This is a genomic window from Amaricoccus sp. W119 (assembly GCF_047275745.1).
In the GTDB taxonomy this organism is placed as follows: Bacteria; Pseudomonadota; Alphaproteobacteria; order Rhodobacterales; family Rhodobacteraceae; genus Amaricoccus.
Genome location: NZ_JBKQWU010000012.1, coordinates 1 through 55,924, shown reverse-complemented (window position 1 = coordinate 55,924; position 55,924 = coordinate 1). Strand labels below are relative to the sequence as shown.

Below are 55,924 nucleotides of genomic sequence, written 5' to 3'. Positions count from 1 at the left end.
GTCGACCACGCGGGCCTTGATCCAGTCGAGCCCGACCTTCTCGATCCAGCGGTAGGGCCGGTCGAGATATTTCGCGTGCTCGCGGTAGAGCTGGACGAAGGCGACGGTGATATCCATCGCTTCCTCCTCGGTCTTCGCGGTCGCGATCACCTCGGTCTGCTTGAGGTCGAGCCCCGCCGCGCCGCCGACGCCGATGTTGTATCCCGCGTCGGTGCAGACGATGCCGACGTCCTTGCAGGTCGCCTCGGCGCAGTTTCGCGGGCAGCCAGAGACCGCCATCTTGACCTTGTGCGGCGTCCAGGAACCCCAGAGCCGCTTTTCGAGGCGGATGCCGAGGCCGGTCGAATCCTGCGTGCCGAAGCGGCAGAAGTCGGTGCCGACGCAGGTCTTCACCGTACGCAGGCCCTTGGTATAGGCATGGCCCGAGACGAGGCCGGCGGCGTTGAGATCCGCCCACATCTCGGGCAGGTCCTCCTTCTTCACGCCCAGCAGGTCGAGGCGCTGGCCGCCGGTGACCTTGACCATCGGCACGTTGTATTTCTCGGCCGCGTCGGCGATGGCGCGCAATTCGCCCGGCGTGGTGACGCCGCCCCACATCCTCGGCACCACCGAGAAGGTGCCGTCCTTCTGGATGTTGGCATGGGCACGTTCGTTGATGAACCGCGACTGCGCGTCGTCCACATAGTCGTCCGGCCAGTCGGCGATCAGGTAGAAGTTCAGCGCCGGGCGGCAGGAGGGGCAGCCGCAGGAGGTCTTCCAGCCGAGTTCCTGCCAGACGGCGGGCATCGACTTCAGTTCCTTCGACTTGATGAGCCGGCGCACATCCTCATGCGTGAGCTCGGTGCATTTGCACATCGGCTTCGCCGTCGGCAGGACGAAACCGTCGCCGAGCGTCGAGGCCAGCACCTGCTCCACGAGCCCGGTGCACTGGCCGCAGGAGGAGCTTGCCTTCGTGCTGGCGCGCACCTCGTCGAGGGTGGAGAGCCCGCCCCCGGTGATGGCCTCTACGATCTTCCCCTTGCAGACGCCGTTGCAACCGCAGATCTCCGCCTCATCGGGCAAGGCTGCAACGGCCGCCATAGGGTCCAGCGCGGCCCCCCCGGCATAGGCGGGGCCGAAGATCAGCGTGTCGCGGCCGGCGGCGATATCCTCCTTGCCCTTGATCTTGGAGAGGAACCACGATCCGTCGGCGGTGTCGCCGTACATGACCGCGCCGATGATCGCATTGTCCTTGAGGACGAGGCGCTTGTAGACGCCGCGGGCGGCGTCGCGGAACACGATCTCCTCGCGGTCCTCGCCCTCGCCGAAATCGCCCGCCGAGAAGAGGTCGCAGCCGGTGACCTTGAGCTTGGTCGAAAGTTCGACCGGCACGAAGGCCGCCTCGTCGTCCAGCAGCGTCCGGGCGGCGACCTTCGCCTGATCGTAGAGCGGCGCCACGAGACCGTAGAGCATGCCCCGGTGCTCGACGCATTCACCGATCGCAAGAATGTCCGGGTCCGAGGTGCGCATCGCGTCGTCGACGGTGATGCCGCGCTCGATCTCTATCGCGGCGTCGCGGGCGAGCCGGGTCTCGGGCCGGATGCCGACGGCCATCACGACGATATCGGCGTCGTAGACGGTTCCATCCTCGAGCAGCACGGCCTCGACGCGGTTGTTGCCGAGGATCGCCTTGGTCTGGGCCTTGCAGTGGACCTTGATGCCGCGGCGCTCCAGATCCTTGCCGAGCAGGTAGCCGGCCGAGGGATCGAGCTGGCGCTCCATCAGATGGCCCATGACATGGAGGACCACGACCTCCATGCCGCGCAGCCGGAGGCCGGCGGCGGCTTCGAGGCCGAGCAGGCCGCCGCCGATCACCACCGCCTTCGCCTGTGGCATCTCGGCGACCGTGAGCATCCTTTCCACATCGTCGATGTCGCGGAAGGCGATGACGCCTTCGAGATCGTTGCCGGGCAGAGGCAGGATGAACGGGTAGGAGCCGGTGGCGAGCAGGAGCTTGTCATAGGGCGTCTCGCCGCCCTTCGAGACGACGACCTTGCGCTCGCGGTCGATCCTGGTGATGGACTCGCCGAAGCGTGTCTCGACCTTGTTCGCCGCGTACCAGGCGTCGTCGTGGGTGACGATCTCCTCGTAACTCTTCTCGCCCGAGAGCACGGGCGAGAGCATCAGGCGGTTGTAGTTGCCCCTGGGCTCACCGTTGAAGAGCGTGACCTCATAGGCGTCCGGATCGGTTTCGAACAGGTGCTCCAGCGCACGGCCCGAGGCCATGCCGGCACCGACGACGACGAGTTTGCGCGTCATGTGATTTCCCTCGGCTGTCAGTAGAACCAGGCGACGACGCGCGTCACCTCGCCATGCTGGTGGATGGGGAGCGCGACGACGCCCGCGTAGCGGGTGCCGGCGGGCAGGGCGGCGGGGCTGGCCTCGGCGACGGGCGTGCCGGTCGCGAGCGCGCGGCCGACCGGGCCCTGCCAGGCCTCGATCCGGCGTTCGCGCGTCCAGAGCGGGCCCTCGACATCGCAGAGCCCGTCGGCGAGCGTCGCACTGCCCTTCTGGCCGCCCCGGCCGGGTTTCACGTCCCAGATCTCGAAGCGCCGGGCGATCGGCGTCTCGCGCGCCGAAAGCAGCGTCACGACGAAATCGCCGGCGGCGGGCGAAGGCGCCGGGATGCCGAGGCCGGTCGAAAGCCCGGCCCGGGCGGCGCTCTCGGCGCGCAGGAATCCCGAGCCGGAGCTCAGGTCGCGCATCAGCATCGGCGCGCGCGCGCCCCAGACGCCACCGGGCAGGCCCTTGCCGCGTTCGAAGGTCGTGCGTTCGGAGATCTCGCGGAACGCCTCCGCCGGACCGTAGGAGCCGGTGTCGAGCGTCATGACCGAGTCCGGCCCGGCTTGGGCGTGCCAGACCTCGACCGCGCCCGCGCCTTCGCCCCGGAAGAGCACGAGGACGCCGCGGAGCGCCGCCCCGCAGAAGACCGGTAGCGCGACGGCGGCCACGAGCCCAGCGCCGCGCGCCGCCTCGGCGCGGAAGAAGCGCGGGTCGGCGAGATCGGTCAGCACGATCGGGCGCGCTTCCGACCAGGCGCGGCCGGGCAGCCCCTCGCCGCGCGCGAAACCGTGCTCGCCGCTCAGGCCCGCGAAGGCATCATGCGCGCCGCAGCTTCCCTCGGCCCGGACGAGATATTCGCCCGCCGGATCGGGAACCCAGACCTCGGCGGCCTGGATGAAGGTCGCGCGTTCGAGCGTCATCATCACGCCACCTCTTTCTTCGGATGGGCGCCATGCTCGTATTCCTCGAGGAATTCGAGCACCGAGGCGCGGTAGCGGTAGTAGTCGGAATGCTCGACCAGCGCCTTGCGGGTGCGCGGGCGCGGCAGGTCCACGTCCACGATCCGGCCGATGGTGGCTTCCGGGCCGTTGGTCATCATCACCACCCGCTCGGAGAGCAGGATCGCCTCGTCCACATCGTGAGTCACGCAGATCGCGGTGACGCGCGTCTGCGACCAGACCTCCATCAGCACTTCCTGCAGTTCCCAGCGGGTCAGGCTGTCGAGCATGCCGAAGGGCTCGTCGAGCAGCAGGAGCTTCGGCGAGAGCGCGAAGGCGCGGGCGATGCCGACGCGCTGACGCATGCCGTTCGACATGTCGGCGGCGAGACGGTCCATCGCATCGCCGAGCCCGACCTTTTCGAGATAGTATTCCACCACCTCCTGCCGTTCGGCGCGGGTCGCCTTCGGATAGACCCGGTGGGCGCCGATGGCGACGTTCTCCTTGGCGGTCAGCCAGGGCATCAGGTTCGGGCTCTGGAACACCACGGCGCGCTCCGGGTCGGCGCCCTGGACGTGGGTGCCGTCGAGCACGATGGCGCCGGACGAGATGCCGTTGAGGCCGGCGGCCATGGTCAGCACGGTGGACTTGCCGCAGCCGGAATGCCCGATCACCGAGACGAACTCGCCCCGCTTCATGGTGAGGTTGTAGTCCTTCACCACGGTGAGCGGCCCCTTCGGCGTCGCATAGGTCTTGTAGAGCTGCGAGAAATGGAGATAGCGGTCGTCGCCGATCATCGGCTTCGGCGCCGCCTTGGCATAGGCCGAGGGCAGCGCGTGGCGCGGGGTGACCACGGGAAGCTGGCGCACCGAGGGCGCCTTCGCGGCGATCCCGACTTCCATGAGGTACTGGGTGATCTCGGCGCGGAGCGACTTGAAGACCGGATTGTCGTTGAGGCTCATCCGGTCGCGTGGCCGGGGCAGCGTGACCTTCACATCCGGCCCCAGCGTGCCGTCCGGGTTCAGGACCAGCACGCGGTCCGCGAGGATCAGCGCCTCGTCCACGTCGTTGGTGATCATGAGGACCGTGCGGCGCTCCGCCTCCCAGATCCGCTCGATCTCGTCGGCGAGATTGGCGCGCGTGAGCGCGTCGAGCGCGGAGAGCGGCTCGTCCATGAGCAGCATCTCCGGCTCCATGGCGAGCGCCCTCGCCACCGCGACGCGCTGGCGCATGCCGCCCGAAAGCTCGGAAGGCTTGCGGTCGCGGGCATGCGAGAGACCCACCATCGCCACGTAACGATCGACCAGCGCGGCCCGTTCGGCCTTCCCGCCCTTGTGCACCGCGTCCACCGCGAGGCGGATGTTGTCGGTGACCGAGAGCCACGGCATCAGCGCGTAGGACTGGAAGACCAGCGCGCGCTCCGGGCTCGGCTGGGTGACGGGGGCGCCCTTAAAGGTCACGAAACCGCTGTCGGGCGCGGTGAGCCCCGCGACGAGGTTGACGAGCGTGGTCTTGCCGGTGCCGGAGAAGCCGAGGACGGCGACGAACTGGCCGGGTTCGATCGAGAGGGAGATGTCCTTCAGGACCGGGTGTCCCCCATGGCCCTTGCTGACGTTTGCGAGTTCGAGAATGGGCATGGTGCTCACCGCTTGGTGGTGGTGGAGACCGCCGACTGGATCGCGAACATGATCCGGTCGAGGAGGAAGCCGATGATGCCGATCGTGAGCACCGCGACCATGATCCGGGCGAGGCTGTTGGAACTGCCGTTCTGGAACTCGTCCCAGACGAACTTTCCGAGGCCCGGATTCTGCGCCAGCATCTCGGCGGCGATCAGCACCATCCAGCCGACCCCGAGCGAGAGCCGGAGCCCGGTGAAGATGAGCGGCAGCGCCGAGGGCAGCACCAGCTTGGTGATCTTGGTCCAGGTCGAGAGCTTCAGCACCCGGCCGACATTCACGAGATCCTTGTCGATCGAGGCGACGCCCACTCCGGTATTGATGAGCGTGGGCCAAAGCGAGCAGAGCGTCACGGTGATCGCCGAGACGAGGAAGCTCTTCGACATGCCGCCGCTCGTCGTCGTGTAGAGCGCCGAGACCACCATGGTCACGATCGGCAGCCAGGCGAGCGGCGAGACCGGCTTGAAGATCTGGATGAGCGGCGTCAGCCCGAGGTTCACCGTGGGGCTGAGCCCGCAGAGGATGCCCACGGGGACCGCCACCAGCGTCGCGATGGCGAAGCCGAAGAGCACGGTCTGGATCGAGGTCCAGATCTGGTCGTAGAAGGTCGGCGCGCCGGTATATGCGTGGAGCCGGACCGGCTGGCCCTGCGCGGCGAGCTCGGCGTTGCGTACCTCCTGCCGGGCGAAGAAGTCCGCCTCCTTCTGCTGATCGACGCGGTAGTCCTCGTGCAAGGCCACCGCCTGCTCCCAGACCGCGCCCGGTCCCGGCAGCGCCCCGAGCGAAGTCTGCACGCGCGGCGCCAACTGACCCCAGGCGAAAAGGAAGAGCGCGATCGCGATCAGCGGGATGCCGAGCAGGCGCGCGAAGCTCTTCAGATTGCCCGCCGGATCGTCGCCGGCGACGGCCTTCACCAGCGGCGCGAGGAAGGCGAGGCCGAGCGTTTCCAGCACGTCGGCGGCGCGGGAGGCGCGGGCGACGCGGCGGGCGCGGCGGGCATCGGCCTCGGGATTGGTGTCGAGAGCGAGTGTCATCCGGGCCTCCATCAACCCTGCACGCCGGCGCTGGTGACGGTCTGCCCGCCCTTCAACCCGATCGGAAATTTCGTGAGGTAGTCGTTCGGCGCGCGGCCGTCGTATTCGACGCCGTCGATGAAGGCGCTCGTCGGGGCCTTGTAGCCATCACTGCCGAAGGGGAAATCCTCCGCCTTGGCGCGGCCTTCCTCGATCAGGAGCCGTGCGGCCTCCTCGTAGATCGCGGGCTTGTAGACGGATTTGGCGGTCTCGTCGTACCAGGCGTCGGGCTTTTCCTCGGCGATCTGCCCCCAGCGGCGCATCTGGGTCAGCGTCCAGACCGCGTCGGAGTAGTAGGGGTAGCTCGCGAAGTCGCGGAAGAAGATGTTGAAATCCGGCGCCGGGCGCACGTCGTCCGCGCCGAAGGCGAAAGTGCCGGTCATCGAATTGGCGATGACCTCCGCGTCGGCGCCGACGTACGAGGAATGCGAGAGGATCTCCACCGCCTCGGCCCTGTTGGCGCCATTGTCGGCATCGAGCCATTCGACGGCGCGGATCAGCGCCTTGGTGAGCGCGAGCGTGGTGTTGGGGTTCCGCTCGACGAATTCCGCCGTCAGCCCGAAGACCTTCTCGGGGTTCTTCTCGAAGATCTGCTCGTCGGTGACGACCGGAAGCCCGATCTTCTTGAAGACCGCCGCCTGGTTCCAGGGCTCGCCCACCGAATAGCCGGCGATCGTGCCGGCTTCGAGCGTCGCCGGCATCTGCGGCGGCGGCGTCACCGAGAGCAGCACATCGGCGGCGATCTGCCCCTTCGCATCGCTCTTGCCGTAGAAGCCCGGGTTGAGCCCGCCGGCGGCGAGCCAGTAGCGCAGTTCGTAGTTGTGCGTCGAGACCGGGAAGACCATGCCCATGTTGAACGGGCTGCCACGTTCGTGCGCCGCGTCGATCGCCGGGCGGAGCGCGGCCGCCGAGATCGGATGCTCCGGCTTGCCGTCCGGCCCGCGCGGAACCAGCGGCGCCATCGCGTCCCAGACGGCGTTGGAAACGGTGATCGCATTGCCGTTCAGGTCCATCGAGAACGGCGTGACGATATGCGCCTTGGTGCCATAGCCGACCGTCGCGGCCAGCGGCTGGCCCGCCAGCATGTGCGCGCCGTCGAGTTCGCCGGAGATCACCCGGTTCAGCAGTACCTTCCAGTTGGCCTGCGCCTCGAGGCGGACATAGAGCCCCTCATCTTCGAAGAAATGCTTCTCGTAGGCGATGGCGAGCGGCGCCATGTCGGTGAGCTTGATGAAACCGAGCGTGAGTTCGTCCTTTTCGACCGGCAGAGGATCGGCCTGGGCTGCGAAACACGCGATGAGAGTGAGGGCGGTACCCGTGGGGATGCCCGTGAGGATATTGCGCATGGCTACCCTGTCATGATCCTGACTAGGATCCCGGAACGACCCCGGAATCCGGCGAAACGAAAGAAGCCGCCGACCAGTTCGCAGCCCCGCGGGTGCGAAGGTCAGGCGGCTTTGCCTGGGCGCCGTCTTTGGCGCTGAATCTCGTGATGCCCGGCCCGTCGGTGAGCCGATAACGTTTTGCTAGCGCGAATCGCGAGTGCCGCGCAAGCGCCGCGTGAGCATGGGATGCGCTTTTTTCGCAGTTGCACAATAGACGGGCAGTTCCGGGGCCGCCGAGGGCATCGCACTGCGCAAAAGCGCGCCGTCCGACCCGGATTCCGCCCGGATTCAGTCGTCGGCGGGGTCGAAGATCACGCCGTCGAAGAAGCGGTCGGGGCCAAGGACCAGCTTGCCGAGCGTCGAGGCGACCGCCGTCGGGACCCCCATGGCACCCTCGACCTTCTCGGAAGCGCCGGGAAGATCCGCGCCGATGGGCCCCAGTGCGCGGCGGAACAGGTCGGTCCGGAAGGATGCGCGGGCCGCGGCGCGGAGGCGCCCGCGGTCGGCACCGCCGAGCTTCGCCAGCGCCTCCGCGATCCAGAGCCCCTGGCTGCGCCAGGGGAAGTTCGCCGCGGCTGCGAAGAACTCGATGAACCTGGGCGCGAGGCGCTCGTCGCCGGCCGGGTTGATCGCAAGCCGACCGGTCAGGGCGCGTTCCAGCAGGTCGGGGTGCATGTCGAGATAGTCCGCGCGGCCGAGAATGCCCGCCGCCGTCGCCGTGTTCGAGGACTCGTCGAGCCAGCGCGCCGCGCGCCAGACCGCGCGCATCAGCGCCTCCGCCGTCTCCGGCCGCGCTTCCACACTGGCCCTCGGCATCGCCAGCGCCTTCTCGGGCGCGAAGCGCCAGATCGCGGCGCCGGGCAGGATGAGCTCGGCCGCGCCCCGCTCGACGGCGACGCTGCCCCAGGGCTCGCCGACGCAGAAGAGGTCGATCTCGCCCGCCGCCATCGCCTTGGCCATCCGGGGCGGCGGCACGGTTGTGAGTTCGACCTCGCCGGCCATGCCAACGCCGCTGAGCCAGTAGGTGACGATCAGCGCATGCGTCGAATAGGGGAACGGCACTCCGACCCTGAGCCGCCGCCCGGCGGCCGCGGCGCGAAGCGCCTGCCCCGTCGCGGCCGCGTCGAGAAAATCATCCGCCCGCGCCCGGATCTCCCGAGCGAGCGCGGGGCTCGCGCCGATGACCTCGCCATTGACCGAGAGCAGCATCAGCGCGTCGAGCGGCTCGTCGCCGGCTCCGATCCCGCCGCTTTGCGCGACGATCACCGGCGCCAGCATATGCGCCGCGTCATAGGCGCCCCAGATCAGCCGGTCGCGCAACGCCGCCCAGGAGAGTTCGCGGCGCAGCCGCAGGTCGAGGCCCTCCTCCGCCGCGAAGCCGATCTCCGCCGCGATGACGAGCGGCGCGGCATCGACGAGCGGCACGTATCCGCAGTCGATCCGCCGGGTCATCTGAGCAGGTCCGCGGCGGTGATCAGCGCGCGCGCCACATCGACCACCTTGCGGCCCTGCGCCATCGCCGTCTTGCGGAGAAGCGCGTAGGCCTCCTCCTCGCCGAGACCCTTGGCCTTCATCAGCATGCCCTTGGCGCGGTCCACGGTCTTGCGCTCCTCGAGCGCGGCCTTCGTCGCCTCCAACTCGGCGCGGAGCCGCGCCACGACGTGGAAGCGCGCGATCGCCGCCTCCAGTACCGGCTTGATCCGCTCGCGGCTGAGGCCATCGACGACATAGGCGCTGACCCCGGCCTCGATCGCCGCGCGCATCACGCCGGCGTCGGAGCGGTCGACGAACATCGCCACCGGCCGGTCGCTCGGGCTCGAGGCGAGGGTCAGCGCATCGAGCACGTCGCGGTCGGGGCTTTCGAGATCGATCAGCACCACATCCGGCGCCAGTGCGCGGAGCCGGCGCGCGAGGCCGATCACGTCGCCGATCACCGTGATGTCGTAGTCGCCGGCATCGCGCAATCCATCGACGATCATGAGCGCGCGGTCATGATCCTGTTCGACGACGGCGATGGAGAGCCTCTCGGTCATGGCCCGCATGTTGCACCGCGGCGAGGGCGCTTCGCAAGACCCACGCCGCCAGGGCCGCGCGTCAGCGCGTCATTGCGGGATCACGCCTTCGATGCCTTCGACGTAGAAGTTCATCCCGGCGAGCACCCCGTCCTCCGGCGTCTCGCCCTCGGCGAGCCAGGCGGAGCCGTCCTGCTTGTTGATCGGCCCGGTGAACGGGTGCAGCGTCCCCGCCGCGATCGCGTCGCGCACCCCCTCGGCCCTGGCCTTGACCTCGGCGGGGACGGTCTCGGTGATCTCGCCGATCTTCACCTCGCCCTCGGCGATCCCGGCCCAGGTCGCGTTCTGCGCGTAGCTGTCGTCGAGCAGCTCGCCGACGCGCTTGATGTAGTACGGACCCCAGTTGTCGATGATCGAGGAGACCCGCGGGCTCGGCTTGTATTCCGCCATGTCGGAGGCCTGGCCGAAGCCGATGATCCCCTCGGTCTTCGCCGCTTCCGCGAGCGGCGCGGTCGAGTCGGTGTGCTGCAGGATCACGTCCACCCCCTGCTCGATCAGCGCCTTGGCGGCGTCCGCCTCCTTCGCCGGATCGAACCAGGTATAGGCCCAGACCACCGAGAACGTGATGTCCGGGTTGACCTTCCTCGCGGCGAGGAAGCTCGAATTGATGCCCTGAATGACCTCGGGGATCGGGAAGGAGCCGATATAGCCGATCTTGTTCGACTTGGTCATGAGCCCGCCGATCGTGCCCATCACCGCCCGGCCCTCGTAGAAGCGCGCGTCATAGGTCGAGAGGTTCGGGCTGTCGCGCTTGTAGCCGGTCGCGTGTTCGAACATCACGTTGGGGAACTTCTTCGCCACATTGTTGATCGGGTCCATGTAGCCGAAGGAGGTGGCGAAGATGATGTTGCAGCCCGAGAGCGCCATCTGCGTCATCACCCGCTCGGAATCCGCGCCCTCGGGCACGCTCTCCTGATAGGCGGTCTCGACCCTGTCGCCGAACTCCGCCTCCAGATCGAGCCGGCCCTGATCGTGCTGGAAGGTCCAGCCGCCGTCGCCGATCGGGCCGACATAGACGAAGCAGGCCTTCACCTTGTCGAGGGCGAAGGCCGATGTGCCGAGCGCCAGCCCGAGGCCAAGACCGAGCGCCGCGCTGGCGAGAAGGTTTCCGCGTTTCATGTCAATGGCTCCATGGTTCAAGGGATGGACGGCCGCGGGGCTCAGCGCGCGGCGTGGAAATTGCGGCCGAGCGCCGCGGGGGCGTTCGCGCCCCGCCCGCCTCGTCCGGCGGATATGAAGACGAGCACGATGATCGTGATGACATAGGGCGACATGGCGAGATACTCGACCGGGATACGCGCGCCCGCCGCCTGCAGGTTCAACTGCAGGACCGAGATGCCGCCGAAGAGATAGGCGCCGATCAGGACCCGCCAGGGCTTCCAGCTTGCGAAGACCACGATCGCGAGCGCGATCCAGCCGGCGCCGGCGGTGATCCCGTCCGCCCATTGCGGCACGCGCACGAGGCTGAGGTAGGCGCCGCCCAGCCCCGCCATCGCGCCGCCGAAGAGGATCGCGAGGAAGCGGACGCGCGTGACCCTGTAGCCGAGCGCATGCGCCGCGTCGTGGTTCTCGCCCACCGCGCGCAGGACGAGGCCGGGTCGTGAATACCGCAGCGCGGCCCAGACCGCCGCGACCGCGGCGATCGAGAGATAGACCCAGATGTCGTGGCGAAAGAGCATCGGCCCGAGCCCCGGAATGTCGGAGAGCAGGGGTATGTCGAGCCGCGGCGTCGGTGGCGGCTTCACCCCGACATAGCCCTGGCCGATCAGCGAGGAGAGCCCCAGTCCGAAGAGCGTGAGCGCGAGCCCGGTCGCGACCTGGTTGGCGAGAAAGACCTGGGTCAGCACCGCGAAGACGAGCGAGAGCGCCGCCCCCGCCAGCGCCGCCGCGAGGAAGCCGAGGAGCGGACTGCCACTCTGGACCGCGGCGACGAGGCCGCAGATCGCGCCGATGATCATCATCCCCTCGACGCCGAGGTTCAGGACGCCCGCCTTCTCCGCCACGAGCTCGCCGATCGCCGCGAACATGATCGGCACGGCCGCGACCATGAGCGAGGCGATCAGGATCGCCGGATTGATCCCCCCGAGCATCAGGCGGCTCCTTTCGTCGCGAAACGGACGCGGTAGTTCGAGAGCACGTCGACGCCGAGCAGGAAGAAGAGCAGCATCCCCTGGAACGCCTGGATCGCCGCCGAAGGCAGGCCGAGCATGAACTGCGCGAGTTCGCCCCCGATATAGGTGAGCGCCATCAGGAGCCCGGCGAAGAGGATGCCGACCGGGCTCAGCCGCCCGAGGAAGGCCACGATGATCGCGGTGAACCCGTATCCCGAGGCGAAGTCGATGCTGATCTGCCCCGAGGGTCCGGTGACCTCGAAGAGACCGGCGAGTCCCGCGAGCGCGCCCGAGATCCCCATGCAGAGGATCACGAGCCGATCCGGGTTCACCCCCGCGAAGCGCGCCGCCCTCGGCGCCGCCCCGGAGAGGCGGATGTTGAAGCCGAGCTTGTGCCGCCGGAGCAGGAATTCCGCCGCGACGACCGCGACGACCGCGGCGACGACGCCCCAGTGCAGCCCGGTGCCCGCGATGAGTTCCCCGTTCGCCGAGGACGGCCACTGGCTCAGGTTGCGCGAACCGGGAAAACCGCCGCCTTCGGGGTTGCGGAGCGCGCCGAGCGCCATCGAGGCGAGCAGCGACTGCGCGACATAGACGAGGAGCAGCGAGACGAGGATCTCGTTGGTGCGGAAGTTCGTCCGGAGGATCGCCGGGATCATCGCCCAGAGAAACCCGCCGAGCGCGCCCGCGAGCACCATGAGCGGAAAGATGAGCCAGCGCGCCTCCATCGGATAGAGCGCGAGCCCGGCGGCGGCGCCGCAGATCGCGCCCATGATGTACTGCCCCTCGGCGCCGATGTTCCAGACCCCGGCGCGGAAGCCGAGCGAGAGCCCGACCGCGATCAGGATGAGCGGCCCGGCCTTCACCAGAAGCTGCGGCCGCGAGTAGCTTGCGACATTCGGGTCGAAGAGCGGCGACCAGAAGATGGTGCGGATCGCCTCGACCGGGTTCTTGCCGAGCAGCGCGAACATGATGCCTCCGGCGATCATGGTGAGCAGCACGGCGAGGATCGGCGTCGCGATCGTCCAGGCGCGCGAGGGCGAGGGCCGCTTCTCAAGCGTGAGCATGGGCGACCTCCATCCCGTGGGCGCCGCCCATCATCAGGCCGATCTCGTCCACGCTGAGCCCCTCCGTCGGCCGGGGCGCCGTCATCCGGCCGCCGTTGAGCGCGGCGAAGCGGTCGGCGACTTCCAGCAGTTCGTCGAGATCCTGGCTGATCACCACCACCGCCGCGCCCGCCGCCGCGCGGTCGAGCAGCGCCTGACGGATCGCCGCCGCCGCCGCCGCGTCGACGCCCCAGGTCGGCTGGTTCACGACGACCACCTTCGGCTCCTGCAGAAGCTCCCGCCCGATCACGAACTTCTGCAGGTTGCCGCCCGAGAGCGCGCGGGCGGCGACCTCCGTCCCCGGCGTACGCACGTCGTATTTCGCGATCACCTCGGCGGCGAAGTCCCGCGTCTTCTTCCAGTCGATCAACCCGCGCGCCATCAGGCCGCGACGCGCCGCCGCCGAGAGCAGCGCGTTCTCCGTCAGCGTCATGTCGGGCGCCGCCGCGTGGCCAAGCCGTTCCTCCGGCGCCGCGACGAGGCCGAGCCGCCGCCGCTCCGCCGGACCGAGCCCGCCCACGCCCCTGCCCCCGATCCGGATCGCCTCGGGCGGCGCGCGCAACTCGCCCGAGAGCGCGAGCAGGAGCTCGTCCTGGCCGTTGCCCGCGACACCCGCGATGCCGAGGATCTCGCCCTCGCGCACGGCGAAACTCACATCGCGGAGGCCGACGCCGAAGGGATTGGGCGAGCCGAGCGTGAGCCTCGAGACTTCGAGCGCGACCGGCCCGAGAGCCCGCCCGGTCCTGGCGGGCGGGGTCAGCGTCTGGCCGACCATCATCTCCGCGAGATCCCGCGCCGTCTTCTCGCGGGGCGCGCAGCTTCCGACCACCCTGCCCCGACGCAGGATGGTGGCGCCATCGCAGAGCGCGCGGATCTCCTCGAGCTTGTGGCTGATGTAGAGGATCGCCGTGCCCTCGGCGGACAGCTGACGCAGCGTGCGGAACAGGATCTCGACCTCCTGCGGCGTCAGCACGCTGGTCGGCTCGTCCATGATGAGGAGCTTCGGGTCCTGCAGGAGACAGCGCACGATCTCGACCCGCTGCCGCTCCCCCGCCGAGAGATCGCCGACGAGCCGGCCGGGATCGAGCGGCAGGCCGTATTCCTCGCTGACCTCGCGAATCCGGGCCGCGAGCGCGCGCGTCGGCGGCGGGTTCTCCATGCCGAGCGCGACATTCTCCGCCACGTCGAGCGCGTCGAAGAGCGAGAAGTGCTGGAACACCATCGCGACGCCCGTCGCCCGCGCGACCGAGGGCTTCGGCGGCGCGTAGGGCTCACCCCGGAGGCGCATCGTCCCGCTGTCGGGCCGCACCAGCCCGTAGATCATCTTGACGAGCGTCGACTTGCCCGCGCCGTTCTCGCCGAGCAGCGCGTGAACCTCGCCGGGAGCGATCGAAAAGCGCACATCCTCGTTCGCCTTCACGCCCGGATACGATTTCGAAAGCCCGTCGATTTCGAGGAGCGGAGTCATTCGCCGGTCACGCGATCAATTGCGCGGGGATGAGTGGCGCGGGCACGCATGGGCTCTCCATCCGTCGTTTCGACCCGATATCAGGCATGGAACCCGGCGCCGCGCAAGAGCGACACGCAACGTTTCGTTAACTGCCGCGTCAATGCGCGGTTGACGGGCCCGCGGCCGCGCGAACTGTGCAATCCCGCGCCACCGAGGGGCGGCCGCGCCGCCGCTTGGCCCGGCCCGGCCGCCGGGTTAGAGATCGGTCCATGACCGAGCCGCGATTCATCCACCTCCGCCTCCACTCCGCCTATTCGCTGCTCGAGGGCGCGATCCAGGTGAAGAAGCTGCCGAAGCTTTGCCGCGACGCGGGAATGCCCGCCGTGGCCTTGACCGACACCGGCAATCTCTTCGCGGCGCAGGAGTTTTCCAGCGTACTGGCGAAGGAGGGCATCCAGCCGATCATGGGCTGCCAGATCGCGCTCGCACATGCGCGGGTCGGCCCCGGCGAGAAGGCGCCGCCGCCCCGCCCGATCGTCCTGCTCGCCCAGAACGAGGCGGGATTCCTGAACCTGCTCCGGCTCTCCTCGATCAACTATCTCGACGCGGTGGGCACCGAACCGCATGTCCCGATCGGCGCGCTCGAAGCCCATGCCGAGGGGCTGATCTGCCTCACCGGAGGCGCCGAGGGCGCGGTCGGGCAGCTGATCCGCGACGGTCAGCCCGGCCGCGCGCGCGACCTTCTGACGCGGCTCCGGGGCCTCTTCCCCGACCGGCTCTATGTCGAGATCGAGCGTCATCCCGAGAACGGCGCGCCGCGCACGCTCGCCGAGGCCGCGACCGAACCCGCGCTGGTTGAACTCGCCTATGAACTCGACCTGCCGCAGGTCGCAACCAACGACGTGCATTTCCCCGCCCCGAAGATGTACCCCGCGCATGACGCGCTTCTCTGCATCGCGGAGGGCGCCTATGTCGATCAGCAGGCGCCGAGACGGCGGCTGACGCCGGAGCACCATTTCAAGACCCAGGACGAAATGGTCGCGCTCTTCGCCGATCTGCCCGAGGCGGTGGAGAACACCGTCGAGATCGCCCGCCGCTGCGCCTTCCGCCCGAAGAAACGCAAGCCGATCCTGCCGCGGTTCGCCGAGGACGAGGTCGAGGAACTCCGCCGGCAGGCGCGCGAGGGGCTCGCCGCCCGTCTCGCCGTCATCCCGCATTCCGCGAGCGTCGCGGAGTACGAGGCCCGGCTCGAATTCGAGCTTGGCGTCATCGAGGGCATGGGCTTCCCCGGCTACTTTCTCATCGTCGCCGATTTCATCAAATGGGCGAAGGAGCACTCGATCCCGGTCGGCCCGGGCCGCGGCTCGGGCGCGGGCTCGCTCGTCGCCTATGCTCTGACGATTACCGACCTCGATCCATTGCGGTACGGGCTGCTCTTCGAGCGGTTCCTGAACCCCGAGCGCATCTCGATGCCGGATTTCGACATCGACTTCTGCATGGACCGGCGCGAGGAGGTCATCGCCTATGTGCAGGAGCGTTACGGCCGCGACCGCGTGGCGCAGATCATCACCTTCGGCGCCCTGCTCTCCAAGGCGGCCGTCCGCGACGTCGGCCGCGTGCTGCAGATGCCCTACGGCCAGGTGGACCGGCTCTCTAAGCTGATCCCGGTCGAAGGCGTGAAACCAGTCTCCGTCGAGAAGGCACTGGCCGAGGAACCGCGACTCCGCGAGGAAGCGCGCAAGGAGCCGCGGGTGTCGCGGCTGCTCGACATCGCGCAGCAGGTCGAGGGACTGCTCCGCAACGCCTCAACCCACGCGGCGGGCGTGGTGATCGGCGACCGGCCGCTCGTGGAACTCGTGCCGCTCTACCGCGATCCGCGCTCAGACATGCCGGCGACGCAGTTCAACATGAAATGGGTCGAGGACGCGGGCCTCGTCAAATTCGACTTCCTTGGCCTCAAGACGCTCACCGTCATCCAGAACGCGCTCGATCTCCTGAAGGCGCGCGGCGTCGAGATCGATATCTCGGCGATCCCGATCGACGACCAGAAGACCTACGAGCTTTACGCCTCCGCGCAGTCGGTCGCGATCTTCCAGGTGGAAAGCTCGGGCATGCGCGACGCGCTGCGCCAACTCAAGCCGACCTGCATCGAGGACATCATCGCCCTCGTGGCCCTCTACCGGCCCGGGCCGATGGAGAACATCCCGAAGTTCTGCAACGTCAAGAACGGGCGCGAGAAGCGCGACAACCTGCACCCTTCGATCGACGGCATCCTCGACGAGACGCAAGGCATCATCGTCTACCAGGAACAGGTGATGGAAATCGCCCGCAAGATGGCGGGCTATTCGCTCGGCGGCGCCGACCTGCTCCGCCGTGCCATGGGCAAGAAGATCCAGGCCGAGATGGACGCGCAGAAGCCGCTCTTCCTCGACGGCGCGGCGAAGAACGGCGTTTCCAAGGCGAAGGCCGAGGAAGTCTGGAACCTGCTCGACAAGTTCGCCAACTACGGTTTCAACAAGTCCCACGCCGCCGCCTATGCCGTGGTGAGCTACCAGACGGCCTGGCTCAAGGCGAACCACCCGGTCGAGTTCATGGCCGCCGTGATGAACTGCGACATCCACCTGACCGACAAGCTCGGGGCCTACAAGCAGGAGGTGGACCGGCTCGGCATCGGCATCGTGCCGCCCTGCGTCAACCGCTCGGAGGCGACCTTCACCGTGAAGGACGGCGAGATCGTCTACGGGCTCGGCGCGCTCAAGAACGTGGGCGTCGAGGCGATGCGGCTTATCACCGAGGCGCGGGCGGCGGGCGGCACCTTCACCGGCCTCTTCGACTTCGCCGCGCGGGTGGATCTCAAGCGGATCGGCAAGCGGGCGCTCGAAATGCTGGCGCGGGCGGGCGCGCTCGACGGGCTCGATTCGAACCGGCGCAAGGTCTTCGAGAGCCTCGAAGCCCTCGTCGCCCAATCCGCCAGCGCGCATGAGGAGCGCGCCTCGGCGCAGGTCAGCCTCTTCGGCGAGGCGACGGACAGCCTGCCCGCGCCCCGGCTGCCGAACCCGGACGACTGGACGCCGGTCGAGCGGCTGACGCAGGAACTGCTCGCGATCGGCTTCTACCTCTCGGGTCACCCGCTCGACGACTACGCGGGCGCCCTGAAGCGGCAGGGTGTGCTCACCTACGCCGAACTCCTGCGCCGCGCGCGCGAGCAGCGGGCGGTGAGCGCCCGGATCGCGGGCTCGGTCTCGGCCAAGGAGGAACGCAAGTCCGCCCGCGGCAACCGCTTCGCCTTCGTCCGCCTCTCCGACCCGTCCGGGCTCTACGAGGTCACGGTCTTCTCCGACGTGCTGGAGGCGGCGCGCGACCACCTGGAACCCGGCGCCAACGTGGTCCTGACCGTGGAGGCGGAGACCGACGGCGACGAGATGAAACTCCTCGCCCGCGCCGCGCAACCGGTGGACCTGGCCGTCGCCGGCGCCGCCCCCGCCGGCATCCGCATCTTCGTGAACGACGCATCCGCCGCCCCATCGCTCGCCACCCGCCTCACCGCCATAGCCAAGGACGGCGGCGCCCGGCGCGGCCCGGTCGAGATCGTCGTCCTGGCCCCCGACCTGCCCGGCGAAACGGTGCTGTCGCTGAAAGAGGCGTACCCGGTCTCGCCGCAGGTGATCGGCGCGGTGAAGTCGGTTTCGGGCGTGGTGATGGTGGAGGAGTTTTGAGGGTTTCGAAATGGAATCTCAAATCCAAATCCACTCGAAGTCAGCCAAACGACCCTAAATTTGGAATTTCTTGCATGAAAATTTCACGCATAAAAGTAAATAATTTTCGAAGATTTGTCGATCTAGAAATAAAAAATATTCCATGCTCTGCAAAGCTTGTGATTCTCTCCGGACCGAATGGATCCGGGAAGTCATCACTTTTTGATGCTTTTCTCTTAAAATATCGCGCAGATAATCTACTCAGCTATCGAGAAGATCGAGAATATTATAATAATAATGAAAATCAGGATATAGATTTCTATAAACGAATTCAGATACTCACCCATGGATCGATCCAATTATTGGCAGGAAGTTTTTACATTCGCGGCGCTCACCGTCACGAAGCAGATTTTCAAATCGATTCTCTTTCGAAACAGAGAGACATTATCCAAAGCTTCAATCTCAGCAGATTGATTGATCAAGACGCCGAGGCTTCTATGAACTACCAACGGATCGCCGCACAAACTCTCGAGGACGTTTTTGTCAATGAATTACCCAATTTGACAATTGCAGAATTTCGGGAACGAATTGTCGGAGACATTCGGAAGCCGATTCTGCGACTTTTTTCCGATTTAAATTTTCTGGGCATCGGAAATCCTTTAGAGAACGGCACATTTCAATTCAGTAAAGGTAAAATTTCGAAATTTGATTACAAGAATCTATCGGGCGGTGAGAAGGCAGCTTTCGATCTCATTACGGATCTCGTAATTAAACGCCGCACTTACAAAGACGCGATTTATTGTATCGACGAGCCCGAATTACACATGAACACGAGGACCCAAGGTGCCCTTTTGGAGGAACTCTTGGAACTCATACCCGACGAGTCTCAGCTGTGGATCGCTTCGCATTCAATCGGCATGCTGCGGAAGGCTCGGGAGTTGTATGACAAGGATCCAAACTCGGTGGTTTTTTTGGACTTCGGTGATCGCGATTTCGATCAGGCGACGGTGATCGAGCCGACCAAGCCGACGAGAGCGTTCTGGGCTAACGTGCTGCATGTTGCGCTCGATGATCTTGCTTTCCTAGTAGCCCCATCCGAAGTTGTAATCTGCGAAGGCAATCCGGCGGGTCAAGTCCCAGGGAAGAATGCCGAGCACGACGCCCGCGTCTACACGACCATCTTCGCGGATGAGTTTCCCGATACCACCTTCATCTCCGCAGGCAATTCAAGAGAGGTCTCTGGCGATTTCCTCGGAATCGCAGCCGCGCTGCCGAAGATAGCGAATGGCATGAAGATCAAACGTCTTATCGATTTGGACGACCACACTTCAACTGATGTGGCCGACTTCAATGAGAAAGGGATCACCGTGCTCGGCCGACGGCACCTCGAGTCCTATCTGTGGGATGACGAGGTGCTGACCGCGCTTTGCAACTCGCTTGGGAAATCGGCCGAGATCCCATCCGTCCTGGCCGAAAAGGAGCAGGCAATCGCCGATAGCGTTTCGAGGGGCAACATGGCTGATGACGTCAAGAAGGCTGCGGGAACGATACATCAGAAAATCAAGCGTATCCTCAGCACAGGCCAGTTGGGGAACGATCCAGCGTCATTCGCGCGTGACACGCTCGCCCCACTGATAAAGCCGGGTATGTCGGTATACGATGAGCTAAAGACGGACATATTTGGCCGGTAGACGGAATCAAGAGGGGCACCGTCGCCGGTGCCCCTTCTCGAATGGCTGGCTCGAATGTCGGAGCCGCCCGATCCCGGCGGGCTCAGGCCGCCTCGGCCTCGTTGCGGTGCGCCTGGCGCTCGCTTTCCTCGCGGCTGAGCGCCACGGAGGTCCGCACGCCGCGGCGGACGAATTCCATCATGCCGTTCACGCAGCGCTCGTTCGGGTCGATCCCCGCGCACATCAGCACCTCGCGGCCGTCGCGCGAGCGTGCCCAGCGGGCGATCACCTCGGCGCCGTTGCCATACTTCTTGTCATCGGCGATCGCGTCATCCAGCGCCGCGAGCACGACCGCGGCGAACAGCTTCTGAGCGCGCGCCCCCTGGTCATTCGTCAGTGCGACCCGATCCACGTAATCGAACATTACGCTTATCCTTCTTCCTCAGTCCGTCGAAATCTGGCGCACTATGACGATTGTGCGACGTTTGGGGAGTGCCATTATCACATGGCAGTCATGCGTCAATCATATAGGCGTCCGTGGTAGGGCACATATAGACCGCCCACCGCGCGGATCAACTACGATCAACCGGCGCCAAAGCGAAACATTCATATTCCCGTCGCTATCCGGTGCGACGGCCGGACACGGCTCAAAAGCTCCGGCGCGCGACCCTCCGGCCACCCGCGGAAAGCTAGTTGAGCCCCGCCCCGACCACCTCGGACAGCGAGCGACTGAGTCGCGCCGCCGCCGCCCGCGGCATCGAGAATCGGAAAATAGCGTCGTTGGCGAGCTGGAACGAGAGGACGATATGCCGCTCCTGCCCCACCGGAACCGCCGCGCTCGCGGCATCGCGCACCGGCAGGGCGAGCACGGACCGCTCCCGCGTCGCGGCGTAACGCCGCTCCTGCAACGCGCTACTGGCCGAGAACAGCGCCATGATGACGGGAGCGAGCGTCCGAACAGTCAGGTCGAGCGAGATGAGATCGCCGTCCTCGGTGGCAAGATCTATCCTGCCATACTGATCATTGACGACCGCGACCTGAGCCACCTCGGAAATGATGAAACTACGATTAGGCAGTTCGTTCATTACTCGCAAACCAATCTGGGAGAACCTTTCGGCGTTAGCGGCGCGGGATCGGTCAGAGATCAGGAATTGATCGGATTAAGATCGGGGCCTGACACTCTCAATTGATCGTTAACGCCCGCGGTCCCGCGAGGTATCTCGATTCCTTGCTGTCGGATTAGTGGCCAGTGATGGCCGATACTCACGCCATCATAGAACTCGACTTGCGATGAGTCCATCGCAAGGCGCGAGCCGTGTCTGGATCGGGGGTCGGGATCGAGGTCGGGACCGGGGGAGACTGGCGCGTGGACGCGGGCGGGCGTCCATTCCCGCGGCAGCGGGGGCGTCTATTCCCAGAGCCGCGGTTCGGCGAATTCGATCGAGTTGCCGGCGGGGTCGCGGACATAGATCGACCGGGCGCCGTTCGGCCAGAGGAAATCCGCCTCGATCGCGACGCCGGCGGCGGGGAGGTGCGCGGCCCAGGCGTCGAGTTCGTCGCGCGTGGCCGCGAAGCACATGTGCCCGGGCCCGTGCGCGCCATGCGGCGGAACCGGGGGCCCCGACCGGGGCGGGCGCGCGGTGGCGCGGGGATCGAAGACGAGGAGCATCCCGGCGAGCGTCCGGGCGCCGAGGCGGAAAAAGACGTGCCGACCGGGAACGCGGATCACGACGGGCAGGCCGATCACGCCGCCGTAGAAGGCCTCGGCGGCGTCGAGATCCTCGGCGTAGAGCGCGGTCTCCAGAATCGCCGAGGGAGGCGCCGCGTGCCCGGACCGGGCCGCGGACGCCTCCCCCTTTTCGGACGGCGCGCCGGGTGGTGTCTCGGCGGCCGCCATGGGCTCAGGTCTTGCGCCGGACGAGGCCGACGATCAGGAGCAGTGCGATCGCGCCGATCGTCGCCACCACCACCGCGCCGATGAACCCGCTGGCCCCGAGGCCGAGCAGGCTGAACAGGAACGCGCCGAGATAGGCGCCGATCACGCCGACGATCAGGTTCGTCAGAAGCCCGTCGCTGCGCTTCATCACCTTCTCGGCGATCCATCCCGCGATCAGCCCGATGATCAGGAAACTGATCCAGCCAAATCCTTCCATACTTCTCTCCCTCCTGCGCCAGACAAAACGGCGCGTGCCTCCCTCAACGCGCGGGACGCGAACTGGCTCCATCGGATCGCGAAATTCGTGCCCGACCCGCTTCGGACCCGCCCCGGCTCCGGACCGGCGCGCCGTGGCGGGATGTGCCGGAGCGCTACGGTCCGCGGACGACGCTCTACAATCGCTTCGTGCGTTGGCGGGCCGCCGGGGTGTGGGATCGCCTGCTCGCGGCGGTGTCGGCCGCCTACGACGGCGACATCGTGATGATCGACAGCTCCTGCGTACGGGTCCACCAGCACGGCGCCGCCGTCAAAAGGGGGGTGCCGACGCCGGGGATGGTTGCATGGGACGCTCCCGGGGCGGGCTGACCACCAAGATCCACGCGCTCGTCGACGCCGACGGACGGCCGGTCCGGCTGGAACTGACCCCCGGCCAGGCCGGCGACGCGCCCGTCGCCACGACACTACTCAAGGATCTCGCGCCCGGCACCACCCTGATCGCCGACCGTGCCTACGACACCAACGCCATCCGCGACCTCGCTGCCGAACGCGGTGCGTGGGCGAACATCCCGCCGCGCATCATCCGCAAGGGCAGCTTCGCCTTCTCGACATGGGTCTACCGGCAGAGAAATCTGGTCGAGCGCTTCTTCAACCAGGTCAAGCAATTCCGCGGTCTGGCCACCCGATACGACCGAAACCCCGAGAACTACCTCGCCGCTCTCAAGCTCGCCGCTGTCCGCATCTGGCTCGCAGAGATATGAGTCCGCACCCTAGTCCGCGCCACCGTTCCGTGCCCTGCGGGCGGCGGCGCGCGCGCGCAAAGCCTCGGCGGACGCACGCGCTTCCAGGACCGCGCCGTAGGCGCAGCCGGCGATGAAGCCGCCGAGATGCGCCTGCCAGGCGAGCATGCCGTCGAGCCAGAAGTACATCACGACGTTGAGGACAACGAGCGCGGCGACCCGGCGCCACACCGGGCTCGCCGGAACGCCCGCGGCGCGATGCCGGCGCAGGTCCCAGACCGTCCAGACGCCGATGAAGGCGAAATCGGCCCCGGATGCGCCGACCATCGGCGCCCCGCCGGAGGAGAGCAGTCCGTAGACCCCGCCGCCCGCCACCGCGCCGACGAGGAAGAGCGGCAGGATGACGCCCGGCCCGTATCGGTCCGAGACGAAGCGGCCGAGCGCCAGCAGCATCACCATGTTCATGAGCATATGCGCGAAACCGCCGTGCAGCAGGGCATGGCTCAGGAACATCGTGACGGGCTGGGCCGCGAAGATCGGCTCGGTCCCGCGCAGGAGCTGCGTCCAGAAGGCGCCGGTCTGCAGGAACCGCGCGCGAAGCGTCGGATCGGCGATCAGGCCCGCGTCGGAGGCGGACAGCAGGAGTTCCAGCGCCGCGATGACCGCGACGAGGATGATGAGGCCGCGCGGCAGCGGCGTGTAGGGCTCGGTCGGAGCGATCGTCATCGGCGCTTTCCTGAGCTTGGCGCGGGCGCCCCCGCCCGGCCTTCGCGAACCGGGGTGGACCCCGAGGCCCCGCGCGGATCGGCGGCATGCTGGCCGTCCCGGCCCGCCGCGGCAACCCCGAATTCCCGCGTTCACGAAGGGTTTCGCAAAACCGGCCGCGGGCTTGACGCGGATCACATGGCTCCCCCCCTCCGCCGTGCTAGGTAGAGCCCCATGCTCAAGCTACGCGACCTCGCCAAGACATTCCCGACCGCCCAGGGACCGCTCGCCGTGCTCCGGGGCCTCTCGCTCGATCTCGCCGCCGGGGAGAGCCTCGCGCTGACCGGCGAATCGGGCAGCGGCAAGAGCACGCTCCTGCATCTCGTCGGCGGGCTCGAAAGGGCCGATGCGGGACGGATCACCATCGCGGAGGCCGAGGTGACCGGGCTCGACGATCGCGGCCGGGCGCGGCTGAGGCGCGAGACCGTCGGCATCGTCTTCCAGCAGTTCAACCTGATCCCGAGCCTCGATGTCGCGGCGAATCTCGCCCTTCAGGCCCGGCTCGCGGGGAGGCTCGACCCCGGATGGCTGGCGGAACTCGCGGACCGGCTCGGTCTCGCCCCGCTCCTCGACCGCTACCCCGAGCAGCTCTCGGGCGGCCAGCAGCAGCGCGTCGCGATCGGCCGGGCGCTGGCGGGCCGGCCGCGGCTCATCCTCGCCGACGAGCCGACCGGCAATCTCGACGAGGCCACGGGCGACGCCGTGCTCGATCTCCTGCTCGGCCTCGTCACTGAGAGCGGCGCGGCGCTCATGATGGTCACGCACAGCGAAAGGCTCGCGGCGCGGCTCGACACGCGCGCGCATCTGCGCGCCGGAAGGATCGACGCCGGCGGAACCGATCCCGGTGCCCGGACGGCCGACCGTGGCGGGACGGCGACGGAAGCGGCCGGCAAGCGGCCGACCGCGCGGGAGCCGGTCGCATGACCCGGGCGGTCGCCGCGGCGCTCATGAGCTACTGGCGGCGCCACCCGCTGGAGCTCGTCACGCTGCTGGTCGGCCTCATGGTCGCCACCGCGCTCTGGAGCGGGGTGCAGGCGCTGAACGCCGAGGCGCGGCGGAGCTACGCCCAGGCGGCGGAACTCGTCTCGGGCGGGCAGCGGATCGAGGCGCTGGACGGCCAGCGCTTTCCGCTCGTCGATTACGTCGCGTTGCGCCGGGCGGGGCTTCGCGTTTCGCCGGTGCTGGAAGGCGACTGGCGCCCGGGCGGTCAGGCCTTCCGCCTCGTCGGCGTCGAGCCGCTGAGCCTGCCCCGGGGCGCCGCGCCGATCGGGGAGGACGCGGCCGACCTGCCCGCCTTCGTGCTGTCGCCGGGCCGGGCCTTCGCCGCGCCGGCGACGGTGGCCGAGTTGGCAGGTGTGCCCGGCGTACCTCCCCTCATCGCCTCCGACACGGTTCCGCCCGGCACGCTGCTGCTCGACATCGGACGGGCGGCGGAACTGCTCGGGCTGCCCGAAGCCGTGTCCTACCTGCTCGCGCCGGAGGGAGTCGCGATACCGCCGGCATTCGTCGACCGGCTGGCCGTCGTGGAGGGCGAAGGGGACGATCTGGCCCGCCTGACCGACAGCTTTCACCTGAACCTGACCGCCTTCGGGTTCCTGAGCTTTCTCGTCGGGCTCATCATCGTCTACGCGGCGATCGGCCTCGCCTTCGAGCGGCGCAGGCCCATGCTCCGGACCTTGCGCGCGCTCGGCGTTCCCGCGCGGGATCTGGCCGTCGCGCTCCTCATGGAGATCCTCGCGCTGGCGCTCGTCGGTGGCGCGGCGGGGATGGTCGGCGGGTATCTCATGGCGGCGGCGCTGCTCCCGGATGTCGCGACCTCGCTGAACGGGCTCTACGGCGCGCATGTCCCGGGAGAGCTGACACTCGAACCCGGCTGGTGGCTGGCCGGGCTCGGCATCGCGGTTCTCGGCGCGCTGGCCGCCGCGGGCGACAGCCTGTGGCGCGCCTTCCGCCTCGGCCCGCTCGCCGCCGCGCGGCCCGAAGCCTGGCACGGCGCGCTCAGACGGCGGCTCGCCTGGCAGGCCGGCGCGGCGCTGCTGCTCGGGCTTGGCGCGCTGGCCCTGCTCGCTCTCGGCGACTCGCTGCTCGCGGGTTTCGCGCTGATGGGAGCGCTCCTGCTCGGCGCGGCGCTGCTGCTGCCGGGGCTGGTCGCGATCACCCTCGCCTGGCTCGGCCGGCGGGCGAAAGGGCCAGTGGCGCAATGGCTCCTCGCCGACGGCCGCCAGCGGCTCGGCGGGCTCTCGCTCGCGCTCATGGCGCTCCTGCTCGCGCTCGGCGTCAATGTCGGGGTCGGCACGATGGTCGAGAGCTTTCGCGCCACCTTCCTCGGCTGGCTCGACCAGCGGCTCGGGGCCGAGATCTACCTCTCCGCGCCGGACGCGGCGACACGCGAGAGCGTCGAGGCATCGCTCGCCGCCGCCCCCGGCGTGACCGCGCTCCTTCCGATCGGCGCGGCGCGGAGCCGGGTCGCCGGCGCGCCGCTCGAGATCTACGCCTTCACCGACGATGCGCTCTACCGCGACGGCTGGCCGCTGCTCGCGACGCTCGATGCCCCCTGGGACCGGGTGGCGCGCGGCGAGGGCGTGATGGTGAACGAGCAGCTTTCCCGCCGCGCCAGTCTCGCGCCAGGCGATCCGATCGCGATCCCGACCGCCACCGGCCTCTGGCAGACCCGCGTCGCGGCGGTCTATTCGGACTACGGCAACCCCGAGGCTCAGGTGCTGGCTCCGCTTCCGGAGGTCACGGCCCGCTGGCCCGGCCAGGGCGCGCGCCGCCTCGCGATCCGCGCTGAAGCGGAGGCGGTTCCCGCGCTCGTCGCCAAACTCCGCGCGCGGGGCGATCTCGACGTGACCGACCGGACCGGGCTGCGCGCCTCCGCCGCGCGGGTCTTCGACAAGACCTTCGCGGTGACGCTCGCGCTCAACGCGCTGACGCTGATCGTCGCCGGGATCGCGCTCCTCACCGGACTGCTCACGCTCGCGGAGCAGCGGCTCGGCCAGCTGGCGCCGCTCTGGGCGCTCGGTCTCACGCGGCGGCGGCTCGCGGCGATCGAACTCGGGCAGGCGGTGGCGCTCGCGGGTCTCACCGCGCTCGCGGCGCTGCCGCTCGGGCTCGCGGTCGCGACGGTACTGACGGAGATCATCAACCCGCGCGCCTTCGGCTGGCGGCTGCCGCTCCTCGTCTTCCCGCTCGACTGGGCGCGGCTCTTCGGCCTCGCGCTCGCGACGGGAGCACTCGCCGCGCTCTGGCCCGCGCTCCGCCTCGCCCGCGCGGCGCCGGCCGATCTCATCCGGAGGTTCAGCGATGAACGCTAAGGCACTGCTTCTCGGCCTTCTCCTCCCCGTGATGACCCAGGCCGTGACCACCCAGGCCGTGATCACCCAGGCGGCCGCCGCGCAGGGGTTCGCCGGTCTCGGACGGGACGCCGCCGATTATATTCCGGTCACCGCCCCCGCCGCCCTGTCCTTCCCGCGCGATCACGGCGCGCATCCCGGATTCCGGATCGAATGGTGGTACCTGACGGCCAATCTCACCGGCCCGGACGGCGAGGAACTCGGCGCGCAATGGACCCTGTTCCGCCAGGGCCTGTCGCCCGGGCCGGAGACCTCGGGCTGGGGCAGCAACGCGGTCTGGATGGCGCATGCCGCGGTGACGACCGAGGAGACGCACGTCTTCGCTGAGACCTTCGCCCGCGGCGGCATCGGCCAGGCCGGCGTCGTGGCCGCGCCCTTCGCGGCCTATATCGACGACTGGTCGATCCGGGGCGCCGATCCGGTCGGCGAGGCCGACACGCTGGCCGAAATCTCGATCGAGGCCCAGGGCCGCGACTTCTCCTATGATCTCCGCGCCCGCGCCGTCCCGCCGCCGGTGCCGCAGGGCGAGGGCGGCTTCAGCGTCAAATCGGAGGCCGGACAGGCCTCCTACTACTACAGCCAGCCGTTCTACACCGTCACCGGAACGATCCACCTCGGCCCCGACACAATTCCCGTCACCGGCACCGCCTGGCTCGACCGCGAATGGTCGAGCCAGGCGCTCGCCCCGGACCAGCGCGGCTGGGACTGGTTCGCGTTGTCGCTGGCTTCGGGCGCGCGGGTGATGCTCTTCGCGCTCCGCTCCGACACCGCGGCACCCTTCCTGAGCGGCACCTGGATCGCGCCCGACGGAACGCCGACCCCGCTCGCCCGCGACGAGATCGCGCTCACGCCCCTCAACGAGACCCGCGTCGCCGACCGCCGCCTGCCGACCCGCTGGCGCGTTGAAGTGCCCCGATTCGGCCTCGATACCATCGCCGAGGCACTCAACCCCGCCGCCTGGATGGGCACGGTCTATCCCTACTGGGAGGGCCCGATCCTGCTCGACGGCGGCGCCGCGGGCCGCGGCTACCTGGAGATGACGGGTTACCGCTGACGCCCCGCAGGACCACGCGGCGAGAACTGGCAGCATGGGCGCCCCGCACGGCCGCCCGGCATGGACAGCGGCGGGAGATGGGGCCAACATGACGCCGGGAGGAGCTCGAATGCACGAGACGATCGAAGAGAGCATCAACGTCCTGGGGGGCCCGCTCAAACCCTGCGCCTTCGACCCGATCACGGGATTCTACCGCAACGGCTGCTGCGACACCGGCGCCGAGGATCGCGGCGCGCACACCGTCTGCGTTCGCGTGACGGAGGAGTTTCTCGGCTTCTCCCGGTCGCGCGGCAACGACCTCTCGACGCCGCGTCCCGAGTTCGGTTTTCCGGGCCTCCGACCCGGCGATCGCTGGTGCCTCTGCGCGGAGCGCTGGAAGGAGGCGTGGAAGGCCGGGGTCGCGCCGAAGGTCATCCTGACGAGCACCCATCGCGCGACGCTGCGCCACGTTCCGATGGAAGCCCTGCTCGCCAATGCGATGCCGATCCCGGCCCGGAATACCTGACGGCGAATACCTGACCGCCGACACCGGACCGGGGAACACCTGGACCCCGCCCGGCGCCGCTTGGAACCCCTCGCCCGCGCGGCTATAAGCGCCCGCGAGAACCCCGAGCGAGGACAGCCATGCGCACGGCCGAGATCAGCCGCGAAACCACCGAGACCAGCCTCACGGTCCGGATCAATCTGGACGGCGAGGGCAAGCATGACTGCGCGACCGGCGTGGGCTTCTTCGACCACATGCTCGACCAGCTGGCGCGGCACGCGCTCATCGACCTGCACGTGCGCGCGAAGGGCGATCTGCACATCGACGATCACCACACGGTCGAGGATGTCGGCATCGCGCTCGGCCGCGCATTGGCCGAGGCGCTCGGCGACAAGCGCGGCATCCGCCGCTACGGCTCCTGCCATCTCGCGATGGACGAGGCGCTGGTGCGCGCCGCGCTCGACCTCTCCGGCCGGCCGTTCCTCGTCTGGAACGTCGATTTCCCGACCGAGAAGATCGGCGCCTTCGACACGCAGCTTGTGCGCGAATTCTTCACCGCCTTCGCGATGAACGGCGGGATCACGCTCAATGTGGCCAGGCTCGATGGCGCCAACAGCCATCATATCGCCGAGGCGGCCTTCAAGGCCGTCGCCCGCGCGCTTCGCGAGGCGGTCGAGCCCGACCCGCGGGCGAGCGGTGCCATTCCCTCGACCAAGGGCACGCTTTCGGCATGACGACCGCGATCATCGACTACCAGAGCGGCAACCTGCACTCGGCCGCCAAGAGCTTCCAGCGCGTCGCGGCCGAGACCGGCGCCGGGCCGATCCTCGTCACCTCGGACCCCGAGGCGGTCGCGCGGGCGGAGCGGATCGTGCTGCCGGGCGTCGGCGCCTTCGCCGATTGCCGCGCGGGGCTGCTCGCGCGCGACGGGCTTTTCGACGCGGTCGCGCGCCGCGTGCGCGACGAGGGCGCGCCCTTCCTCGGCATCTGCGTCGGCATGCAGATGCTCGCGACCTGGGGTCGCGAGTTCCAGGACACGCCGGGCTTCGACTGGATCGGCGGCGAGGTGGCGCGGCTGTCACCCGAAGATCCCGCCTGCAAGATCCCGCACATGGGCTGGAACGCGCTGGAGATCGCGGCCGCGCATCCGCTTCTCGACGGGATCGCGACCGGGGATCACGCCTATTTCGTGCATTCCTACCACTTCGTGCCCGACGATCCGGCCACCCTGCTGGCCCGGGTCGATCACGGCGGGCCGGTCACCGCGATGATCGCGAAGGGCAATGTCGCCGGCACGCAGTTCCATCCGGAGAAGAGCCAGACCACGGGTTTGCGCCTGATCGCCAATTTCCTGCGCTGGACGCCCTGATCAGGACCGTCAGTTCACGCGGGTCCAGACCTGGGAGCGGCACAGCAGTGTGACGCAGCCCCGGACCTTCAGATCCCCGCCCTCGAGCCACATCGACCCGGCGTAGTTCTTGCCGTTGTCCGGCGCGACGATGGTTCCGGAGCCCCAGCTTCCCTGATCATCCGGGATCATCCCGGTCATCAGCGTCTGGCCCACGAGATCCGTGCGCTTGGTGTTGTGCGTCGCCTCGACGGTGCCGCAGAGCGCGTCGCCGCAGGGCGCGATGCGCACGTCGAGAAACGCGCCCGTCTTGCCGACCGCCTCGGTTCGCCAGAGGCCGACGGGCGATTCCGCCTGCGCCGGCGCCGGCAGTGGCAGCAGGACGGCCAGGGTCAGGATGGCCAGAGTCAGGATGGGCAGCGCGGCCAACAGGGACGCCGCCAGGACAGACGACGACGGCACGGGCGGGGCGGACAAGAATCGCCTGATCATGGTCTCCCTCTCTTGACGCCGAACCCTATCCCTTGGTGGCCGTTCGTCAACGTCGCACAAGATCGCATCGGCGAAACATCGCCGCGCGGGCGCCGCCGTTAGGCCGGTGTCAAGCATAACCGGTGTCAAGCATGACGGGTCCCAATCCGCCGGACGAGATCGACGGAGCGCCCGATGGCCAGACTGACCTTCCTCGAAACCTTCGACATCCGCGACCTGCCGGCCGCCGTTCCCGAGACGCGCCCCGGCGGCGGATTGAGTCTCGTCAGCGGCGCGACGGCCCTGACGCTCACCGGCGCGCTGGCGGCCTACCGGCCCAAACTCGCGACGGCGGTTCCGCTCGAGCAGGGTGAGCTCACCCGCGGCGACGCGCTGGTCGTTCGGGTCGAGGAGATCGGCCTTGCTCCCGTTCTCCTGACCGGCAAGACCGGCGCCGCCTTCGCCCGCGAACTGCTTTCGGACGACGACCGCATCATCGGCGCGCGCGGCGACGACCGGCTCCTCGGCTTCGCCGGCGACGACCGCGTCACCGGCGGGCGCGGCGCGGATGTCATGACCGGCGGCGGCGGAGCCGATGTCTTCCGCTTCACCGCGCTCAGCGACTCGGTGGCGGACAACCCGGACCGGATCACGGATTTCCGCTCCGGCCGGGACATGATCGACCTTCGCGGCATAGACGCGGAGCACGGCGTCATGGGGGATCAGGCCTTCGACTTCATCGCCGGAGCGGGTTTCTCCGGAATGGCGGGCGAGCTTCGCTGGACCGGGCGCGCGCTGGAGGCAGATGTCACCGGCGACGGCGTCGCTGATTTCGCGCTCCGCCTCGGCCGCGCGCATATGCCTGAGGCGGACGACCTGCTGCTCTGACCCCCCTCTGATCCAACGCGGAGGGAACCCCGGCTCTCGGATCACTCGTGGCTCCAAGCCCTTTTGCATTCCGCCGCGGCGCGGGCTACGAGGGGCGCGACCGATACGGGAGCGCCGCGATGATCCTCTACCCCGCGATTGACCTCAAGGATGGCCGCTGCGTCCGGCTCCTGCGCGGCGACATGGAGGCGGCGACGGTCTTCGGCGAGGACCCGGCCGCGCAGGCGCGCGCCTTCGTCGAGGCCGGGTGCCGCTGGCTGCATCTGGTCGATCTCAACGGCGCCTTCGAGGGCCATCCGGTCAACGCCGCCGCCGTCGAGGCGATCCTCGCCGCGACCGATGTGCCGGCGCAGCTCGGCGGCGGCATCCGCGACCGGTCAACGATAGACATGTGGCTCGGCCGCGGCATCGCCCGGGTGATCCTCGGCACGGTCGCGGTGCGCGACCCCGATCTCGTGCGCGAGGCCGCCGCCGCCTGCCCCGGCCAGATCGCGGTCGGGATCGACGCGCGCGGCGGCAAGGTCGCGGTGCAGGGCTGGGCCGAGGAAACCGAACTGGAGGCCATCGACCTCGCCCGCCGCTTCGAGGACGCGGGCGTGGCCGCGATCATCTATACCGACATCGACCGCGACGGCGCGATGGAAGGGCCGAACGTCCCCGCCACCGAGGCGCTCGCCCGCGCGGTCTCGATCCCGGTGATCGCCTCTGGCGGCGTTTCCTCGATCGAGGACTTGCGTGCGCTGAAGGCGCTCGACATCCTCGACGGCGCGATTTCCGGACGCGCGCTCTACGAGGGCAGGATCGACCTCGGCGAGGCGATCCGGCTGCTCGACGCCTGAGGAGGAGAGAGATGACCTTCGAAACCTGGCTCGCCTTCGTCGCCGCCTCGGCGGTCCTGCTCGTGATCCCGGGGCCGACGATCCTGCTCGTCGTCTCCTATGCGCTCGGCCGCGGCTGGAAGGTCGCGGCGCCGGTCGCGACCGGCGTGGCGCTCGGCGATCTCACGGCGATGACGCTCTCGATGCTCGGCGTCGGCGCCCTGCTCGCAAGCTCCGCGACGCTCTTCACGCTGCTCAAATGGATCGGCGCGGCCTATCTCATATGGCTCGGAGTCAAGCTCTGGCGCGCCGGGACGAAGCTCGACACGAAGGCGCGGACCGACGCCGGTGGGGCCGCGCGGATGCTCGGTCATGCCTGGCTGGTGACGACGCTCAATCCGAAGTCGATCGTGTTCTTCGTCGCTTTCCTGCCGCAGTTTCTCGATCCTTCGCGTCCCTTCTGGCCGCAGATGGCCGTCTTCGAGGCGACCTTCGTGACGCTCGCCTTCGCGAATGCCTTCGGCTACGCGATCCTCGCCTCCCGCGCGCGGAGGCTCGCGTCGAGCGAGCGCGCGATCCGCGCCGTCAACCGCGCCGGCGGCGCCGCGCTGATCGCCGCCGGCACCGCCGCCGTCACCATGCGGGCGGCGTGATGCTGAAGACGCGGATCATCCCCTGCCTCGACGTGCGCGAGGGCCGCGTCGTCAAGGGCGTCAATTTCGTAGATCTGATCGACGCCGGCGATCCGGTGGAGGCGGCGCGCGCCTATGACGCGGCGGGCGCGGACGAGCTCTGCTTTCTCGATATCGCCGCGAGCCAGGAGAACCGGGGCACGCTGCTCGACCTCGCCTCGCGCACGGCGGAGCAATGCTTCATGCCGCTGACCGTCGGCGGCGGCGTGCGCACGCCCGAGGATGTGCGCGCCCTTCTGCTCGCGGGCGCCGACAAGGTAAGCTTCAACACCGCCGCCGTGGCCAATCCGGATGTGGTCAATGCGAGCGCGACCAGGTTCGGCGCGCAATGCATCGTCGTCGCGATCGACGCCAAGACCGTCGCCGAGGGCAAGTGGGAGATCTTCACCCATGGCGGCACGCGCCGCACCGGCATCGACGCGGTCGCCTTCGCGCGCGACATGGCGGCGCGGGGCGCGGGGGAGATCCTCCTGACCTCGATGGATCGCGACGGGACCAAGGCGGGATACAACCTCGCCCTGACCCGAGCCGTCGCCGACGCGGTCCCGATCCCGGTCATCGCCTCGGGCGGCGTCGGCACGCTCGACCATCTGATTGAAGGCGTGACCGAGGGCCATGCCTCCGCGGTGCTCGCGGCCTCGATCTTCCACTTCGGGACCTATTCGATCGGCGAGGCCAAGGCCGCGATGGCCGCCGCCGGCATCCCCGTGAGGCCGGTCTCATGAGCGACGTTCTCGCCCGCCTGGCCGCCACGATCGCGGCGCGCGCCGAGGCCGATCCCTCGACCTCGCATACCGCGAAGCTGCTCTCCAAGGGCGTGGGCAAATGCGCGGAGAAGTTCGGCGAGGAAGCGGTGGAGGCGATCATCGCGGCGGCGGAGCGCGATCGGACCAACCTCACCTACGAGGCGGCGGATGTGCTCTACCACCTCCTCGTCATGCTCCGCGCCGGCGGGGTCGAATGGACGGAGGTGCTGACGGAACTCGAACGGCGCGAGGGCGTCTCGGGCATCGCGGAGAAGGCCGCGCGGCCGTAGGCCGGACAGGCCGCGCGGACGCGCCCGGCCTTCGGCGGCATCATCCGGCCCTCTCCTCTCAGCTCATCGAGGGGCCAGATCCGTCTCTCAAAGAGATGATCCGGCAACGCCGTACATGCTTTTGCGCGACAGCGCGGTCGGCCTTGATCTCCGCGAACGACGCCAGCGCGGCGCGGGCGGCCGTGGAGCGTGGAGCGTGGATTGTGGGTCCGGCGCACAGCCACGCGGGCACGAGGTCCGCTCTTCGGGGAGCGCCGTCGTCGTTCCCGGCGGAGCGGGCCGGGCGGGTGTGTCGGCCCCGACCGCATTCCCCGTCCGCTCAGCCGCAGTAGACGCGCGTGACCACGTTGCCGGAACCGATGATCACCGTCATGCGGCGCTCGTCGCCGATCGGTCCCGCCGAGGATCCGACGGGAACGACGCGGGTGTTCCGCGGCAGTTCGGTCACATTGAGAAGCTCCGTGGTTCGCCCCACGAGGTTCTGGTTCCTGACCGCGCCACAACTGTCGCTGCCCATGTTGCGTGCCAGGCTCTGCGCCTGCCGGCCCGCTTCCGTATCGCAGCCCGACAGGACGAACGCCCCGGCGAGACCGAGGCAGGTGGCGGCGAACCATCGTGACATAGCGTATCCTCCAATGACGGGGCCTCGCGCGAACCGATAAGGCGCTGACCCCAAATCACAAGCGCGGAAGCCGGCTTCCGGTTCCAGCCTCGCGCGCGTCATGAGAGGGGTCCGGCATGGATCCGCTTGGATCATCCTTTGGTTGATTGCCGCATCCCCGAAAGCGAGCGGACCAATGGCCGCCCGATCGGGCGGCCATTTCTGATTGCGCTGGATCGGAGCCCGCTCGACAGCGCGGGGGCGGAAGGGGGTGGCGGGATCAGTCGGGAACCGTACGCAGATAATCCTCGACCTCCGCGACGGTCGTGGCATGGATCGCCGACGGGGGCGTCGACATGGCCGCGGCCGGCGGGGGTGCCATGTCGGGCAGCTGGTGGGCGATGCCCTTGTGGCAGTCGATGCAGGTCCGCTCTCCGGTGAAGAGGAAGCGTTCATGCGCCTCGACCGCGCGCTGGCTCTGGCGCGTGATGTCCATGGAATCCGCCGAGTGGCAGTTGCGGCATTCGAGCGAGTCGTTCGCCCCGAGCCGCGCCCATTCGTGCTCGGCCAGCGTCAGCCGGTGCTCGAGGAACTTCTCGCGCGTGTTGATCGTGCCGAAGATCTTGCCCCAGACCTCCTTGGAGGCCTGCATCTTGCGCGCGATCTTGTCCGTCCAGTCATGCGGCACGTGACAGTCCGGGCAGGAGGCGCGCACGCCGGAGCGGTTGGTGTAATGGATCGTCTGCTTCAGCTCCACGAAGACATTGTCGCGCATCTCGTGGCAACTGGTGCAGAACTTCTCGGTATTGGTGATCTCGAGGGCGGTGTTGAAGCCGCCCCAGAAGACGATGCCCATCAGGAACCCGCCCAGCGTCAGGAAGCCGAGGCTGTAATGCACGCTCGGCCGGCGGATGATGGTCCAGGTCCGCTTGATCCAGCGCCACATCACGGCGTCCCCGATGTGGGGCTCGAGCCGATGACCGCGTCGACGTCCTGGAAGGTGTTCTCGACCAGCGGCTCCGTGTCGGCCTGCGGCACATGGCATTGCGTGCAGAAGAAGCGGCGCGGCGTGACGGCGGCGAGAACCTGTCCGTCACGGTTCATGAAATGCGTGACCGAGACCATCGGCGCCTGGCTGACCTCGACCGCCGTCCGACTGTGGCAGGTCAGGCATTTGTTGACGTTGAGATCGATCTGGTAGTTGTCGATGTGATGCGGGATCACCGGCGGCTGTTCGGGCCAGTTCCGGACCTGGCGAATGTCGGAATTGACCACCGAGGGGATCGGCGGGGGCGTGGCTTCCACGTCGAGAGGCGTGCCGTGCCGAAGCCCGCCGATGCCGCCGTCCTGGGCGAAGGCGGCCGTGGTGGCGGCTAGGAGCGTGGCGATGAAGAGGGTCCTGCGCATGACGGGCCTCACGCGGCTTCGATGCGGACGGCGCATTTCTTGAAGTCCGTCTGCTTGGAGATGGGACAGGTCGCGTCGAGCGTGACCTTGTTGATGAGCTGCCGCGCGTCGAACCACGGCACGAAGACGAGGCCGCGGGGTGGCATGTTGCGCCCGCGCGTCTCGACCCGTGTTTCCATCTCGCCGCGCCGCGAGATGATCCGGACCGCGGAGCCGCGGCGCAGGTTCATCTCCGCGGCGTCGTCGGGGTGCATGTAGCAGAGCGCGTCGGGCACGGCGCGGTGAAGCTCGGGGACGCGCTGGGTCATCGAGCCGGAATGCCAGTGTTCCAGCACCCGTCCGGTCGCGAGCCAGAACGGGAACTCCTCGTCGGGACTCTCGGCCGGCGGCTCGTAGGGCAGCGCGAAGATGATCGCGCGGCCGTCGGCGTGGCCGTAGAACTTGTAGGCCTTGTCGCCCGCGGCATAGGGATCGGTGTCGCGGTTGAAGCGCCAGCGCGTCTCCTGGCCGTCCACCACCGGCCAGCGCAGACCCCGGACCTGATGATACATATCGAAGGGTGCGAGATCGTGGCCGTGGCCGCGCCCGAAGCTCGCATATTCCTCAAAGAGCCCCTTCTGGATGTAGAAGCCGAAGGCGTCCGCCTCGATGTTCTCGGTGTCGAGAGCGTCGCCCTCGCGCTGGAAGGCATCGACCTGGCCATTGGCGAAGAGCACGTCGAAGAGGGTCTTGCCCGCGTAGTCCGGCGTGATGAGCTCGGGCGGCCAGACCTCCTCGACGGTGAAGCGCTTCGAGAACTCGACGAGCTGCCAGAGATCGGATTTCGCATCGCCCGGCGCGGTCACCATCTGCCGCCAGAGCTGCGTGCGCCGCTCGGCATTGCCGTACCCGCCCTCCTTCTCGACCCACATCGCGGCGGGCAGGATCAGGTCGGCCGCGAGGCAGGTATTGGTCGGATAGGCGTCGGAGACGACGATGAAATTATCCGGGTTGCGATAGCCGGGCAGCCCCTCCTCCATGAGATTGGCCGCCGCCTGGATGTTGTTGTTCACCTGCACCCAGTAGACGTTGATCTTGCCGTCCTTCAGGTCGCGGTTCTGCTGCACGGCGTGCGAGCCGACCCAGTCGGGGATCGTTCCCGGCGGCAGCTTCCAGAGTTCCTCGGCATGGGCGCGATGCTCGGGATTGGTCACCACGAGATCGGCGGGCAGCCGGTGGGCGAAGGTCCCGACCTCGCGCGCGGTGCCGCAGGCCGAGGGCTGGCCGGTCAGCGAGAAGGGCGAGTTGCCGGGATGGGCGATCTTTCCCGTCAGCAGATGGATGTTGTAGACGAGATTGTTCGCCCAGGTGCCCCGGGTGTGCTGGTTGAAGCCCATCGTCCAGGTCGACATCACCTTGACGTTCGGATCGGCGTAGAGTTCCGCCAGTTCCTCGAGCCGCGACGCCTCCACGCCGCTCATCTCCACCGCGCGTTCGAGCGTGTAGTCGGAGACGAATTTCGCGTAATCCTCGAAGGTGATCGGCTGGGCGTCGTTGGCGTCCTTCGCATGTTCCGCCGCCTGTTCCAGCGGGTTCTCGGGCCTGAGGCCGTAGCCGATATTCTCGTTGCCGTGCTTGAAGTTGACGAAATCGGTGACGAAGGCCTCGTTGACCTTACCCGTCTCGATGATGTGGTTCGCGATATAGTTCAGGATGGCGAGGTCGCTCTGCGGCTTGAAGATCATCGGGATGTCGGCGAGATCGAAGCAGCGGTTGCGGAAGGTCGAGAGCACCGCGACCTTCACATGCGGATAGCTGAAGCGCCGGTCGGTGATGCGGGTCCAGAGGATCGGATGCATCTCCGCCATGTTCGCGCCCCAGAGCACGAAGGCGTCGGCGGCCTCGATGTCGTCGTAGCAGCCCATCGGCTCGTCGATGCCGAAGGTGCGCATGAAACCGGTCACCGCCGATGCCATGCAGTGCCGGGCGTTCGGATCGAGGTTGTTCGAGCGGAACCCGGCCTTCATCAGTTTCGACGCGGCATAGCCTTCGTAGATCGTCCACTGCCCCGAGCCGAACATGCCGACGGCGCGCGGACCCTTGTCACGCAGCGTCGCCTTCCACTTCTCGGCCATGATGTCGAAGGCTTCGTCCCAGCTGATCGGCGTGAAGTCGCCGTCCTTCGCATATTCGCCGCCGCGCATCCGGAGCAGCGGCTGGGTCAGCCGGTCCTGGCCGTACATGATCTTGGAGAGAAAATAGCCCTTAACGCAGTTCAGGCCGCGGTTCACCTCCGCCTCGGCATCGCCGTGCGTCGCGACGACCCGGCCGTTCTTGGTGGCGACCATGACCGAGCAGCCGGTGCCGCAGAACCGGCAGGGTGCCTTGGCCCAGCGAAGTCCGGTCAACGCCGCGTCCGTAGTGAGGTTCTGGGCGGCCGCCGGCACCGGCAGGCCCGCGGCGACCGCGGCCGCCGCGACCGCCTGTGCCTTGATGAGGTCGCGTCGGCTGATCCCGGGCATGGGGTGGCTCCTTGGGTAAGTTTCAGGCGTCCGATTGATGGAAGACGAGCGCGACGTTCACGACGCCGTCGAAGCGCTGCATCGCGTTCATCGCCGCGACGATCTCGTCCTCGTCGCGGGTTTCAAGGGTGACGATGATCTTGCCGGACGGGTCCGTCATCGCCACCTCGGCGACGCTGAGGCGGGCGATCCGCGCCGCGACGGCCTCCATCCGATCCGGGTGGGCCCGGACGATGAGGCTCGAGATGTGCCCGAATGACTCGTCCGGGAGCCCGAGAATGCCCCGGCGGGAGAGTTCGTTGCTCGCGTTGGCTGGCATTGTTCCGCTCCTCGGCCCGCTGGCCGCTCCTCAACCCGTTGGCGGTCCGAGGACGAGCTGGGACATCCAGATCAGGAAGCCGAAGCCGCCGACGACCGCCACGCTGAGAACCGGGAACAGAACGACGGCCAGGAGGAAGAACGCGAGACGCTCCTCGGCTTTGCTGGCGATATGGCTGTGCTCGTTCATCCTTGAGTCTCAATGCGCTAAAGGTGATGCCGGGAGCGTACCGCCGATCCGGAGTTCGGTCGAGGCACAATGGGCGTTTCGCGAGCAGTCCGGGGAGCGGACGTAAGAAGGTCTATGACAGACCCCCCACACCCAAGGGACGTCTGGACCGCGCATCTCGGGAGTACTTCATACTGATTTTATGGAATAATTCTGATCTCGATCAGATCGGCCGCCCGCGACCGAGGCAAGACGGCGCGGTTAGAATTTCTACGATGAATCGCGCTCCGTGCTTATTCGATGATCGTTACTCGCGCATGACGGGAATGCGTCGCTCATCGGCTTCGCGACCGGCGATCGCCACCATCGGCCCGTCAACGCCGCGGGTCCCCGACCCCTGCCCCGCCGCTCTCCGGCGGCCATCCGCCGAAACGGATGAAGGCCGGGCGGGTGCCCGGCCTTCGCGGTTCGATCCGATGATGCGGGTCGGCTCAGTTCATCGCGTCGATCTGATGCGGCATGACGTAATGCCACCAGCGGCGGGGTTTCGTCTGGCGGCGGACCAGCTCGGAAAACTGGCCGCCGTAGATCGCAAAGTATCCAAGCATAGCGGTCTCCTTTCTGCCAGGTTGGCTTGTCCCGAATATCGAGCCGGCCACCCAGGACCACAACCGCCATGACTTCAATGCTGCATTGCAGCGAACGCAGATCGCCGCGCTGGTAGCAGGCCCCGGTATCAGGCGGCTTCCCGATGCGGCCGCACACCCATGCGCAGATCGAAGAGCCCGTAGGCGGCCACGACGAGGAAGCAGAGACCGGGCACGATATAGGAGAAGGCGGCCCCCTGCGCGTCCATCACCGCGCCATGGACGAGCGGCATCAGCGCGCCGCCGAGAATGGCCATCACGAGACCCGCCGCGCCGAACTTGGTATCGTCGCCCAGCCCATGCAGCGCGATGCCGTAGATGGTCGGGAACATCAGCGACAGGCTCGCCGAGATCATCACCACCGCCCAGACGCCGCTGACGTTGGGGCTCGCCATGGCGTAGAAGCTGAGCGCCGTCCCGAGCACCGCCATCAGCGTCAGGAGCACCGCCGGGCGCAGATAGCCCATCAGCCAGACCATCACGAAGCGCGAGACGAGAAAGACCATGAGGCTCGCCTGCAGGTACCAGCCGGCCTGCGCCTCGTTGCCGCCGATCGCCTCCATCACGTACTGGATGGTGAAGGTCCAGACGCAGGTCTGGGCGGCGACGTTGAAGAACTGCGCGATCACACCGAAGCGGTAGTGCCGGTTGGCCATCAGCCGGCGCAGCGTCGCCATGAAATGGACCTCGTGCCCCTCGGGCGTCAGCTCGCGCTTGGTCGGCATCGGGATGAGCGCGATGGCGATCCAGATCGCGACCAGCACGAAGGCGAAGCCGACATAGGGCACCATGACGGCGCTGAGCTCATCCACCTGGATCGCCTGGAGCGCCTCGGGCGCCATCGCGGCCCGCTCCTCCTCGCTCGCCGGGTTGAGCCGCGGCAGGATCAGCGTCGCGGCGAGAAAGACGCCGATGTTGGTGCCGACCGGATTGAACGCCTGCGCGAAATTGAGCCGCCGCGTCGCGTTATGCTCGGGCCCCATCGCGATCACGAAGGGATTGGCCGAGGTCTCGAGAATCGACAACCCTCCGGCGAGCATGAACAGCGCCAGCAGGAAGAAGCCGAAGGTCATCGCCTGCGACGCCGGATAGAACAGGAAGGCGCCGAGGATCGCGCAGCCGAGCCCGACCAGCACGCCCGTCTTGTAGGAAAACCGGCGATTGATGAAGGCCGCCGGCAGGGCGAGGCAGAAATAGGCGCCGTAATAGGAGAACTGGACGAAAGACGCCTGCAACGTGCTCATCGAGAAGATCTTGGAAAAGACCTTCACCAGAGGATCGGTCATGTTGGCCGCGATCCCCCAGGCGGCGAAACAGGTGACCAGAAGGATGAAGGGAAGCTTCATCCCCTCGTTCAGGTATCTTGCTTTGTCGGACATGTTTCTCTCCGCCCTCGGGTGTGTCTTTTTGTCGCTCCCACGGGTTTTTGTCCTCCCTGGCGGAGGCGAGGTAAAGCGAAAAGGCGGATGGAGGCTCGGTTTTGCCCGGGTCCCGCCGGAACGCCGATTCTCGCGTGACGATCAGCGGTCCCCGCGGCCGGGAGCCGCGGCGGCGCCCCGCCGCTTCGCCGCGGCCGCGGGGACGAGCGCATGGAAGACCGCGTGGATCACTCCGGGCAGGACACAGGCGGCGGAGACGCAGGCCAGGGCGGCGAAGCCGTACCGCTCGAAGACCGGCTTGAAGATCGCGGTTCCGAGCGACATGGCGCCGTAACTCGTCGCGGTATAGAGGCCGAGGATCGCACCCCGACGCGAGATGTCGCTTGCCGTCAGCGCCCCGACCAGCAGGTTGAGCCCGAGATGGTTCGCCCCGCCCCAGACGACGCAGAGGCCCAGGATGGCGAAGGCGTTATCCGACATGGCCGCGAGGGCGAGATAGACCAGCATGAGGAAGCTGAGGACGGCCGGCGCCGCGTGAACGCGGCCGAACCGGTCGATGAGCCGGTCGAGCGGCGCGACACCGCCGAAGCCCATTCCGTAGGCCAGAGCCGTGAGGCCCGCCAGCGCCGTCGACAGGCCGAGCGTCCCGGTCAGATGCGCTCCGAGATAGGCGTAGAGCCCGTAGAAGGCGGTCATGAACCCGGCCACGAGCATGAGGAGCGCCGGCACCCCCGGGACCCGGAGCGCGCCGAACGGCGAAGCGGCGGAGCCCCTGGTCGCGGCGGCGCCATCGCCGTCCGGTCGCGCGGGCCGTTTCCGGCGCAAGAGCGTGAGCGCGGCGCAGACGCTCAGCGCGATCAGGGCCATCGCGGCGTAGACGAGGCGCCAGTGCACCACGTCCGACAGCGCCGCCGCCAGCGTCACCCCCGCGACGAGGCTCAGCGTCCAGCCCGTCAGCACCTTGCCGAGCGTCTCGCTCTCCCGGCCCGGCGGGGCGATCTCGGCCGCCAGACCGTAGATCGCCGGCAGCGCGACCCCCGCCGCCAGACCGGCGATCGCCTGCGCGGCGATCAGGGCGAGGACCGACCAGGCGCAGGCGCTCAGCACCATAGCGAGGACGAGCGCGGACAGCGCCATGAGCAGCGACGCCGCCAGTCCGATCCGATCGGCGCGGGGCGCGAGAAGAAGCGCGCTGATCGCGGTCCCGGCGCCATAGGCGGCGGAGGCGATCATCACGTCCGACGCGGCCGCGCCACCGAAGGACGCGGCCACATCCGCCGCGATCGGGCTCAGTGCCAGCGAATTCGCACCGACCACGCCGATGGCGAGAACGAGAGGCAGGATCACCGCGTCATCCAGCCGTGGCTCGGGGCGTGACTCCGGCCGTTCCGGCGCCGGGCCGCCCCCTGTCGGCCGTTTCCGTCCCGGGTGCCTCGGCCGCGGGTGTGAACTTCAGGCGGGAGTGGAACCGGGCCATCTCGCTCGCCGAGGGCGATTGGCCGGAGAAGATCTCCACATAGTGCCGGACCCGCGCCATCCGCGTCTCCTGGGCCTCCCGCGTCTGCAAGGCGATGTAGCCGATCTGGGTGAGATAGACGGTGCGGGCGTGCACATCGGCCCAGTCGGGGGGAAAGCCGAAACGCTCAAACAACTGCCGGATCGCGCCGAGGCGCCGCTCGTCGGCGGCGTTGACCCGCTCGGCCACCGCGTCGGACTGATGCGCCCAGCCGCGCACCGCGAAATCGAGCCTGGGATCGAACAGCGCCTCGTCGTGGAAGACCACGATCAGGTTCAGGATTCCCTCGGCGATGGTTTCGGCATAGGCGGCGCAGGCCTCGACGAAGGCGCCGGTGTTGCGCGCCTCCCAATCCTCCAGCAGCGCGTCCAGAAGCGCCTTCCGGTCGCCAAAGAACCAGTAGAAGCTCGTGCGCGAGAGCTTGAGCCGGTTCGCCAGCGGCTGGATCTTCACCGAATCGAGCCCGGTCTCGACCAGCGCCTGCCGCGCCGCCGCGAGCCAGACCTCCCGCGACCCGCGCCAGCCCGACGCCTTCCCGATCTCGCCGCCCAAATCGTCATGCCTGGGATCATCCATGGGCCCGACACTATCGGCCGCCTCCCCCGCCGGCAAGCAAAAATACACAGCATCGTTCTGTATCTTGACATCAGTGAACATTTTGGCGAATGATCCGCCAAGCCAACGGAGGTGAACCTTGCCCCGCGATCCGCTTCTCCACCCTCGCGCCCACGCCAAACCCGGGAGCCGGCGATGCCGATGACAGCCTTTCCCTTTTCCGGCCTGAACCTCGCCGTGACGACGCCTTTCGACGCGGAGGGCCGGGTCGATCTCGACCGGCTCGACGCGCATCTCGAGCGCTACATCGAGGCGGGTGTCGACGGCTTCGTCCTCAGTTCCGGGACCGGCATGCACGTCTATCTCACACGCGAAGAATCGGACGCGCTCGTCTCCCGGGGGGCGAAGGCGATCGCGGGGCGGGCGAAGCTCATCGTCCAGACTTCGGCGCTCCTGCTCGACGACGTGCTGGCCCGGACCCGGCACGCCGCCGACCACGGCGCGGATGGCGTCATGGTGCTGCCCCCGTTTTTCGAGGGCCCGGCCGACGACGAGGGTCTCCTCGCCTTCTACGCCGATGTGGCGGCGGCGGGCCTGCCGGTCATCGGCTACAACGTCCCGCAGGCGGTCGGCGTCGGCATCTCGCCCGCGCTTCTCGCGGAGCTCTGCCGGCTCCCGAACTTCGTCACCGTCAAGGACAGCGGCGGCGATCTGCCGCGGCAAGCGGCGCTGATCCGCACCGGCCTGCCGGTCATGAATGGCGCCGACCCGCTGACCCCGCATGCGCTCTTCGCCGGCGCCGCCGGCGTGATCTGGGGCGGCGCCAATTTCGCGCCCCGCGCCTGCGCGGCGCTGGTCCGGGCGGCGACGGAACGGCGCTGGGAGGATGTTCGCGAGATCTGGCGCCTGCTGGAACCGGCGATGAACCTCATCTGGGAAGGTGACTACGTGGCATCGGTCTACGCGGCGGCCGAGATCACCGGCTACGGCGCCGGTCAGCCGCGGCGTCCGCTGCGGCCACTCGACGCGGGGAAGCTGGAAGTGCTCCGCTCCGCCCTCGGCGATCTCGCCGCGCGGGAAGCGGCATGGCCGTGACAGCGGCGGCGCGCGTATTCAGGGCCTCGCAGCTGCCCGCTCAACCGGGCGTCTGCGGCTGGGCGGCCCTGCTCCCGCCACGATCCGTCACGCCAGCGCTTACGGGAGCGATCACCGCCGATGTGACGATCATCGGCGCCGGGTTCGCCGGCCTCTCCGCCGCTCGCGAGCTCCAGCGCCGCGACCCGACGCTTCGCATCGCGGTGCTGGAGGCGGGGACCGTCGGCGAAGGCCCGGCGGGCAGGAACTCCGGCTTCATCATCGACCTGCCGCACGAAGTCTCGGCCGAGGATTACGGCTCGGATCGCGGTTCCGGTCATGGTGGCGACCCGCTCCAACGGAGCCGCGACCGCGTTCTCGTCCAGCGCCGCGCCGTCAGCTTCGCGAAGGAACTGGCGGCGGAGCAAGGCTGGGGACGCGAGACGCTCGATGCCCGGGGGCGGCACCATCTCGCGATGACGGCGGAGGGCGACCGCCATATCGCCGATTACGCAGCGCATCTGGTCCGGCTCGGCGAGCCGCATGACCTTCTCGGCGCCGCCGCTGCCGCGGAAATCACCGGGTCGCGCGTCTTCACCTCCGGCCTCTACCTGCCCGGCGCGGTGATCGTGCAGCCCGCGGCCTATATCCGCGGCCTCGCCGACAGTCTCGCACCACCCGCCCGGCTCTTCGAGCGGACCCCGGCGCTCTCCTTCGAGCGCAGGGGCGGCGGCTGGCTCGTCCGCGCGCCCGATGGGTCGGTCGAGACCCCCCAAGTCATCCTCGCCAACAACGGCTATGCCGAGCGCTTCGGCTTCTTCCGGGGCCGCTTGCTGCACGTCTTCACCTATGCCTCGATGACGGAGGAATTCGATCCCGCGCGCCTCGGCGGTTGGCGAAGCTGGGCGGCGACCCCCTCCTCGCCGATGGGAACGACGCTTCGCCGAATCGAGGGCGCGCGCGGAGATCGCCTGCTCGTGCGATCGCGCTACACCTTCAACCCGAGCCTCGACGTGGGGCCGGGCACCTTGCGCCGCGCGGGCGCGCTGCATGACGGCAAGCTCGCGCACCGCTTTCCGGCGCTCGCGGGGATCGGGATGGCGTACCGCTGGGGCGGTGCCATGGCGCTGACCTGGAATGTGGTACCCGCCTTCGGCGAGGTCGAAACCGGCGTCCTCGCCGCCTGCGGCTGCAACGGGCTCGGCGCCTCGAACGCGACCGCCTCCGGCATCGCCGCCGCCGAGACGCTGCTGGGCGCGGAGACCGACCTCACCCGCGTCTACCGGAGCTTCGCCGCTCCCCGCGCTTTGCCAGCCCGGCCATTGACGCTCATCGGCGCCCGCGCCACGCTGGCGCTACGCGAATGGAAGGCCGGGATGGAATGACGCGGGAATCATCAGCGATGCGCCGGACGGACACCGGCACCGCGCCGAAAGCCCTGGCACTTACAGTCCCGGCACCAACAGTCGGGGCACAAACTCAGGGAGAGATCAGATGAAACTCACTCAGCTGCTCGGCGCCTCGGCGCTCGCGATACTGCCGGCGACGCCGCTGCTCGCGCAGGATGCCGAGGCGCCGCCGCCTTGCGAGAACTGCGCCGACACGATCACCATCTCGTCCTGGGGCGGAGCCTATCAGGCGATGCAGCAGAAGGCCTATGCCGAGCCCTATACGGAGGCGACCGGCGTCCGGATCATCTGGGACGAGAGCTCGAACGAGGCCGTGGCCAAGCTCCGCGCCATGAACGAGGCCGGGAACGTGACCTGGGATCTCGTCGATGTGCTCGCGACCGACGGCATCCGGCTTTGCGACGAGGGTCTGGCGGCGGAGGCCGAGTTCGACGAATGGCTCGCGCCCGCCCCCGATGGAACCTCGGCGAGCGAGGATCTCGGCGACAACATCGTCTCCGACTGCCACATCCCGACGAACCTCTACTCCACCACGGTCGGCTACCGCACCGATGTCGCGGCCTGGAACGGCGCCGTGCCAGGGGACATCTGCGCCATCTTCGACCTGGAGACCTTCCCCGGCAAGCGCGCCCTGGAGAAGCGGCCGATCAACAACCTCGAATGGGCGCTCATCTGTTCCGGCGTCCCGGCCGCGGAGGTCTACGACGCGCTCGAGACGCCCGAGGGGATCGACCAGGCGCTCGCCAAGCTCGACACGATCAAGTCGGAGACGATCTGGTGGTCGGCGGGCGCCGAGACGCCGCAGCTTCTCGCCGACGGCGAGGCGGTGATCGGTTCGACCTACAACGGGCGCCTGTTCTCGGTCATCGAGGAACAGAAGCAGCCGGTCGCGATGCTCTGGGACTATCAGGTCTTCGATATCGACGGCTTCATCGTGCCGGCCGACCTGCCCGAGGAGCGGCTGAACCGGGTGAAGCATTTCCTCCGCTTCGCGACCGATACGCAGCATCTGGCCGACCAGGCGAAGTTCATCTCCTACGGCCCCGCCCGCGCCTCGTCGCAGCCGCTCGTCGGCAATCATGTGGACCTCGGCATCGACATGGCTCCGCATATGCCGACGGCCCCGGAGAACGCCGAGACGGGCTTCCTCTTCAACTACACCTGGTGGGCGGACAACCGCGACGAGCTCGACGGCCGCTTCCAGGCCTGGCTCGGGCAGTAATCGCCCCGGCGAACCCGAGGCGGCGAAGGGTGCGCCATGCTCCCGCGCGGGCGAGATCCTCTCGACCCGCGCGGGGCGGAACGCCCGCCCTTCGCTCGCGCACCTCCGCGTCGATCCTGATCGACAGGCCCCTGGCCCTCGGCGGCCCGCCGCCGAGGCGAGTGGTCCATCCGTCCGGACCTGATTCCGTTTGAGTCGGATTCTTCTGGACCGACCGGTCCTGAACCCATGTGCTCCCTCTTGCCGCGGGATGAGTCTGCTGGGTCATGGGCCGGATCGACCCCGCTCGTCATCGAAAGCCAGACCCTGAAACAGGCTCACCCAGCGGCGGGTACGGTCGGATTGAGGAGCAATTCCAGTCGCGCCCCCTTGAGCATCCTGATCGCCGCCGCCGCCGGCCACCACGAAGCACTACGACGGCGAACTGGTGAGCGCGGCGACGGGCCACTGAGCCCGCGCGGCGAACAGGTATCCTGTCCTGCACGGGCTTCAGATCATGGCCCGTACCAGAGCCAGGATCGACCGGATGGAAGTTGCCATGGCCGTGATGTTGCGCGCGCTCTCAGCCAACCGCCCCGACCGTGGCGGAACCCGGCACGACCCACCGCGGGCCGCTCGCTGACCGGGGGCGCTCGCCATCGCGCCTGGCGCCCGTGCCGCCTTGGAGCTGCGAGGCGCCGGCCGATCCGGCGGCGAGCCCCCCGTCCTCCCACCGTCATCCGTGGCGCGAGGCGATCATGACGACGCCCGCGACGATGAGCGCGGCGCCGCCGGCCGCCGTGGCAAGGCCCTCGATGGACATGGTTTCGGATCGGCTCATGTCCCACGCCAGACCGAAGGCCAGCTGGCTGGCGACAAGGATCGAAATGGTCGGAGCGGCGCCGAGCTCGCGATAGCCGGTGATGCTCGCGAAGACGAAGAACGTGCCCAGGAGGCCCGGGATCACGAACCACGGCCGGAACATGCCGGTGATCCCGGTCGCCCCGTTCATCCCGGCCTTGCCCAGCAGCAGGACCGACAGCGCCACCAGCCCCACGGCCGAATTCATCACGAGTGCGACCAGCACCGAGGACGCCGCCCCGGTGATCCGCGCCATCAGGAGGTTCTGCGCGACCAGCGCCGCGCCCGCCGCGACGAGCAGAGCGAAGGTCGTGGCCGGCGTCACGGCTCGCCCGCCGGATCGGAAGCGGGATCGGGGACGGGATCGGGAACTGTCCGCCCGTCGAGCGTCAGCTGCAGGAAGGTCAGGTCCAGCCAGCGGCCGAACTTGGTTCCCACCTCGGTCAGATGGCCGACCCGCGCGAAGCCGAGCTTCTCATGCAGCCGGATCGAGCCGGTGTTGCCGGCCTCGATGCCAGCCACCATCACATGCTTGCCGAGTTCCCTGGCGCGGCCGATCAGCGCCTCCATGAGCGCTCGGCCGATGCCCGCGCCCCGCTGGTCGTTCCGGACATAGACCGAATGCTCGACCGTATGGCGATAGCCGTCCCACGCGCGCCAGTCGCCGAAGGAGGCGTAGCCCAGAATGTCGCCGTCGTCGGAAACGGCGACCAGCACCGGGTAGCCTGCCCGCCGCCGATCCGCGAGCCAGGCGCGCCGGTTGTCGACGCCGATCCTGACCTCGTTCCAGATGGCGGTCGTCTGCTCAACGGCGTCGTTGTAGATCGCCGTGACCTCCTCGAGATCCTCGTCTGCCGCGTCGCGAATCTTCATGGGCCTCTCTCCAGCCGTCACTATGATGGTGAACTAGTCCACTATATTGAACGATCTGTCAATGGCCGCGTTCGGCCCGCCCTCACCCGTCGCGCAGGACCATCACGGCATAGGTGCAGGCACGGTCACCGACATTGCGAAAAACGCACTCCGCCGGCGGCCCGAGGCGCAGGCAGTCACCCGCGCGCAATTCGTGGTGAATGGCACCCTCGACGAAGACGAGATCACCGTCGAGCACCCAGATCAGCTGCCGGATGAAGGCGAAGGCCGAGGCCGGCATGGGCACCTCCTTGCCCGCCGGAAGCGTGACCTGCACCAGATCGAGCGGCATGTCGGACCGGGGCGAGACCTGACGCCGGACATAACCGGTCTCCGGATCGGTCCAGACCGGCTGGTCATCCCTGCGCAGGAGATCTCCGCCGGCCGCCTCGGCCCGCGCCAGCAGGGTCGACATGCTGAGCCCGAAGGCTCCGGAAAGCTTGCCGAGCAGATTGGCGGTCGGAGAACTGTCGCCCCGCTCCACCTTGTGGATCATCGCGCGCGACACCGACGCCCGCTCCGCGAGGTCGGTCAGGGACCAGCCGCGGCCTTCCCTTTCGGCGCGGATACGGGCGCCAATCCTGAGATCGATATCGTCCTGCCGCATCGTGCTACCATAGTGGACAGACCCGGCATCCGGCAAGATCGCGTCGCGCGAAGGCGCTCCACCGGCGCGGGCGGCGGATCGACGCGGCCGTTCACGGTCGAGGAGACGTTTGTCCGCCCGCCTCTGATATGCGGTGAGCGCGGCCGGAAGTTCATGCCGCGGCTGCGAAAATGGCCCCAGGACCGACCCCGACGCCTCCCGCGCGAATCGACATACTCGCGGCTGAAGGCCCGCGCCGGACTCCTCGTCGCTCCCGATTCGTCGGCCGAACACCTTTGACAGAGCGACACATCTGAGCGAGAATTTGCCGCAGGGGTAACATTATGGTGAGGGTATTATGGGCGGCACTCCTTTGGAGGCGGCGCAGGCTGGGCGTGTGCGCCGACCGCGCGCGGCCGTGCGCTACGAACGCAAGGCCGACATGGCCGAGGCAGCGATCCGGCCGCTCAATACCACACGCCGGCGCACGCTGATCGTCGATCTCAACAATTTCTCGGTCTTCCCGACGCTTGCGATCGGACTCCTGGTCGCGACCCTGCGCAATTCCGGCTTCGAGGCCCGTGTTCTCTGCCCGCTCGCCTATGGCGTGGTCGCGGCCGAACGCGAGCGGCGCGAATCCATTCTCGACCATGCCGCGCGCCGGCTGCACCACACGACCTGGGCGCCGCTCCGCGCGACTCGCGACGAGGCGCGGCGGCTGCGTCAGTGGTGGAACAACCGCACCGATCCGCGGGTGCTGCGCGAGACCGCGAAGGCGCTCGCCGACCGGCCCGACGTGGTCCTGCTCTCGGCCTATCTCCAGCACTACAAGACCGTGGTCGAGATCTGCCGCATCGCGAAGGACCTCGGCGTCCCGGTCGTGCTCGGCGGCCCGTTCTTCAATGTCGCGGGCACGGCGGAGGCCTGGCGGGACATCCCCGGCCTGACCGCGATCGTTGGCGGCGAATCCGACCTCACCGTGGCGCGCGTGGTCGAGGCGGTCTGCGCGGGCGAGGATCTGCTCGCCTTCGAGGGCGTGTTCCTGCCCGACGGACGCCGGTCGCGGCCCGCCGCGCCGCTCAGGGGGCTGGACCGGCTGCCGATCCCGGATTTCACCGATTTCCCCTGGCATCTCTACAAGCACCGCGTCGTGCCGGTGATGACCGGGCGCGGCTGCCAGTGGAACAAATGCGCCTTCTGCTCGGACATCGTCTCGGCGAGCGGCCGGACCTTCCGCACCCGCCCGGTCGCGCAGGTGATGAACGAGCTGCGCGAACAGTCGCACCGGCACAACACCAAGAACTTCCTCTTCCTCGACCTCAAGCTCAACTCGAACCCGGCGATGCTGCGCGGCATCGTCGAGGAGATCCAGCGCACCGTGCATGGCGCGGAATGGATCGGCACCGTCCATGTCGATCAGCGAGCCGACAACGGCCTCTCCCGGCGCGAGTTGCGCGAGGCGGTGAACGCGGGCATGCGGCGGGTGAGCTTCGGGCTCGAGAGCGGCAGCCAGCGGCTTCTCGATTCGATGGACAAGGGTTGCCACGTCGAGGCCAATTCCGCCTTCATCCGGCACGCCCACGAGGCGGGACTGAGCGTGCGGGTCACGATGTTCAAGGGCTATCCCGGCGAGACCACCGAGGATCTGGAAGCGACCGAGTCCTTCCTGCGCGCGCACGCCCCCTATCTCGACCGGGTGCGCTACAACGACTTCTCGATCCACGAGGACACGCCGATCTACAACAGCGTCGTCGAGAATCCCGCCGCCTATCCGGACATGCGGGTGCGCCGTTACGACCATCGCAACGGCCGGGCGATCCACCAGAACGATGCGATCACGCACCGCGCCTATCGCCGGGTGAACAAGCGCATCCTCGACATCGTCTATGCGATCAACCGTCGTCCCGTGCGGCGCACCGCCCATGCCTTCGATGGTCTGATGTGAGCCGCGTCGACACCAGGGCCGCCTCCGATCCGCTGCGCCGCCGGCTGAGGCGCATCGGGCCGATGGAGCGGCGCGAGGAAGCGGTGGCCTTCATCCGCCGCTTTCACCGCGAGAACGAGCTTGGCGAGGGCGCGTCGCGCAAGCGCGAGGCCGAGGTGCGCCGCGCGCTCTCCCGCGACGGCTGGTACGCGCATACGCCCGAGGAACTCGCCTTCGGCGCCCGCATTGCCTGGCGCAACCACGCGCGCTGCGTCGGCCGGCTGCACTGGAAGTCGCTTGAGGTCCGCGACCTCCGGGAGGTCGCCGATCCCGACGAGATCGCGGGCTATCTGCTCGACCATCTGACGGACGCGCATTGCGGTGGCCGAGTCCGCTCGATCATCTCGATCTTCGCCCCGGTGAAGCGCGCCGAGATCCCGCCCTATGTCGAGAGCGACCAGCTGCTGCGCTATGCCGGCTATCTCCACGAGGATGGCCAGGTCACCGGCGATCCGCGCAATATCGAGCTCACGCGCACGGTTGAATCGCTCGGCTGGGAGCGGCCGGCGGAGCCCGGCATGTTCGACCTCCTGCCGATGATTCTGCGCGACCGCGAGGGGCGGCGGCTCATCTACGAGATCCCGCCCGAGGCCAGACCGGAAGTCGAGATCACCCTGCCCGGCCATCCGGAGTTCGACGCGCTCGGCCTGCGCTGGTACGCGGTGCCGGTGGTGAGCGGGATGATCCTCTCGATCGGCGGGATCGACTATCCCTGCGCCCCGTTCAACGGCTACTACATGTCGACCGAGATCGCCTCGCGCAATTTCGCCGACGAGAACCGCTATGACCTGCTTGGGCCCGTCGCGCGCGCGCTCGGCGAGGATACCTCCGCCAGGCCGCCGCTCTGGAAGGACCGCGCGCTTCTCGAACTGAACCGCGCCGTGCTCGGCTCCTTTGCCCGCGCAGGCGTGACGATGGTCGATCACCACGCGGCGAGCGCGCAGTTCATGGAGTTCAACCAGCGCGAGAAGGCGGCCGGCCGCGTCACCTCGGCGCAATGGAGCTGGATCGTGCCGCCGCAGGCCAGCGCCGCCTGCCCGGTCTTCCACCTGCCGATGACCGACCACAAGATGGTGCCGAACTTCTACCGCTCCGGAGCCGACGACGGCGCGGGCCTGCGGCCGAACCATTACGAGGAACGCCGCCATCGCTATCGCCAGCGCATCGATCGCTGGAAACGGGAGATCCGCGACTGGCGCCGCGCCAGGTCGTGAGGGGCGCGGCCGCTCGGGCTTCCATTCGGTACCTGCGGACGCCGAGGCCACCCGGAGCGGCCAAGCCGCGCGCCGCGGAGGTGATGCGCGTCCGGATGCGGGGAACTACGGCCAAGTCTCGCCCGGCGCGTCGCTCAGCTCCGCCGTCGTCAGCGGCGCTGCGCACAGCCAGGCGCGCGCCGCCTCGGGCTCGGCGAAGTCGAGCAGCAGGAACTCGGCCGCGCGCAGCCGTCCGTGGCCGAAGCGCGCGAGGCCCTGGATGTCAGCGAAATCAACCGCCGCCGTCGCCCCGCCACTCATCGCCGGATCCCCGCCAGCCAGCGCCGCAGCGCCCGCGCGCCGACCGGCCGTCGCTCGAGTCCGCGACGCACGCGGCTGTTCTCCGCGAGGTCGAAAGCGGCGAGGCCGGGTCGCACGCCCACCGCCCCGGTCGGCATAATGGTGACGTGGGAATCCCAGCAGAATGCCCTGTCCCGAAAAGATGCCCGCGGTTGACCACGAGATCGGGACATTTGCTGAGTTCGAGCATCGGCCCAACCAGATCGCGGAATGCGAGGCGGGCCTCCTCGTCGCTGGAGTCGGGCGGCAGGGCCTTGAGCTCACATTTCACCCGGATGAGCAGCCGGAGGAGCCGGAGGTCGTGCCTCGCGCGCTCAATGAGGTTGGCCTGGTCAGGCCGAAGGTCGGGGTTCGACAGCAGGCCGATCGGCGTGCCCTTCGGGATCGGACCCAGCTCGATGTCACCGTTCGCGTTCAGAAGCTACGGCAGCTCGTCCCGCAGCGGCTCGGCCACATCCACGAGAAAATCGGGCAGAAAACCGCGCGGGATGATCAGAAGGCTCCGCGCCGTGATCCCGTCGATCTTGCAGGGCAGCTTGTCGCCGAGCTCGGCATCCTTCTCCCTGCGTTCCGGCCAAAGCACCTGGCCGATGCCATCCTCGAAGGCGCGCATCCGCCCCTCCACCGAGGGATCGTTCGTATAGTAGCCGACGGAATTGTTCAGCAGATACGGCGCCGACGACCAGAGGCGGACGAGCGTCGCTGGTGTTGCCGCTGTTTAACCGGACACCTCGGCGGGTTGATGGGCGCGTCTGAACTCGCGGGGCGAGCGCATTCGTAGCCCGAAATGAGGATGGTTCTCGTTGTAGTCGTCGAACCATCCGGCGATCTGGTCAAGCGCGGTTCCGCTGTCGTGCACGGGGCTGACGCGAAGGTGGTCACGCTTCAGGGTCCTTACGAAGGCCTCGCTCATGCCGTTGCTCTCGGGGCTCGCGACCGGCGTGAAGCAGGGAACGAGGGTTGAGCTGGATGGCGAAGACGCGGGTGTCGTGGGCGTTCCAGCCCGGCGTGTTCTTCCGGTGGATGCGGCTCTTCGCACCGACATGTCGGGCAGGCTTTCGAGCCAGCGTTGCCAGACCTGATCCATGATGCCTTCGGAAACGCCCGCGCCCGCGAGAATTTCCTCAACGTCGCCGATGAACGCCGCGTCGGCGCCCCCGGAAATCACCCGGTCCTTGCCGAGCGTGCCGACCTCCACGTCATGCCCCTCGGCGCGCATCTGATTGGCGAATGTCTGCTGGTCGGGCCGGGCGGGCATCCCCGCGAGCCGCCGCGCGGCATCGCCGATCGTCGGGCCGGCGCGCTCGAACCGCGAGAAGGCGATGACCTTCTTCGTCTCCTTGTCGCGCACGGTGACGAAGAAGTCGCCGAAGCGCGCCAGGGGGAAGTAGGGCGCGGGCACCTTGTTCTTCTCGAACTGCCGGCGAAGATCCAGCATCCGAGCCCGCTTGTTCCAGCCGCTCACCTTCTTCGCCGCCGCATACCGCCGCTCGGCCGCTGCCACGGCGCTGTCGTAGGCCGCGCCCGAGAGGCCGTCATCGGTCGCCCGCTGAACCGCCTCGTCGCGGGCGCGCTTCGCCCGCTCCAGGCCATAGTTCATGCTGGCCTCGATGTTTTTCAGGAGCGCCGCGTCGGTCGCGTCGGAGAGCTTCTGATACTGGTCGCGGACGGTGCCGTAGATCCCGCGCAGTTCCTCGGGCAGCCCGGTGTAGACCTTGCGAAGCCGCTGGTATTCGGACCAGCGTTCGGCCTCGTCATCGGGAGACTTCCGCGGATCGCGCTGGAACGGCTGCGAGGGGTCGAGCCCGGCGACGGTGCTGTCGTGCATCATCTCCATGAGCTTCGCGTTCGCTTCGCCATGCTTGGCCGAGCGCGCGCGCCAGTCCTGGGCGATCCGGTCGGTGTCCGCGTGCCATTCGTTGCGAAGGGCGTCCATCTCGCTCTTGAGATGCAGGTATTGACCGGCGCTCGGCATCTCCTTGCCGAGCTCGGTGAACAGCGGCCTGCCCGGAACGAGCCCGAGGATGCCATAGTCGCCGTTCATCGCCTGGGTGATCGTGTTGCCGATCTTGCCGCGCTCGGTCTTGCGCGCTTCGGAGGGAGCCATGCGGGCGAGGCTCGGGCCGGTCTCCGCGCCGCGCGCCGGCGCCGCCGCATTCGCGCGCCGGCCGATCTCGCCGCTCTCGATGCGCCTGAGAACCTGATCGGCGGTCGTGAAGCCGTTGCCGCGCAGCGCGCCGCGCAAGGCCCGGATCACTTGCCGGATCTTCGAGAGCGCCTTGTCGACCAAACCGCCATAGCGGGTTCCGGCGCGGTAGCGCGCGAACATCTCGGCGACGAACTCTTGGTCCTTGAACTCGGTGGCGTCGCCGTAGCGGTCATCGTAGCCGGATTGCGCGTACCAGTCCCTGACCTCCGGGTTGGCCCGGCCCTCCGCGACAAGCGCCGACCATTCCTCGTCAGTGAACAGCCCCGCGCCGCGGAGCGCGTGGATCGCCTCATGGTCGAGGGTCTGCTCATAGCTGGAGGCGCCGAGAGCGCGGACCCTGCCGCCAGATTGGAGGGCGCCCACATCGGCGTCGGTCGGAGCCGCGAGCGCGATCTCGATGAGCGAGGATGCCGGGCGATAGATCCCGTAGACCATCGCGCCGCCGTCCATGATGATGTCGGAGACGGCGGCGCCGGCCCATCCCATGCCCATGCCATCGAGCCGGGACCGCATGTCGGCGGCGACCTTGGCGCGCATCTCGCGGAACCGCGGCGTCAGCACAACGCCGCTCTCGGCGCCCGCCTGGGCCATCTCGCGCAGCGTGGGCCCGTCGCCATCGACCATCGGCTCCCGCCGCGCCGCGCCGCGCCGACGCGGCAGCGTCGGGTTCTCGCGCTCGCGCCGCGCCTGATCCGGTTCTTCGATCACGTCCTCCACGATCATGGCGTCTTTTTCGCGCTTGGCCATGACGATGACGGGCGCCTCGTCGCTCCTGCGGGTTGCCTCGAAATACTGCCCGGCGCTGAGGCCGGTCCCATCATAGATCTCGCCGGCATTTTCGAACACGTGCGTTTTGGTGTCCTGGACCGACCGGAAGCCCCTGAGCGGTCGCGATGAGGCGGCGATGTATCGGTTCGGCCGCGCCGCCCTGGCGCGGTCGGCGGCGACCTCGGCCAGCATCACCTTCTTCTTGTACCAGTCGGACAGCCGCTCGGCCTCTTTGACCTCGGTGTCGTCAATCTCAAGTTCGGCCGCTTCCTTCTCGCGAGGCAGGCGGTTGTCGAGCCATTCGACTTCCTCCCGCGCGCGCTCTCCCGCCTCGGCGATCTTCCGGGCGATGACCTCGGGCATGAGCGAGGCTTGCAGCCTCGGCGAGTTGGCCGGGATCTTGGCGTCGGCCTCGCCGATCGTGATCGGCCGGTCGGCGCCAATGTCCGCGACGACCTCGTAATAGATATTGTTGAGCCGGTCCTTTTGCCGGGAAAGCAACACGTCGACGTTGCCGACCTTGAGTTCGATCATGGTGCCGATCGACGCCTCGCCGATGTCGTTCAGCGCGGCGAGGGCGGCGCGGGCATAACCCGACCGCTCGGTGACGGCCGCCGTGAGCGGGCCGGGCCGAACCGGGGCCTTCAATTCCTTCGGCAGCTTCGGCCAGTCCTTCTCGGGGACATTCGCTTCCTGCGCCGCGGCTCGCGCCTCCTTGGCCGCGTCGAGCGCCTCGCGATACGCGGGCTCGGCGGCCAGATAGTCGCGCAAGGCCTTCTCATAGGCGCGCAGAGCGGTCGCCCGCGCATCCTCAAGTTCGGCGACGGCGCCGCTCTCGCCGCCATGGGCGAGATCTCCGACCTCCTCCGCCCCAGGGTTTCTTGAGACATCCCAGACGGCTTAATTTGGGCCGACGGAGGTGTTGAGATGGGTGAGAATGAGCACGGAGGAGCTTCGAGCGCGGAGACCTCGGAT

General features: G+C 68.3%; 49 protein-coding genes and 3 pseudogenes (1 of these 52 cut by a window edge). 19 read left to right on the top strand and 33 right to left on the bottom strand.

The features are described 5' to 3' along the window. The 11 genes from nirB to ACLJK8_RS09115 all read right to left on the bottom strand — a co-directional run. Positions 1 to 2,298: the 5' portion of a nitrite reductase large subunit NirB gene (gene nirB / locus ACLJK8_RS09165; protein ID WP_413149894.1), read on the bottom strand. 147 nt of this gene lie to the left of the window's left edge; the window shows 2,298 of its 2,445 coding nt (coding positions 1-2,298); it begins with the start codon at positions 2,296 to 2,298; the stop codon falls past the left edge of the window. 17 nt (positions 2,299 to 2,315) lie between these two features. After that, entirely contained in the window at positions 2,316 to 3,245 is a 930-nt protein-coding gene (locus ACLJK8_RS09160; RefSeq protein WP_413149893.1) for a GAF domain-containing protein, read from the bottom strand. Beyond that, a complete protein-coding gene (locus ACLJK8_RS09155; protein WP_413149892.1) occupies positions 3,245 to 4,897 on the bottom strand; it encodes an ABC transporter ATP-binding protein in 1,653 nt (550 codons plus the stop codon). The genes ACLJK8_RS09160 and ACLJK8_RS09155 overlap by 1 nt, the downstream gene beginning before the upstream one ends. 5 nt (positions 4,898 to 4,902) lie before the next feature. After that, complete coding sequence (locus ACLJK8_RS09150) at positions 4,903 to 5,970, bottom strand: ABC transporter permease (RefSeq protein WP_413149891.1); 1,068 nt, start codon at positions 5,968 to 5,970, stop codon at positions 4,903 to 4,905. Positions 5,971 to 5,981: 11 nt separating this feature from the next. After that, a complete protein-coding gene (locus tag ACLJK8_RS09145) occupies positions 5,982 to 7,355 on the bottom strand; it encodes a CmpA/NrtA family ABC transporter substrate-binding protein (protein ID WP_413149890.1) in 1,374 nt (457 codons plus the stop codon). Positions 7,356 to 7,682: 327 nt separating this feature from the next. After that, entirely contained in the window at positions 7,683 to 8,846 is a 1,164-nt protein-coding gene (locus tag ACLJK8_RS09140; protein WP_413149889.1) for a CmpA/NrtA family ABC transporter substrate-binding protein, read from the bottom strand. After that, positions 8,843 to 9,427, bottom strand: a complete 585-nt coding sequence (locus ACLJK8_RS09135) for an ANTAR domain-containing response regulator (RefSeq protein WP_413149888.1) — start codon at positions 9,425 to 9,427, stop codon at positions 8,843 to 8,845. The genes ACLJK8_RS09140 and ACLJK8_RS09135 overlap by 4 nt, the downstream gene beginning before the upstream one ends. Positions 9,428 to 9,496: 69 nt before the next feature. Then, a complete protein-coding gene (locus ACLJK8_RS09130; protein WP_413149887.1) occupies positions 9,497 to 10,585 on the bottom strand; it encodes a BMP family ABC transporter substrate-binding protein in 1,089 nt (362 codons plus the stop codon). Between the two features lie 41 nt (positions 10,586 to 10,626). After that, complete coding sequence (locus ACLJK8_RS09125) at positions 10,627 to 11,559, bottom strand: ABC transporter permease (protein ID WP_413149937.1); 933 nt, start codon at positions 11,557 to 11,559, stop codon at positions 10,627 to 10,629. Then, positions 11,556 to 12,644, bottom strand: a complete 1,089-nt coding sequence (locus ACLJK8_RS09120) for an ABC transporter permease (RefSeq protein WP_413149885.1) — start codon at positions 12,642 to 12,644, stop codon at positions 11,556 to 11,558. The genes ACLJK8_RS09125 and ACLJK8_RS09120 overlap by 4 nt, the downstream gene beginning before the upstream one ends. Beyond that, positions 12,631 to 14,151: an ABC transporter ATP-binding protein gene (locus ACLJK8_RS09115; protein WP_413149884.1), complete on the bottom strand. Its 1,521-nt coding sequence runs from the start codon at positions 14,149 to 14,151 to the stop codon at positions 12,631 to 12,633. The genes ACLJK8_RS09120 and ACLJK8_RS09115 overlap by 14 nt, the downstream gene beginning before the upstream one ends. A gap of 251 nt (positions 14,152 to 14,402) precedes the next feature. Between ACLJK8_RS09115 and dnaE the strand changes: the two genes are divergently transcribed. Together dnaE and ACLJK8_RS09105 are read left to right on the top strand one after the other, a co-directional pair. After that, positions 14,403 to 17,849, top strand: a complete 3,447-nt coding sequence (gene dnaE, locus ACLJK8_RS09110; protein WP_413149883.1) for a DNA polymerase III subunit alpha — start codon at positions 14,403 to 14,405, stop codon at positions 17,847 to 17,849. A 74-nt stretch (positions 17,850 to 17,923) separates the two neighbouring features. Further along, positions 17,924 to 19,519 (top strand): AAA family ATPase, encoded by a 1,596-nt coding sequence (locus ACLJK8_RS09105; protein WP_413149882.1) that lies wholly within the window; start codon positions 17,924 to 17,926, stop codon positions 19,517 to 19,519. Positions 19,520 to 19,601: 82 nt separating this feature from the next. Here the strand turns inward: ACLJK8_RS09105 and ACLJK8_RS09100 are convergent, their stop codons facing one another. From ACLJK8_RS09100 to ACLJK8_RS09085, 4 genes are all read right to left on the bottom strand, one after another. Beyond that, a complete protein-coding gene (locus ACLJK8_RS09100) occupies positions 19,602 to 19,922 on the bottom strand; it encodes a DUF6280 family protein (RefSeq protein ID WP_413149880.1) in 321 nt (106 codons plus the stop codon). A 265-nt stretch (positions 19,923 to 20,187) separates the two neighbouring features. Continuing rightward, complete coding sequence (locus ACLJK8_RS09095) at positions 20,188 to 20,583, bottom strand: hypothetical protein (protein WP_413149878.1); 396 nt, start codon at positions 20,581 to 20,583, stop codon at positions 20,188 to 20,190. A gap of 323 nt (positions 20,584 to 20,906) precedes the next feature. After that, a complete protein-coding gene (locus ACLJK8_RS09090; RefSeq protein ID WP_413149877.1) occupies positions 20,907 to 21,395 on the bottom strand; it encodes a VOC family protein in 489 nt (162 codons plus the stop codon). A gap of 4 nt (positions 21,396 to 21,399) precedes the next feature. After that, positions 21,400 to 21,651: a GlsB/YeaQ/YmgE family stress response membrane protein gene (locus tag ACLJK8_RS09085; RefSeq protein WP_413149876.1), complete on the bottom strand. Its 252-nt coding sequence runs from the start codon at positions 21,649 to 21,651 to the stop codon at positions 21,400 to 21,402. A 113-nt stretch (positions 21,652 to 21,764) separates the two neighbouring features. Here ACLJK8_RS09085 and ACLJK8_RS09080 point away from each other — a divergent pair. Then, positions 21,765 to 22,411 (top strand): annotated as a pseudogene (locus ACLJK8_RS09080) (IS5 family transposase); the annotation flags it as partial. Between the two features lie 9 nt (positions 22,412 to 22,420). On the opposite strand, the gene ACLJK8_RS09075 reads toward ACLJK8_RS09080, so the two are convergent. Then, positions 22,421 to 23,116: a rhomboid family intramembrane serine protease gene (locus ACLJK8_RS09075; RefSeq protein WP_413149875.1), complete on the bottom strand. Its 696-nt coding sequence runs from the start codon at positions 23,114 to 23,116 to the stop codon at positions 22,421 to 22,423. 213 nt (positions 23,117 to 23,329) lie between these two features. On the opposite strand from ACLJK8_RS09075, the gene ACLJK8_RS09070 reads away from it, so the two are divergent. From ACLJK8_RS09070 to hisH, 6 genes are all read left to right on the top strand, one after another. Beyond that, positions 23,330 to 24,079 carry an ABC transporter ATP-binding protein gene (locus ACLJK8_RS09070; protein ID WP_413149874.1) on the top strand — a complete coding sequence of 250 codons (750 nt, stop codon included), beginning with the start codon at positions 23,330 to 23,332 and terminating at the stop codon, positions 24,077 to 24,079. After that, entirely contained in the window at positions 24,076 to 26,469 is a 2,394-nt protein-coding gene (locus tag ACLJK8_RS09065) for an FtsX-like permease family protein (protein WP_413149873.1), read from the top strand. Before ACLJK8_RS09070 ends, ACLJK8_RS09065 begins: the two co-directional genes overlap by 4 nt. Next, positions 26,459 to 27,562, top strand: a complete 1,104-nt coding sequence (locus tag ACLJK8_RS09060; protein ID WP_413149872.1) for a lipocalin-like domain-containing protein — start codon at positions 26,459 to 26,461, stop codon at positions 27,560 to 27,562. The genes ACLJK8_RS09065 and ACLJK8_RS09060 overlap by 11 nt, the downstream gene beginning before the upstream one ends. A 109-nt stretch (positions 27,563 to 27,671) precedes the next feature. After that, a complete protein-coding gene (locus ACLJK8_RS09055) occupies positions 27,672 to 28,067 on the top strand; it encodes a DUF2237 family protein (RefSeq protein ID WP_413149871.1) in 396 nt (131 codons plus the stop codon). Positions 28,068 to 28,186: 119 nt separating this feature from the next. Beyond that, positions 28,187 to 28,780 carry an imidazoleglycerol-phosphate dehydratase HisB gene (gene hisB / locus ACLJK8_RS09050; RefSeq protein WP_413149869.1) on the top strand — a complete coding sequence of 198 codons (594 nt, stop codon included), beginning with the start codon at positions 28,187 to 28,189 and terminating at the stop codon, positions 28,778 to 28,780. After that, positions 28,777 to 29,415 carry an imidazole glycerol phosphate synthase subunit HisH gene (hisH, locus tag ACLJK8_RS09045; RefSeq protein ID WP_413149868.1) on the top strand — a complete coding sequence of 213 codons (639 nt, stop codon included), beginning with the start codon at positions 28,777 to 28,779 and terminating at the stop codon, positions 29,413 to 29,415. The genes hisB and hisH overlap by 4 nt, the downstream gene beginning before the upstream one ends. 9 nt (positions 29,416 to 29,424) lie before the next feature. Here hisH and ACLJK8_RS09040 read toward each other — a convergent pair whose 3' ends face one another. Beyond that, entirely contained in the window at positions 29,425 to 29,823 is a 399-nt protein-coding gene (locus tag ACLJK8_RS09040; protein ID WP_413149866.1) for a DUF2147 domain-containing protein, read from the bottom strand. 237 nt (positions 29,824 to 30,060) lie between these two features. Here ACLJK8_RS09040 and ACLJK8_RS09035 point away from each other — a divergent pair, with 237 nt between their 5' ends. The 5 genes from ACLJK8_RS09035 to ACLJK8_RS09015 all read left to right on the top strand — a co-directional run bounded on the left by ACLJK8_RS09035 (position 30,061) and on the right by ACLJK8_RS09015 (position 33,299). Next, positions 30,061 to 30,753: a M10 family metallopeptidase C-terminal domain-containing protein gene (locus ACLJK8_RS09035; protein ID WP_413149865.1), complete on the top strand. Its 693-nt coding sequence runs from the start codon at positions 30,061 to 30,063 to the stop codon at positions 30,751 to 30,753. Between the two features lie 119 nt (positions 30,754 to 30,872). Beyond that, positions 30,873 to 31,592 (top strand): 1-(5-phosphoribosyl)-5-[(5-phosphoribosylamino)methylideneamino]imidazole-4-carboxamide isomerase, encoded by a 720-nt coding sequence (hisA, locus tag ACLJK8_RS09030; protein WP_413149863.1) that lies wholly within the window; start codon positions 30,873 to 30,875, stop codon positions 31,590 to 31,592. Positions 31,593 to 31,603: 11 nt separating this feature from the next. Then, the gene (locus ACLJK8_RS09025) at positions 31,604 to 32,224 is read left to right on the top strand and encodes a LysE family translocator (RefSeq protein ID WP_413149862.1); all 621 of its coding nucleotides are present in this window, start codon (positions 31,604 to 31,606) and stop codon (positions 32,222 to 32,224) included. Beyond that, positions 32,224 to 32,988: an imidazole glycerol phosphate synthase subunit HisF gene (hisF, locus tag ACLJK8_RS09020; protein WP_413149861.1), complete on the top strand. Its 765-nt coding sequence runs from the start codon at positions 32,224 to 32,226 to the stop codon at positions 32,986 to 32,988. The genes ACLJK8_RS09025 and hisF overlap by 1 nt, the downstream gene beginning before the upstream one ends. Continuing rightward, positions 32,985 to 33,299, top strand: coding sequence for a phosphoribosyl-ATP diphosphatase (locus ACLJK8_RS09015; RefSeq protein ID WP_413149859.1), 315 nt, complete (start codon positions 32,985 to 32,987; stop codon positions 33,297 to 33,299). The genes hisF and ACLJK8_RS09015 overlap by 4 nt, the downstream gene beginning before the upstream one ends. A 319-nt stretch (positions 33,300 to 33,618) precedes the next feature. On the opposite strand, the gene ACLJK8_RS09010 is transcribed toward ACLJK8_RS09015, so the two are convergent. The 9 genes from ACLJK8_RS09010 to ACLJK8_RS08970 all read right to left on the bottom strand — a co-directional run bounded on the left by ACLJK8_RS09010 (position 33,619) and on the right by ACLJK8_RS08970 (position 42,413). After that, positions 33,619 to 33,921, bottom strand: a complete 303-nt coding sequence (locus tag ACLJK8_RS09010) for a hypothetical protein (protein ID WP_413149857.1) — start codon at positions 33,919 to 33,921, stop codon at positions 33,619 to 33,621. A gap of 259 nt (positions 33,922 to 34,180) precedes the next feature. Then, complete coding sequence (locus ACLJK8_RS09005; protein ID WP_413149856.1) at positions 34,181 to 34,846, bottom strand: NapC/NirT family cytochrome c; 666 nt, start codon at positions 34,844 to 34,846, stop codon at positions 34,181 to 34,183. Beyond that, positions 34,846 to 35,307, bottom strand: a complete 462-nt coding sequence (locus ACLJK8_RS09000; protein ID WP_413149855.1) for a nitrate reductase cytochrome c-type subunit — start codon at positions 35,305 to 35,307, stop codon at positions 34,846 to 34,848. The genes ACLJK8_RS09005 and ACLJK8_RS09000 overlap by 1 nt, the downstream gene beginning before the upstream one ends. Before the next feature lie 8 nt (positions 35,308 to 35,315). Continuing rightward, positions 35,316 to 37,808, bottom strand: a complete 2,493-nt coding sequence (gene napA, locus ACLJK8_RS08995; protein ID WP_413149853.1) for a nitrate reductase catalytic subunit NapA — start codon at positions 37,806 to 37,808, stop codon at positions 35,316 to 35,318. 22 nt (positions 37,809 to 37,830) lie between these two features. Next, complete coding sequence (locus tag ACLJK8_RS08990) at positions 37,831 to 38,127, bottom strand: chaperone NapD (RefSeq protein ID WP_413149852.1); 297 nt, start codon at positions 38,125 to 38,127, stop codon at positions 37,831 to 37,833. Between the two features lie 30 nt (positions 38,128 to 38,157). Next, positions 38,158 to 38,316: a periplasmic nitrate reductase, NapE protein gene (gene napE / locus ACLJK8_RS08985; RefSeq protein ID WP_413149851.1), complete on the bottom strand. Its 159-nt coding sequence runs from the start codon at positions 38,314 to 38,316 to the stop codon at positions 38,158 to 38,160. A 715-nt stretch (positions 38,317 to 39,031) separates the two neighbouring features. After that, positions 39,032 to 40,321, bottom strand: coding sequence for an L-fucose:H+ symporter permease (fucP, locus tag ACLJK8_RS08980; RefSeq protein WP_413149850.1), 1,290 nt, complete (start codon positions 40,319 to 40,321; stop codon positions 39,032 to 39,034). Positions 40,322 to 40,462: 141 nt separating this feature from the next. After that, positions 40,463 to 41,668 carry an MFS transporter gene (locus ACLJK8_RS08975; protein ID WP_413149849.1) on the bottom strand — a complete coding sequence of 402 codons (1,206 nt, stop codon included), beginning with the start codon at positions 41,666 to 41,668 and terminating at the stop codon, positions 40,463 to 40,465. A 4-nt stretch (positions 41,669 to 41,672) separates the two neighbouring features. Then, positions 41,673 to 42,413 carry a TetR/AcrR family transcriptional regulator gene (locus ACLJK8_RS08970; protein ID WP_413149847.1) on the bottom strand — a complete coding sequence of 247 codons (741 nt, stop codon included), beginning with the start codon at positions 42,411 to 42,413 and terminating at the stop codon, positions 41,673 to 41,675. Between the two features lie 174 nt (positions 42,414 to 42,587). On the opposite strand from ACLJK8_RS08970, the gene ACLJK8_RS08965 reads away from it, so the two are divergent. The 3 genes from ACLJK8_RS08965 (at position 42,588) to ACLJK8_RS08955 (ending at position 46,097) form a co-directional block, all read left to right on the top strand. Then, on the top strand, positions 42,588 to 43,487 hold the full coding sequence (locus tag ACLJK8_RS08965) for a dihydrodipicolinate synthase family protein (RefSeq protein WP_413149845.1): 900 nt from the start codon (positions 42,588 to 42,590) through the stop codon (positions 43,485 to 43,487). Next, positions 43,478 to 44,851: an NAD(P)/FAD-dependent oxidoreductase gene (locus ACLJK8_RS08960; RefSeq protein ID WP_413149844.1), complete on the top strand. Its 1,374-nt coding sequence runs from the start codon at positions 43,478 to 43,480 to the stop codon at positions 44,849 to 44,851. The genes ACLJK8_RS08965 and ACLJK8_RS08960 overlap by 10 nt, the downstream gene beginning before the upstream one ends. 109 nt (positions 44,852 to 44,960) lie before the next feature. Beyond that, positions 44,961 to 46,097 carry an extracellular solute-binding protein gene (locus tag ACLJK8_RS08955; RefSeq protein WP_413149843.1) on the top strand — a complete coding sequence of 379 codons (1,137 nt, stop codon included), beginning with the start codon at positions 44,961 to 44,963 and terminating at the stop codon, positions 46,095 to 46,097. A 715-nt stretch (positions 46,098 to 46,812) separates the two neighbouring features. Here ACLJK8_RS08955 and ACLJK8_RS08950 read toward each other — a convergent pair. From ACLJK8_RS08950 to ACLJK8_RS08940, 3 genes are all read right to left on the bottom strand, one after another. Then, on the bottom strand, positions 46,813 to 47,262 hold the full coding sequence (locus ACLJK8_RS08950) for a DMT family transporter (protein ID WP_413149842.1): 450 nt from the start codon (positions 47,260 to 47,262) through the stop codon (positions 46,813 to 46,815). Further along, a complete protein-coding gene (locus ACLJK8_RS08945; RefSeq protein ID WP_413149841.1) occupies positions 47,259 to 47,810 on the bottom strand; it encodes an N-acetyltransferase family protein in 552 nt (183 codons plus the stop codon). The genes ACLJK8_RS08950 and ACLJK8_RS08945 overlap by 4 nt, the downstream gene beginning before the upstream one ends. Positions 47,811 to 47,892: 82 nt before the next feature. Then, complete coding sequence (locus ACLJK8_RS08940; protein WP_413149840.1) at positions 47,893 to 48,456, bottom strand: helix-turn-helix domain-containing protein; 564 nt, start codon at positions 48,454 to 48,456, stop codon at positions 47,893 to 47,895. A gap of 376 nt (positions 48,457 to 48,832) precedes the next feature. On the opposite strand from ACLJK8_RS08940, the gene ACLJK8_RS08935 reads away from it, so the two are divergent. Then, a complete protein-coding gene (locus ACLJK8_RS08935; protein ID WP_413149839.1) occupies positions 48,833 to 50,380 on the top strand; it encodes a B12-binding domain-containing radical SAM protein in 1,548 nt (515 codons plus the stop codon). Then, the gene (locus ACLJK8_RS08930) at positions 50,377 to 51,633 is read left to right on the top strand and encodes a nitric oxide synthase oxygenase (RefSeq protein ID WP_413149838.1); all 1,257 of its coding nucleotides are present in this window, start codon (positions 50,377 to 50,379) and stop codon (positions 51,631 to 51,633) included. The genes ACLJK8_RS08935 and ACLJK8_RS08930 overlap by 4 nt, the downstream gene beginning before the upstream one ends. Positions 51,634 to 51,738: 105 nt before the next feature. On the opposite strand, the gene ACLJK8_RS08925 is transcribed toward ACLJK8_RS08930, so the two are convergent. From ACLJK8_RS08925 to ACLJK8_RS08910, 4 genes and pseudogenes are all read right to left on the bottom strand, one after another. Next, positions 51,739 to 51,933 carry a hypothetical protein gene (locus ACLJK8_RS08925; protein WP_413149837.1) on the bottom strand — a complete coding sequence of 65 codons (195 nt, stop codon included), beginning with the start codon at positions 51,931 to 51,933 and terminating at the stop codon, positions 51,739 to 51,741. Between the two features lie 460 nt (positions 51,934 to 52,393). After that, positions 52,394 to 52,585: a hypothetical protein gene (locus ACLJK8_RS08920; RefSeq protein WP_413149836.1), complete on the bottom strand. Its 192-nt coding sequence runs from the start codon at positions 52,583 to 52,585 to the stop codon at positions 52,394 to 52,396. 105 nt (positions 52,586 to 52,690) lie between these two features. Beyond that, positions 52,691 to 52,967: pseudogene (locus tag ACLJK8_RS08915) on the bottom strand (integrase core domain-containing protein); the annotation flags it as partial. 533 nt (positions 52,968 to 53,500) lie between these two features. Next, a pseudogene (locus ACLJK8_RS08910) lies at positions 53,501 to 54,079 on the bottom strand (hypothetical protein); the annotation flags it as partial. Positions 54,080 to 55,924 lie beyond the last annotated feature (1,845 nt).

Bases quoted from the DNA above. Each gene is read 5' to 3' on its own strand.
- ACLJK8_RS09160 (WP_413149893.1), bottom strand. From the start codon at position 3,245: ATGATGACGCTCGAACGCGCGACCTTCATCCAGGCCGCCGAGGTCTGG.
- ACLJK8_RS09155 (WP_413149892.1), bottom strand. From the start codon at position 4,897: ATGCCCATTCTCGAACTCGCAAACGTCAGCAAGGGCCATGGGGGACAC.
- ACLJK8_RS09150 (WP_413149891.1), bottom strand. From the start codon at position 5,970: ATGACACTCGCTCTCGACACCAATCCCGAGGCCGATGCCCGCCGCGCC.
- ACLJK8_RS09145 (WP_413149890.1), bottom strand. From the start codon at position 7,355: ATGCGCAATATCCTCACGGGCATCCCCACGGGTACCGCCCTCACTCTC.
- ACLJK8_RS09140 (WP_413149889.1), bottom strand. From the start codon at position 8,846: ATGACCCGGCGGATCGACTGCGGATACGTGCCGCTCGTCGATGCCGCG.
- ACLJK8_RS09135 (WP_413149888.1), bottom strand. From the start codon at position 9,427: ATGACCGAGAGGCTCTCCATCGCCGTCGTCGAACAGGATCATGACCGC.
- ACLJK8_RS09130 (WP_413149887.1), bottom strand. From the start codon at position 10,585: ATGAAACGCGGAAACCTTCTCGCCAGCGCGGCGCTCGGTCTTGGCCTC.
- ACLJK8_RS09120 (WP_413149885.1), bottom strand. From the start codon at position 12,644: ATGCTCACGCTTGAGAAGCGGCCCTCGCCCTCGCGCGCCTGGACGATC.
- ACLJK8_RS09115 (WP_413149884.1), bottom strand. From the start codon at position 14,151: ATGACTCCGCTCCTCGAAATCGACGGGCTTTCGAAATCGTATCCGGGC.
- dnaE (WP_413149883.1), top strand. From the start codon at position 14,403: ATGACCGAGCCGCGATTCATCCACCTCCGCCTCCACTCCGCCTATTCG.
- ACLJK8_RS09105 (WP_413149882.1), top strand. From the start codon at position 17,924: ATGAAAATTTCACGCATAAAAGTAAATAATTTTCGAAGATTTGTCGAT.
- ACLJK8_RS09100 (WP_413149880.1), bottom strand. From the start codon at position 19,922: ATGTTCGATTACGTGGATCGGGTCGCACTGACGAATGACCAGGGGGCG.
- ACLJK8_RS09095 (WP_413149878.1), bottom strand. From the start codon at position 20,583: ATGAACGAACTGCCTAATCGTAGTTTCATCATTTCCGAGGTGGCTCAG.
- ACLJK8_RS09090 (WP_413149877.1), bottom strand. From the start codon at position 21,395: ATGGCGGCCGCCGAGACACCACCCGGCGCGCCGTCCGAAAAGGGGGAG.
- ACLJK8_RS09085 (WP_413149876.1), bottom strand. From the start codon at position 21,651: ATGGAAGGATTTGGCTGGATCAGTTTCCTGATCATCGGGCTGATCGCG.
- ACLJK8_RS09075 (WP_413149875.1), bottom strand. From the start codon at position 23,116: ATGACGATCGCTCCGACCGAGCCCTACACGCCGCTGCCGCGCGGCCTC.
- ACLJK8_RS09070 (WP_413149874.1), top strand. From the start codon at position 23,330: ATGCTCAAGCTACGCGACCTCGCCAAGACATTCCCGACCGCCCAGGGA.
- ACLJK8_RS09065 (WP_413149873.1), top strand. From the start codon at position 24,076: ATGACCCGGGCGGTCGCCGCGGCGCTCATGAGCTACTGGCGGCGCCAC.
- ACLJK8_RS09060 (WP_413149872.1), top strand. From the start codon at position 26,459: ATGAACGCTAAGGCACTGCTTCTCGGCCTTCTCCTCCCCGTGATGACC.
- ACLJK8_RS09055 (WP_413149871.1), top strand. From the start codon at position 27,672: ATGCACGAGACGATCGAAGAGAGCATCAACGTCCTGGGGGGCCCGCTC.
- hisB (WP_413149869.1), top strand. From the start codon at position 28,187: ATGCGCACGGCCGAGATCAGCCGCGAAACCACCGAGACCAGCCTCACG.
- hisH (WP_413149868.1), top strand. From the start codon at position 28,777: ATGACGACCGCGATCATCGACTACCAGAGCGGCAACCTGCACTCGGCC.
- ACLJK8_RS09035 (WP_413149865.1), top strand. From the start codon at position 30,061: ATGGCCAGACTGACCTTCCTCGAAACCTTCGACATCCGCGACCTGCCG.
- hisA (WP_413149863.1), top strand. From the start codon at position 30,873: ATGATCCTCTACCCCGCGATTGACCTCAAGGATGGCCGCTGCGTCCGG.
- ACLJK8_RS09025 (WP_413149862.1), top strand. From the start codon at position 31,604: ATGACCTTCGAAACCTGGCTCGCCTTCGTCGCCGCCTCGGCGGTCCTG.
- hisF (WP_413149861.1), top strand. From the start codon at position 32,224: ATGCTGAAGACGCGGATCATCCCCTGCCTCGACGTGCGCGAGGGCCGC.
- ACLJK8_RS09015 (WP_413149859.1), top strand. From the start codon at position 32,985: ATGAGCGACGTTCTCGCCCGCCTGGCCGCCACGATCGCGGCGCGCGCC.
- ACLJK8_RS09010 (WP_413149857.1), bottom strand. From the start codon at position 33,921: ATGTCACGATGGTTCGCCGCCACCTGCCTCGGTCTCGCCGGGGCGTTC.
- ACLJK8_RS09005 (WP_413149856.1), bottom strand. From the start codon at position 34,846: ATGTGGCGCTGGATCAAGCGGACCTGGACCATCATCCGCCGGCCGAGC.
- ACLJK8_RS09000 (WP_413149855.1), bottom strand. From the start codon at position 35,307: ATGCGCAGGACCCTCTTCATCGCCACGCTCCTAGCCGCCACCACGGCC.
- napA (WP_413149853.1), bottom strand. From the start codon at position 37,808: ATGCCCGGGATCAGCCGACGCGACCTCATCAAGGCACAGGCGGTCGCG.
- ACLJK8_RS08990 (WP_413149852.1), bottom strand. From the start codon at position 38,127: ATGCCAGCCAACGCGAGCAACGAACTCTCCCGCCGGGGCATTCTCGGG.
- napE (WP_413149851.1), bottom strand. From the start codon at position 38,316: ATGAACGAGCACAGCCATATCGCCAGCAAAGCCGAGGAGCGTCTCGCG.
- fucP (WP_413149850.1), bottom strand. From the start codon at position 40,321: ATGTCCGACAAAGCAAGATACCTGAACGAGGGGATGAAGCTTCCCTTC.
- ACLJK8_RS08970 (WP_413149847.1), bottom strand. From the start codon at position 42,413: ATGGATGATCCCAGGCATGACGATTTGGGCGGCGAGATCGGGAAGGCG.
- ACLJK8_RS08965 (WP_413149845.1), top strand. From the start codon at position 42,588: ATGCCGATGACAGCCTTTCCCTTTTCCGGCCTGAACCTCGCCGTGACG.
- ACLJK8_RS08960 (WP_413149844.1), top strand. From the start codon at position 43,478: ATGGCCGTGACAGCGGCGGCGCGCGTATTCAGGGCCTCGCAGCTGCCC.
- ACLJK8_RS08955 (WP_413149843.1), top strand. From the start codon at position 44,961: ATGAAACTCACTCAGCTGCTCGGCGCCTCGGCGCTCGCGATACTGCCG.
- ACLJK8_RS08945 (WP_413149841.1), bottom strand. From the start codon at position 47,810: ATGAAGATTCGCGACGCGGCAGACGAGGATCTCGAGGAGGTCACGGCG.
- ACLJK8_RS08940 (WP_413149840.1), bottom strand. From the start codon at position 48,456: ATGCGGCAGGACGATATCGATCTCAGGATTGGCGCCCGTATCCGCGCC.
- ACLJK8_RS08925 (WP_413149837.1), bottom strand. From the start codon at position 51,933: ATGAGTGGCGGGGCGACGGCGGCGGTTGATTTCGCTGACATCCAGGGC.
- ACLJK8_RS08920 (WP_413149836.1), bottom strand. From the start codon at position 52,585: ATGCGCGCCTTCGAGGATGGCATCGGCCAGGTGCTTTGGCCGGAACGC.